Origin of the sequence: Streptomyces sp. NPDC093600 (assembly GCF_044764755.1) — a bacterium.
GTDB lineage: Bacteria > Actinomycetota > Actinomycetes > Streptomycetales > Streptomycetaceae > Streptomyces.
The window spans coordinates 281,250-333,304 of sequence record NZ_JBIWIU010000008.1 but is presented as its reverse complement, the minus strand read 5'-3'; the positions used below and the strand labels follow the sequence as shown (position 1 = coordinate 333,304).

Sequence of the window (52,055 nt, the reverse complement as noted above, 5' to 3'; positions counted from 1 at the left end):
CGACAGGGCGACGGCGGGTGCGGAAGCAGCCGAGGCGGGCGACAGGGCGACGGCGGGTGCGGAAGCAGCCGAGGCGGGCGACAGGGCGACGGCGGGTGCGGAAGCAGCCGAGGCGGGCGACAGGGCGACGGCGGGCAGCACGCTCCACAAGCCGGCCAGCAGGGCGAGCACGGCGGCCACCGGCCGACGCCTGCGCGGCCCCCGCCCGTGGGGTGGGGCCGGCCGCGTGGTCCGCGCCGAGGCCGTGAGGCTCATCGTTCCGCTCCTGCCGTCGCCTCGGCCAGCGCCTCTGCCAGCGGACGTTCCCCCTGCCTGCGACGGGCCGGTTTCCCGGGCTCCGCCCCCGGCCGGACCCGGCGGCGGAGCGCGTACGTTCCCGCTGCCGCCGCCGCGAGCAGGGCGCCCGCTCCGGCGGCGACCGGGCCCGGGGCGAGGAGGACCGCCTCGGCCCGGGCGGTCGCGGGCGGAGCGCCGGGGGCCGTGGCGCGCAGCTCGACCGTGACCGAGTCGAGGGCGGGAGGGTCGGGCCAGGGCTCGGTGCGGGTGACCCGTTCGCCGGGGCGCAGGGTGACGGGCAGAGCGCGGGAGGGGCGGTCGAGGACGGTGCCGAAGACCCCGTCGGCACGCACCGAGAGGCGTGGGGCGAGGGCCGTGTTGCCCCGGTTGACCAGGGTGTAGCGGACGGTTCCCGCGCCGTCGATCCGTACGTCCTCGACGGTGAGGGCCGCCAGGCTCGGCCCGCTCACCCGCAGATGGACCGGGACGCGCGCCTCCCGGCCGCCGGCCGCGGCGAGGACCTCGCCCCGGTGCTCCCCGGGCGAGGTGTCGGCCGTGACCGTGACGGTGAACGGCACGTCGGCGCGGGTCCGCGCCGGAACCGTGACGGATCGCGCGGCGAACGCGAAAGGGGCGGCTCCCCGGCCGCTCAGCCGTACCGTGAGCGGTTCCGGGCCGGGATTCGTCACGGACAGGGTGTCCTGCAGCACGCTCCCGGCCGCGCCCTCCAGGTAGACGTACGGCCGCCGCTCGGCCGGCGCGGCCGTCCATCCAGGCGGGGGCGCCGCCGCCACGGCGCCCAGCAGCGCGGCGACGGCGGCCCCCGCCCCGGCCCTTACGCCCCGCATCAGCGCGCCGTGCGCCGCGTGAGCCAGAGCATCCCGGCCGCGCCGGTCAGCAGAACCGTGCCGCCGAGGGTGCCGAGCGCGGTGGCGGAGTCGAGCGGGCCGGTCCTGGGCAGTTCGCCGCCACCGGAGGAGCCGGTTCCCGAGCCGCCGGAATCGCCGGAGCCGGTGCCACCAGAGCTCTGGTCGCTGGACCCGCCCGCGGCCGTGACCTCCAGCTCCAGTGAGGGCTTCGGGTTGTTCTTCGGTGTGCAGACGGCGGCGTCCATGCCGAGGGCGTGGACGGTGAGCACCCCGGCGGTGAAGGTGACCTTGCCGCTCTTCCTCGGGGTGTACGTACCCGTCAACTGCCCGATCCTGATAGGGGTGTCGGGAGGGATCGCGGCGGTGTTCGGAACTCCCTTGACCTTGATCGTGCCCGTGTCCGCGCCGCCGAGAACAAGCTCGGCGCGTGGGGTCATGACGCCCTTGGGGAGCTCGACCGGGCTGTCGGAGACGCCCTTCTCGAAGGACATGGTGATCGTGTAGGAACCGCCGTTCTCGACGGCCTTGATGTCGACGGGCGAGACCGCGCCCTTGGGCCCGATCTTGGTCTCGCAGGCGTAGTCCACGTCGACGACGGCGGCCTGTGCGGCGGGAGCGGAGGCCAGCACCGCCGAGCCCGCCGCCGCGACCGCCAGCGCGAAAGCTGTTCTCCTCCGGTACGGCACCCCAAGCACCCCTTACCGCAAAGTTGCTGACGGCACATCAGATTGGGCGTCAAGGTACGCCGGGGGCGTTGCGGAGGGAAGACAAAGGGAAGGGGGAAGTGCGGGGGAGGTCGCCCTACGCGGGCGCGGCCAGTTCCGCCCAGACCGTCTTGCCCGGGGCGCCGGGTGTGCGCTCGATGCCCCAGTCGAGGCAGAGCCGCTGCACGATGAACATGCCGTGTCCGCCGGGCCGTCCGGCCCGGTGCGGGGTGCGCGGCGCGGGCTGGCCGGCGCCGCGGTCGACGACCTCCAGACGCAGCACCTTCGCGCGGCGCCGGACGCTCAGCGACTCGGGGCCCTCGGCGTGCAGGCAGGCGTTGGTGACCAGTTCGGAGACGACGAGCAGGACGTCCTCGGCGGCGGCCCTGGCCTCGGCGGTGGCGGCGGGCAGCCAGCCCCAGTCGTAGAGCGCGGTCCGGGTGAAGTCGCGGGCGAGCGGGACGGTGCCACTGGCGGCGCCGAGCGAGAGGGTCCGTACGTCGAGGTCGGGACCGGGAGCCGCGGCATCGGCCGCACCCACCGCATCGGCGACATCGGCACCGGAACGCGCGCCGGCGGAGGCTGCACCCGCGCCGTGGCTCGTGGCCTCCTCGACCTCCCCGCCACCGGCAGCAGTGTCCATCAGCGCTTCACCTCACCGATTCAACCGATTCACCAGACAAAAGGACGAAACCTGGGCTCTTCTGCCCGGCCATTCCCACACGACACCCGTCACTCGTCGGGGAGGGCCGCCGCGAGAGAGTCGTGCACGGTGAAGACGACGTCCGCACCGGTGATCTCGAAGACCCGCGCCACCACCGGCCGCATCCCGGTCAGGTGGACCCCTCCCCCGGCGGCATCGGCCTTCAGCCGGGCACCCAGCAGGACGTTGAGCCCGGTGGAATCACAGAAATCAAGGCGTGAGCAGTCGACCACGAGCCGTGAGCGCCCCGCGTCGAGCGCCTCGTCGAGTGGCGCACGCAACAGGTCGGCGGTGTGGTGATCGAGCTCACCCACCGGAGTGAGGATCTCGGTCGCCCCCACGGTCCGGACCTCGACCCGCAGCCGTCCTGACTGCGTGCTGCCGACGTTCTGGCGGTCCATTCCCGTGCCTCTTCTCGCTCTCACGAATGGCGGTTGACGTCGACGAACCATACAAGGTTCGCGCCCTCTACGGCAGTCGGACTCCGCAACATAAATGCACAAAGCGGACAATTGACACTTGCAACGATCGCCGCCGAGACGATAGGGCTAGAGGAAACATCCGACACGGCCGGCTTTGGAGGCGCCGCAAACCGCAGCAAGAAGGAACGATGGAGGAGACCATGTCACCCCGGCTCGACGCTCCGCGTCCCCACCACGCGTCGTCGACAACAACTCCGCCCCCCACCCACGAGCTCGGTCTCGACCTTCCCGAGATCCCGCCCTTCGACCAGGTCCAGGCCCTGGACGCCCGGGCGCTCTCGAAGACCCTGTTCGCCCGCCTCGACGACCTCGAAGAGGGCACGCACGAGTACGCGTACGTCCGCAACACCCTCGTCGAGCTCAACCTCGCCCTGGTCAAGTTCGCCGCCTCCCGTTTCCGCTCCCGCAGCGAGCCGATGGAGGACATCATCCAGGTCGGCACGATCGGCCTGATCAAGGCGATCGACCGGTTCGAACTCTCGCGGGGCGTCGAGTTCCCCACCTTCGCGATGCCGACGATCATCGGCGAGATCAAGCGCTTCTTCCGCGACACGTCGTGGTCGGTGCGCGTCCCGCGACGGCTCCAGGAGCTCCGCCTCGACCTCGCCAAGGCCGGCGACGAGCTGGCCCAGCGGCTCGACCGCACGCCGACCGTCGGCGAACTCGCCGCGGAGCTCGACCTGAGCCGCGACGAGGTCGTCGAGGGCATGACGGCGAGCAACGCGTACACCGCGAGCTCGCTGGACGCCCAGCCGGAGGACGACGACGGCGAGGGCGCGCTCGCCGACCGGATCGGCTACGAGGACCACGGCCTGGAGGGCATCGAGTACGTCGAGTCCCTCAAGCCGATGATCGCCTCGCTGCCGGCCCGCGAGCGGCGCATCCTCTCACTGCGCTTCGTCGCCGGCCTCACCCAGTCGGAGATCGGCGAGGAGCTCGGCATCTCCCAGATGCACGTCTCCCGGCTGCTCACCCGCACGCTCGGCAGGCTGCGCAAGGGACTGACGCTGGACGAGTGACCCCGGCGGTCCCCCGAAGGCTTGAGGAAAGGGCTCGTCCGTCCCGGACGGGCCCTTCCGCGTCAGCCGGTGAGCCGTACGCGCGCGGTGACCGGGTAGTGGTCGGACCGGCCGGCGTCGGCCGTGACGTCGCACGCGGTCAGCCCGGCGGCGGGGGCGGCTCCGCAGCGACGACCAAGCCGTTGGCCTCGGAGCGCAGCGCGTAGGTGTGCCCGGCCGTCGGCGGCGGGGCCTCGGCCGCGTGGGTGTGATGGGCCGGCAGGGTCACCCCTGTGAACAAGAGGGCGCAGAGCGCGGCGAGTTGGCGGGGACCGGCGCTCCGGCCGGCCCGGCACGGAGTGCCGTTGCTACTGCTGTGCCCACCATGTCCCCGCCGCCCCGCCGGGCGCGGTGACCAGGGCGACGAGCCATCCGGCGATGCGCTGGATGATCAAGTGCAGCCCTCCCGCGCGGAGTTCGAACGCGGGGCGACTCGTGGTACTTGAGTCCATGGGCCGAGTCGTAGTCATAGTTCGCAGTCCTCTCGCTGGGCTTCAGCCATGCGGCTTGCACGTCCTCTGGCTCCTGTCGCGCGCCGTTGCGTGACCTCGATCGAAGAAAGGACCCAACGCCACGACGTGACGGGGGTGTCCGGCTTGTTCGACGCTATGCCGCGATGTGAGATGTGCGGGCCGGTATCAGACACGGCGCATCGTGTACGGCGAGTTCACGCACCGCGAGCAGCAAGTACTTCAAGCAGCGGTGGTGTGTTCCAAGCCTCTCTCAGAGGTCTTCGACGTCCCGTCGGGTTATCGCGCTGATCACGGGAGAAGCGTATCGCTCCCGCCCCCCGCTCCGTCTTGGTCCGTATACAAAAGCGGAGGTGGAAGTTTGACGTTATGGAGGGCGCGTCCGACGTACAAGGTCGTCGGTCTCACGCGCCCCGCCCGTGCCGGTGTGCAAGTGGTAACGCTGGATTCGGCACAGGGTTAGGGGTACGTACACGCGCAAGCCGCCGCACTTTCGCGGTCGCAAGGCGGCATGGGCCAGACGCGGGTCGCGCTCGGGAGGGTCCCGGAGGGCCGCGATCCGGTGGGGTGTGACTCGGGCGGGAGGGGCCCGGGCGGGAGGGACGCGGCGATCCACGACGTCCCGTAGAAGGACCTTGGGGAAGAACCCTTCCACCCAAACCCGGCACCCTCACACGTTCGGGTGACAAGGTGGCAGAACGCGCGGACGGCACGGTACGGTCGCGCCAATTCACATGCCCCATAAAAGATTTCGGCCCTCGGCGGGACTGGCATCCCGGTCGAGGGCCTGATCACCCAGGAAGAAGAGACCTTCCCGATGACTGACACGCAGTTTAGCGCGGCCGTGTCCGCGTACGCCGGAGTCACGCACATCCGGCATCGCCACGACGAGAAGTTCACCGTCGTCGGCAACCACCTCGCCCAGCACAAGGACCTGTCCGCCTGCGCGATCGGGCTCGGGGTGTACATCCAGTCCCTGCCCTACGGTGCGCTCGTCGGCATCAAGGTGCTGGCCGCGCGGTTCCCCGAGGGCGAGGCGCGGATCGCCAACGCGCTCAGGGAGCTGGAGGCGGCTGGGTATCTGAAGCGGAAGGTCGAGCGCGCGGCGGGGGCGAGGCTCGCGACGCGGACGTACTGGTACGAGAATCCGCACCGGGTGGATCTGGTGAAGCGTCGCCACACCGTCCCGGGACGGGTCCGTGCCGCCCCCGACGCCGCCGTACCTACCGTCACCGACACCGCCGGACCCGTACACGCCGCGGAAGCGCCCCCGCTCGCCGAGGAGTTGCGGCCCGCCGCCTCGCTGCTGGCCGGACTGCGGCAGGCCGACCCCCGGCTGCTGCTGTCCGAGAACGACGTCCGGTGCCTGGCCCCGGCGGTACGCACCTGGCTGGAACGAGGAGTGGAGGCCCCCGCCGTGGTGCGCACCCTCGCGGGTCAGTTGCCGCCGGGGACGATCCGCTGGCCCGCCCGGCTGCTCGCCCACCGCCTGCGGGAGTGGCTGCCGCCCGCGCTGCCGGCCGCACTGCCGGCCGCGTCACCGCCCGGGCCGACCGGGCCGCTGCCGATGCAGACCTGCGAAGGCTGCGACCGGGCCTTCCGGGCGGCGGCGCCGGGCAAGTGCCGGGACTGCCGGGAGCCCCGGGGCGGTCAGACGCCGGACCGCGAGCCGGTCGGGACGCCTCGGTGCCAGACCTCGGAGACCAGGGGGACGCCCGGGCGGTAGGCGAGGTGGACGTGGGAGGGGGCGTCCAGGATCGCCAGGTCCGCGTAGGCGCCCGGGGAGAGGCGGCCGATGTCGGTGCGGCGCAGCGCGGCCGCGCCGCCCGCCGTGGCGGACCAGAGCGCCTCGTCCGGGGTCATGCGCATGTCCCGTACGGCCAGGGCGATGCAGAAGGGGACGGAGGAGGTGAAGGACGAGCCGGGGTTGCAGTCCGTGGACAGGGCGACCGTCACGCCCGCGTCGAGGAGGCGGCGGGCGTCCGGCCACTGGGCGCGGGTGGAGAACTCGGCGCCCGGGAGGAGAGTCGCGACCGTGTCGCCCGAGGCGAGCGCGTCGACGTCGGCGTCGGTCAGGTGGGTGCAGTGGTCGGCGCTGGCCGCGTCCAGTTCGACGGCGAGCTGGACACCGGGGCCGTACGAAAGCTGGTTGGCGTGCACGCGGGGGTGCAGGCCCTTGGCCTTTCCGGCGGTGAGGATCGCCCGCGCCTGGTCCCCGTCGAAGGCGCCCTTCTCGCAGAAGACGTCGATCCAACGGGCGTACGGGGCGCAGGCGTCCAGCATGTCGCCGGTGACGAGGTCGACGTAGGCGGCCGGGTCGTCGGCGTAGTCCGGGGAGACGATGTGCGCGCCGAGGTAGGTGACCTCGTCGGTGTGGGCGGCGGCGATCCGCAGGGCGCGGGCCTCGTCCTCGACGGTGAGGCCGTAGCCGGACTTGGTCTCGAAGGTGGTGGTGCCCTGGCGGAGGGCCTCGCGCATGTAACGGGCGACGTTCGCCGAGAGGGCCTCGTCGCTCGCCGCCCGCGTCGCCGCCACGGTCGTACGGATGCCGCCGGCCGCGTACGGCTGCCCGGACATCCGGGCGTTGAACTCGGCCGTGCGGTCGCCCGCGAAGACCAGGTGCGAGTGGGAGTCCACGAAGCCGGGGATCACCGCCCGGCCGCCCGCGTCGACCCGGTTGTCAGTGGCGGGTGCTTCTCTTGATTCACCGACCCAGACGACGCGGTCGCCGTCGATGACGACTGCCGCGTCCCGGATCAGACCGAGGGCGGTGCCATCACCGAGGGAGGGATCGTTGGTGACCAGGCTGGCGATGTTGACGATGGCGGTGGCCGCGGTCGCCACGGGGCTGTTCGTGCTCGTGGGGGCGGAGGTCGCCGCGGGGCTGTTCGTCGCCGCAGGGCCGGTGTTCATGGTGAGGGGTGTCTCCTTCAGCCGCGCAGGGCGGCGATCGAGTCGGCGAGGGCCCGGGGCACGTCCGGCACCGAGTGGTGGACCCCGTCCCGTACGACATGGCGGCCGCCCACGACCGTGTGCCGGACGTCCGCGGCCGACGCGGCGAATACCGCCGTCTCGGCTGCCAGACGCGGCAGCGGTCCCGCTGTCCTGACGGAGTCGAGCGCGATCGTCGTGAAGTCGGCGAGGGCGCCCTCCTCCAGTCGGCCCGCCGCGCCCCAGCCGAGGGACGCGTGGCCGTCTGCGGTGGCGGCCCGGAGCAGGGCCGCGGCCGTCCAGTGGCCTCGGGTGCGCGAGCGCAGGCGCTCGTTCAGCTCCATGGCGCGCGCCTCCTCCAGGAGGTCGACGACGGCGTGGCTGTCGCTGCCGAGCGACAGCGGGGAGCCGGCCCGCTGGAGTGCGACGGCCGGGCCGATGCCGTCCGCGAGGTCGCGCTCGGTCGTCGGGCACATGCAGGTGCCGGTCGTCGAGGAGCCGATCAGCGCGATGTCGGTGTCCGTGAGGTGGGTGTTGTGGACGCCGGTCGTCAGCGGGCCGAGCACGCCGTGGTCCGCGAGGAGCTGGGTGGGGGTGCGGCCGTGGGCGGCGAGGCAGGCGTCGTTCTCGGCCGTCTGCTCCGAGAGGTGGACGTGCAGCGGCGCGCCCCGCTCCCGGGCCCAGGTCGCGACGGTGGCCAGCTGGTCGGCCGGGACCGCCCGTACGGAGTGGATCGCCGCCCCGATCCGTACGCCGTCGCGCTCCTTGAGCGCCGACACGCGCTCCGCCCAGGCGTCCGCCGTGCCGTCGGTGAAGCGGAGCTGGTGCTGTTCGGGTGCGGCGCCGAAGCCGGAGGAGAGGTAGGCGGTGTCGAGGAGGGTGATGCGGATACCGGCCTCGGCCGCCGCCGCGATGAGCGCCTCGCCCATCGCGTTGGGGTCGGCGTAGGGGGTGCCGCCGGGGGCGTGGTGGAGGTAGTGGAACTCACCGACGGAGGTGATGCCGGCGAGCGCCATCTCGGCGTACACGGCCCGCGCGAGGGCGTGGTACGTCTCGGGGGTGAGCCGGGAGGCGACCTGGTACATGACCTCGCGCCAGGTCCAGAAGGTGCCGGAGCCGACCTGGACCGTGCCGCGAAGGGCCCGGTGGAAGGCGTGCGAGTGGGCGTTGGCCAGGCCGGGGATCGTCAGGCCGCGCAGGACGACGGCGCCGGGGGGCGGGGTGGCGACCTCCCTGTGTACGGCGGTGACGCTGCCGTCCGCGACGGTCAGGGCGACGCCCGGTTCGACGTTCGGGTCGAGCCAGGCGTGTTCGAGCCAGTACGTCGTCACCTGCACGCCAGCCCTTCCAGTACGTCGGCGAGTGCGAGGACCCCGGCCACGCAGTCGTCCTCGGCGGCGTACTCGGCCGGGGAGTGCGAGACGCCGGTGGGGTTCCGTACGAACAGCATGGCGGTCGGGACCGAGCCGGAGAGGATTCCGGCGTCGTGTCCCGCGCCCGTGCCGAGGACCGGGGTCTTCTCGCCGAGGATCCCGGCCAGCTCGTCCCTGAGGGTGTGGGCGAACTCCACGACCGGGGTGAAGGACTCCCGTACGACGGTGAGGTCGATGCCCTGGCGTGCGGCGTGGTCGCGGGCGGCCGTCTCGATGCCCGCGATCACCGTGTCGAGCGCGTGCTGGTCGGCCGCGCGGGCGTCGAGCCAGCCGCGGACCAGGGACGGGATGGCGTTGACGCCGTTCGGCTCCACCGCGATCTTGCCGAAGGTGGCGACGGCGCCGGCGAGCTCGGCCTCGCGGCGGGCGGCCAGGACCGTCTCGGCGTAGGTCAGCATCGGGTCGCGGCGGTCGACGAGGCGGGTGGTGCCGGCGTGGTTGGCCTCGCCCGCGAAGTCGTACCGCCAGCGGCCGTGGGGCCAGATCGCGGAGGCGATGCCGACGGCGTCGCCCGACAGGTCCAGGGCGCGGCCCTGCTCGACGTGGAGTTCGACGAAGGCGCCGATCCGGGCGAGGCGCTCGGGGTCGGGGCCGATGGCGTCCGGGTCGTAGCCGGCGGCCTCCATCGCCTGCGGGAGCGTGATCCCGTCGGCGTCGCGGAGCTCGTAGGCCTTGTCCTTGGTGAGCTGTCCGGCGGTGAGCCGGGAGCCGACGCAGGCGAGGCCGAAGCGGGCGCCCTCCTCGTCACCGAAGTTGGTGATGGCGAGGGGGCGGGTGAACCGGACGCCCCTGCGGCGGAGTTCGTCGAGGGCGGCGAAGGCGGAGACGATGCCGAGGGGGCCGTCGAAGGCGCCGCCGTCGGGTACCGAGTCCAGGTGGGAACCGGTGACGACGGCGTCTCCGGCGGCGGGGTCGCCGAGCCAGGCCCACTGGTTGCCGTTGCGGTCGACCTCGTAGTTCAGGCGGCGCGCCTCGGCCTGCATCCGGAACCAGAGCCGGCAGTCGGCGTCGGCACCGGTCCAGGCGTAGCGGCGGTAGCCGCCCGAGGCGTCGCTGCGGCCGATCGGCCGCAGCGACCGCCACATGGCGTGGAAGCTGTCGCTCACGCGGAGCCTTCCTCGCGCATGGGTACACGCACGCCCTTGTCGTCCGCGACCTGCTCCGCGATGTCGTAGCCCGCGTCGACGTGGCGGATGACGCCCATGCCCGGGTCGTTGGTCAGGACGCGGCGGATCTTCTCGCCGGCCAGCGCGGTGCCGTCGGCGACCGTGACCTGGCCGGCGTGGATGGAGCGGCCCATGCCGACGCCGCCGCCGTGGTGCAGCGAGACCCATGAGGCGCCCGAGGCGACGTTGACCATGGCGTTGAGGAGCGGCCAGTCGGCGATGGCGTCGGAGCCGTCGAGCATCGCCTCGGTCTCGCGGTACGGGGAGGCCACCGAGCCGCAGTCGAGGTGGTCGCGGCCGATCGCGAGCGGGGCCGCGAGTTCGCCGCTCGCCACCATGTCGTTGAAGCGCTCGCCCGCGCGGTCGCGCTCGCCGTAGCCGAGCCAGCAGATCCGGGCCGGCAGGCCCTGGAAGTGGACCCGCTCGCCGGCCATCTTGATCCAGCGGTGGAGGGACTCGTTCTCGGGGAACAGCTCCAGCATCGCCTTGTCGGTCTTGGCGATGTCCGACGCCTCTCCCGACAGGGCCGCCCAGCGGAAGGGGCCCTTGCCCTCGCAGAACAGCGGACGGATGTACGCCGGTACGAAGCCGGGGAAGGCGAAGGCCCGGTCGTATCCGGCCAGTTGCGCCTCGCCGCGGATGGAGTTGCCGTAGTCGAAGACCTCGGCGCCCGCGTCCATGAAGCCGACCATGGCCTCGACGTGCCGGGCCATGGACTCGCGGGCCCGGGTGGTGAAGCCGGCCGGGTCCTTCGCCGCGTACGTCGCCATGTCGTCGAAGTCGACGCCCACCGGCAGGTAGGAGAGCGGGTCGTGGGCCGAGGTCTGGTCGGTGACGATGTCGATCGGGGCGCCCTCGGCGAGCATGCGCGGCAGCAGCTCGGCCGCGTTGCCGAGCAGGCCGATGGAGAGCGGCTTGCGGGCGTCGCGGGCCTCGACGGCGAGCTGGAGGGCGTGCTCCAGGCTGTCGGCCTTGACGTCGAGGTAGCGGTGCTCGATGCGCCGCTCGATCGCGCGCGGGTCGACGTCGATACAGATCGCGACGCCGTCGTTCATCGTGACGGCGAGCGGCTGGGCGCCGCCCATGCCGCCGAGACCGGCGGTCAGCGTGATCGTGCCGGCCAGCGTGCCGCCGAACTTCTTCGCCGCGACGGCCGCGAAGGTCTCGTAGGTGCCCTGAAGGATGCCCTGGGTGCCGATGTAGATCCAGGAACCGGCCGTCATCTGGCCGTACATGGTCAGGCCCAGCTGCTCCAGGCGGCGGAACTCCTCCCAGTTCGCCCAGTCGCCGACCAGGTTGGAGTTGGCGATGAGCACGCGCGGCGCCCACTCGTGCGTCTGCATGACGCCGACCGGGCGGCCCGACTGGACGAGCATCGTCTCGTCCTGCTTGAGGGTCCTCAGCGTGCGCACCATGGCGTCGAAGGAGCGCCAGTCACGCGCGGCCTTCCCCGTGCCGCCGTAGACGACGAGCTTGTCGGGGTGCTCGGCGACCTCGGGATCGAGGTTGTTCTGCAGCATTCGGAGGGCGGCCTCCTGCTGCCATCCCAGGGTGCTCAGTTCCGTACCGCGCGGGGCCCGTACGGGGCGGGGTCCTGACATTGGGGATGCCTCCTCCGGCACAACTCCGACGAACTGCGATGTGAATCGGTTATTCACATCTTGGACCGCTGAATACTTGTAGTCAACAGCTGCGACGGCATACCGCCCGCCACCACCCGGTGATGGGATGGACCCATGGCTTCCCACCGTCGCGATCAGGCCGTCCGAGCCGCCGTCGAACAAGGCCTCCTCTCCCCCGACCGGCCCGTCGTCGCCCTCCTCGACACCGCCGGCGTCCGCGCCTCGGCCGCCGCCCTCCGCTCCGCCTTCGCCGCCGTCACCGACGCCCCCGTCCTGCACGCCTTCGCAGTGAAGGCCGCCCCCCTCGTCCCGGTGCTGCGCCTGCTGTACGAGGCGGGGCTCGGCGCCGAGGTCGCGAGCCCCGGCGAGCTGGCCCTGGCCCGCGCGGCCGGGGTTCCCCCGTCCCGTACCGTCCTCGACTCCCCCGCCAAGACCCCCGCCGAACTGCGGCAGGCCCTGGCCCTGGGGATCGCGGTCAACGCCGACAACCCCCAGGAGCTGGCCCGGCTCGACACGCTCGTCGCCTCGGCCCCGACCGCGAGCCCGATCGGGCTGCGGGTGAACCCGCAGATCGGCGCCGGCTCGATCGGCGCCCTGTCCACCGCGACCGCCACCTCGAAGTTCGGGGTCGCGCTGCGGGACGAGGGCGCGCGCGAGTCCGTCGTCCAGGCCTACCTCGAACGGCCGTGGCTGACCCGGCTGCACACCCACACCGGCTCCCAGGGCGTCCCGCTCGCCCTGATGGCCGAGGGGGTCGCCGCCGCCTACGCCCTCGCCGAGGAGATCAACACCAAGGCCGGACGGCAGCAGATCGACACGCTCGACATCGGCGGCGGGCTGCCGGTGAACTTCGACTCCGACGACGAGACCCCGACCTACGCCGAGTACGCCCGGCTGCTCGCCGCGACCGCCCCCGGTCTCTTCGACGGGCGCTACGCCCTGGTGACCGAGTTCGGCCGGTCGCTGCTGGCCAAGCACGGCACGATCCTGGCCCGCGTCGAGTACACCAAGACCTCCGGCGGCCGCCCGATCGCCGTCACCCACGCCGGGGTCCAGGTCGCCACCCGGACCGTCTACGCCCCCGAGTCATGGCCGCTGCGCATCCTCGCGTACGACGCCGACGGCCGGCCCCGCACCGGTCCCGAGATCCCGCAGGACGTCGTCCAGGACGTGGCCGGACCCGCCTGCTTCACGGGCGACATGCTCGCCACCGCCCGCGCGCTGCCGCTGCTCCGGCCGGACGACATCGTCGCCGTACCGGACACCGGCGCCTACTACTTCGCCCACCACTACGCGTACAACAGCCTGCCCCGGCCCGGCATCCACGGCTTCACCGTCACCGACGCGGGAGGCGTCGCCTTCGCGACCGTGCGCCGGCCTCAGACGCTCGACGAGATCGTCGCCGAGTCGGGCGGCGGCCTCGCCGACGCGTTGCTGGACTGACACACCGGTGGTTCCGTGGAGCCATGGCTACCAAGAGCGTCGTCGTCGAGCGCCGGATCCGGGCCACTCCCGGCCCCGTCTGGGAGACGATGACGGACCTGAAGGACATGGAGCGGATCCTCACCGGCGTCGACCGGGTCGAGGTGCTCACCGAGGGTGCGTTCGGGGTCGGCACCCGCTGGCGCGAGACCCGCCGGATGTTCGGCAAGGAAGCCACGGAGGAGATGACCGTGACCGAGAGCGTGCCGCCCGAGCGGTACGTCACGGTGGCCGACTCCCACGGCATGCGCTACGTCTCGGAGATCGCCCTGCGCCCGGACGGGTCCGACGCGACGACCGTACGGATGACGTTCTCGGCCCGCCCGGCCGACGGCCGCGCCACGGGCCTGCTGACCAGGCTCCTCGGCGGCCTCGGGGTCAGGGCGGTGAGCCGGGCGCTCGCCAGGGACCTCGACGACGTCGCCGCCTCGGTGGAGCGCCGCGGCTGAGCCCGTGCGTCCGGGTCCGTGCGCCCGGGCCGGTACGTCCGTACACCCGAGCTCCGTACGTCCGTTCGCCCGTACGAGTGACAGCGCGGCGGGCATCAGGCTGGTGCCGCCGGGGCAGGGACCTTTCCGTCGGCAAACGGGAAAGGGGTCTCCATGGCCACATCCGCGTCCACCACCGAGCCCGCAGAGCCCGCGCAGCCGCCGCTCAAGCGGGCCATCGGACCCAAGCTCCTCATCCTCTTCGTCATCGGCGACATCCTGGGCACCGGCATCTACGCCACCACCGGCAAGGTCGCGGGGAAGGTCGGCGGCGCGCTCTGGCTGCCGTTCGCGATCGGCTTCGTCGTCGCCCTGCTGACCGCCGCCTCGTACGTGGAGCTCGTCGGCAAGTACCCCAAGGCGGCCGGCGCCGCGCTCTACACGCAGAAGGCGTTCAAGGTCCCCTTCCTCACCTTCATCGTGGCGTTCATGGTGATGTGCTCGGGGCTCTCCTCGGCGAGCGCGGCGGCCCGGGCGTTCAGCGGGGACTACTTCCAGGAGTTCACGGACGCGATCCCGCCCACCCTCATCGCGATCGCCTTCATCGTCGCCCTCGCCTCCCTCGCGCTGCGCGGGGTCTCGGAGTCCGTGAAGACGAACGTCGTCCTCACCCTCGTCGAGCTGACCGGCCTCCTGATCATCCTCGCGATCGGCGCCTGGGCCGTGGTCACGGGCGACGGAGAACCGTCCCGGCTGGGCGAGTTCGAGGCGTCCGGCACCGGATTCGCCCTGATGACCAGTGTGCTCGGAGCCACCGCGCTCGGCTTCTTCGCCTTCGTCGGCTTCGAGGACTCGGTCAACATGGCGGAGGAGACCCAGGATCCGGTCCGCACCTTCCCCCGTGCCATCTTCACCGGCGTCGCCGTCACCGGCACCGTCTACGTCCTCGTCGCCCTGGTCTCCTCCCTGCTCGTGGACCACGGCACCCTGGAGAGGTCCAGCGGTCCGCTCCTGGAGGTCGTCAAGGCGGGCGGGGTCGACTTCCCGCCGAAGCTCTTCGCGCTCATCGCCCTGTTCGCGGTCACCAACTCCGCGCTCATCAACATCATGATGGCCTCCCGGCTCTGCTACGGCCTCGCCAACGAGAAGGTCCTGCCGCGCGCGATGGGCAAGGTCCTGAAGAACCGCCGTACGCCTCTCACCGGAACCGTCTTCGTCACCCTCCTCGCCATCGGCCTGGTGTCCACGGGCGAGATCGAGGGCCTCGGCGACACCACCGCGTTCCTCCTGCTGTGCGTCTTCGCCGTGGTCAACATCGCCGTCCTCGTCCTGCGCAAGGACCGGGTGGAGCACGCCCACTTCCGCACGCCGACGGTGCTTCCGGTGCTCGGTGCGATCACCGCCGTGATCCTGGCCAGCCCGCTCGCGGACCGTGCGGCGGACGTGTACATCCGGGCCGGGGTGCTGCTCGCCATCGGTATCGGCCTGTGGGCGGTCAACAAGGCCGTGCTGCGGATGCGCCGGGAGGACTGACGGCCGAGGACTGAAAGCGGAGGACTGAGGTCCGGGTCTGATCGACTGGCATGTTCCGATGGAAAATGCCAGAACTCCTGACGGTGGGCACGACGTTGAGTAACGTCACCGTCACTGCCGTACGCCCGCGCGCCGCATCGGGAGGGGAGTCCGCGTGCCCGGAATCGACGAGTGCCTGCGGGAGGCCATGGCCGTGCCGGGTGCGCGGGGAGCCTCCCTGGTCGACTGGACCAGCGGGCTGGCTCTCGGCACGGCGGGCGAATCGCCGGTCGGCGACCACGAGACGACCGCCGCCGAGACGGCCGAACTGGCCCGCGCGGCGGCGGAGTACGACTCCTTCACGGCCGGAGGCAAGGAGCCCGCGGAGTCGGCGCAGTCGGCGGAGTCCTTATCGAAGGGGCCACCCGTCGAGGACCTGATCGTCACCACCCGCGGCGGCTATCACCTCCTCCGCTTCGTCGAGACGGCCTTCGACAGCAGCGTCTTCCTGCACCTGTGGCTGGATCGCGACACCGGGAACCTGGCCCTCGCCCGGATCCGGCTGCGCGACCTCGCCGAGAGGCTGGTCCTCGGATGACGGTCTCCCCGATGCTCACCCGCCTCGCCGCCGAACGCGCCACCGGCGCCCTGCTGCGCGACCACGGCACGCTCTACCTCGTCGACGGCCGGGTGGTGCACGCCGAGAGCCCCTCCGCACCCGGACTCGACGTCCTCCTCACCGCCGGCGGCAGGCTGCCCCGCGAGGGCTGGGACGAGGCGGTGGACCGGGCCGGGGCCCGGCAGGCGGTGGGCCGGTTCCTGGTCGACAGCGGCCGCCTGGGCGACGGCGAACTGGAGATCTGCCATCTGGAGGCCGTCTTCGACGCGGCGTTCTTCGCCCTCTCGCCCGCCGCGGGCCCGACCCGCTTCCGGTACGGCGTGAGCCACTGGCTCGGCACGGTGCGGCCGGTCTCCGCCGAGGCCGTCGAGCGCGAGACCGTACGCCGCCGGGAACTCCTCGACAGCGTCTGGCCGTACGACGCCGTGGACACCGCCCCGGTACGGCCCCGCGCCCCCGCTCCCGGTCAGACGGCGAGCTCGCGGCAGCGGTCCCTGCTGGCCGCCGCCGACGGAGCCCGTACCCCCGCGGACATCGCGCGGCTGCTCGGCCGCCCGGCCTTCCACACCCTCCTCGACGTACGCCGTCTCGCGGCCGCCGGCCTCGTCGAGACCCCGCCCGACCCCCTGCCGGCCGCCCCGCCCGCCGCGCCCCCCTGGGCCGGCGAGGCCACGGCGGAACCGGACATCGCCCTGCTGCGCCGGCTCCGTGACGCCCTGGAGGCAAGTCCGTGATGCGACGCGCCCTGCGCCTGCGCGCCGAGAGGAGACAACTGATGTCGGCGGAAGCCGAGGTACTCGCCGAGCTGAGACGGCTGCGGGCCCGGCTGCCCCAGCTGACCGGGGCGCTGGCGGCCAGCGCCGACGGCCTGGTCCTCGCCCAGGACACGGTCGGCACCGAGTCGGAGGCCATGGCCGCGCTGACCGCGGCGGCCCTGGGCGTCGGCCGGCGGCTGACCGAGTCCACGGGGCAGGGCGGCTTCCGCGAACTGCTGGTACGGGGCGAGCTCGGCTATGTCGCCACGTACGCGGCGGGCGGCTCGGCCGTCCTCACGCTGCTCGCCGAGCCACGCGTCAACGTGGGCCGGCTCCATCTGGAGGCCCGTCGGTCGAGCGCCCGGATAGGCGAGCTCGTCGACGGGGCGCTGGACCGCACGGACCTGAACTGACCCCCGCACGCCCCACCCCACCACCCCACGCACCAAGACGAGAAGGAAGTGCGACACCCATGGCGAACACCGAAACGGCCCTCAAGGAAGCCGCCTCGATCGACGGTGCCATCGGCGCCGCGCTGGTCGACTACACCAGCGGTATGGCCCTCGGAACGATCGGCGGCGGCAAGGGGCTCGACCTGAACGTGGCGGCCGCGGGCAACACGGACGTGGTGCGCGCCAAGGTCCGGGCGATGGAGATGCTGGGCCTCGACGACGAGATCGAGGACATCCTCATCACCCTCGGCGGGCAGTACCACCTGATCCGGCTGCTCAAGGGACGCGGCGCCGCCGGCCTGTTCCTGTACCTGGCGCTGGACAAGGAGCGCGCGAACCTGGCGATGGCCCGCCACCGGCTGAAGGGGATCGAGGCGGAGCTGGAGATCTGACCGCCTCGCCCGCCGGACCCGCACGACGGGCGCGCGGCTCACTCGACGAACAGGCCCCGCGTCGCCGCCTTGGTGTCGAACTCCTCCAGGCGGGCCTGGGCGTCGGGCAGTTCGTCCGCCATCGCCTCCAGGAGCACCCGGCCGAGAAGCATCGGCGCACAGGCCGTGTCGAAGGCGAGCCCGGTGCCGACGGCGGCCGGGATCAGCAGGTCGCTGTGGGCGGCCACGGGCGCGAACGCGGACTCGGCGACGGTCACGACGGTCAGCCCCGCCTTCCGCGCGTACTCCAGGGTCTCCACGACCTCGCGGGGATGGCGGGGCAGCGCGAAGCAGAGCAGGGCGGTGGCGCCGGCCCGTACGGCGGCGTCGATGCGGTCGGTGAGCATCGAGCCGCCCTCGTCGAGGAGGCGCACGTCCGGGTGGACCTTGGCGGCGAAGTACGCGAAGCCGCGGGCCTGCGAGGAGGCGGCGCGCAGCCCGAGCACGGGCAGCGGCCGGGAGGCGGCGAGGATGCGTCCGGCGCGCTCGACGGGCGCCGGGTCGGCGAGCAGCTCGGCGAGATGGCGCAGGTTCTCGATCTCGGCCAGGACGGCCTGCTGGTACTCGTTGTGCTCGCTGCCCTCCCCCGCCGTCTTCTCGGCGGGCGCGACCTCGCGCAGATGACGGCGCAGGGCGGGGTAGCCGTCGAAGCCGAGGGCGACGGCGAAGCGGGTGACGGAGGGCTGGCTGACGCCGGCGAGCTCGGCGAGCTCCACGCTGGACAGGAAAGGCACGTCGGCGGCCCTGCGCACCATGCAGTGCGCGATCCGCCGCTGTGTCGGTGTCAGCCGGTGCCCCTCGAAGAGCGCCTGCAGCCGGCCGGCCGGGCCATCGCTCATGCCGTCCCCCTCTCGCCTATTCATGCACTAAGAACTCTGCATGAGGATATGCAGTGAGGCAACGGCGGAGTGACCCCGCGCTGTGGCTGATTCTTTTCCCTCGTCGCCGGGTCCGGCGACCCTGCCCGGACAGAGCGTTGACACGCTGCCATGCCCTGGTCAAGATTGGCGCCCATGGCCACGGGCATGAGCCTTTCCGGGCGCCACTGTGTCGACCTCGCGCGACGGAGCGGCGCCGTCTGTCCGCGTGTGCCGCTCTGACGGCGGGCAGGCCGGCGCCCTCCCCCGGCTCCCCCCACATCGCCGCGCGCCCGGCCCACCAGGCCCTTTCGCGTCCGCGCGGTCAGCACCGCCCACCCACGTTCAGCACCCCCTCCCTATCCAGGAGCGAACGTCAGATGCGCGATCACACCCCCACAGCCGTGCGTGACCTGCCCGGGCTGACCACGACCCTGGTCGAGATCTCTCGACAGCTGCACGCCCAGGTCAGCGAGGTGGCGATGGCGCCGCCGGTCCGGCCGGAGGAGAACGGGTCCCTCGTCTATCTGGAGGGCCTGCCGGAGATCAACAACGCCATCCGGGCCGCCGTCGACGGCGCCCGCACCCAGATACTCACCGCGCAGCCCGACGGGCCGCGCACCAAGTCCGTACTGACCGCGGCCCTGGAGACGGTCCGCGCCCAGCTCGACGCCGGGGTCGCCAACCGCACGCTCTACCAGCACAGCGCCCGCTTCGACGAGGCGACCAAGGAGTACGTGCGCCAGGTCACCGAGTACGGCGCGGAGGTGCGCACGCTGCCCGAGTTCTTCGAGCGGCTCATCATCGTGGACGGCACGGTCGCCTTCATCCCGGGCCGCGGCGACCGGACCAGGGCCCTGCGGATCACCGAACCCTCGATGGTGCGTTTCCTCCAGGACGTCTTCGAGCGGTCGTGGGACCGGGCCGAGGCGTACCCCTTCGTGCCGGCCCGTTCGGTGGAGGCGGCCCCCGAGGTGATCCCCTCCCTGCACGAGTCCATCAAGCAGCTCCTCATCGCCGGCCATTCCGACCGGGCCATCGCCCGCCGCCTCGGGATCAGCGAACGCTCGCTGCAGACCCATGTGGGGCGGATCAAGGCCCACTACGGGGCGGAGAACCGGCTGCAGTTGGGGTACCTGCTCGGACGGGCCGCCACCTGATCCCGGTGGTACCGGTGTGCGGCACGCCCTCCCGGGAGTGCCGCACACCGCTCATCTCCTCGTCCGCCGACGGGTGGGATCCGGCCCGTCGCCTCGCGGAGCTACGCCGCCCGGTCGGCCTCCTCCAGGAGTACGGCGAACCGGCGCCGGGCCGCGATCACATGGTCGACCAGGACCCGCATCGCCTCGGCGGTGACGTCCCCGCCCTCCGGGCCGGGCGGCTCCACCGTCACCTGCCAGCTGTCCCACCAGGTGCCCCCCGCAGCGCTGTCCTGGCCGCGCTCGCGGAAGACCGCCTCGAAGGTGAGGTGGAGACCGGCGGGTACGGCGGTGCGGAGGCGGATGTTGATGTCGGCCTCGGGCAGCCGCAGCTGGACACGGTTGCGGACGAAGGAGGAGCCGACCAGGTCGGGGAGGCGTCCGTCCCACACGGCCGGGGCGAGCCGGGCGGCCAGCCCCTCCACCCGGAAGCCGCCGCGGATCACGCCGCGCCTCCCGCCGACTTCGCCCCGCTCCCGCGCCGGGTCGAGTTGCGGGCCGCCTCGCGCAGCACGGCGAGGTAGAACGCCGGGTAGCTGCGCTCGACATGGGCGGCGAGACGGCTGACCTCGTCGTGCCGCTCGCGCAGCCGGTTGATCGCCACCGTCATCACCGCATGGTGCTCGACGTGCAGGTTGTTGCCGTTGGTGTACCAGGTGCTGAACCAACTGCCCTTGATGGACCTGGTGTTGCGCAGTACGTCGGTGGTCTCCGTGTCGCACAGGATGTGCTCGGGCAGCTCCAGGAAGAAGTGCATGGGGGCCGCCACGAGCAGCGGAAGCACCCACAGTTCCAGGACCGGCCCGCCGTATCCGGCGACCGAGAGCGCCACGGCGGCGAGGATGGGCACCACCATCCACCGGTACTCCGCGACGACCTCGCGGCGCCGGCGGTCGGAGATCTCCCCGGCGTCGTACTGCCAGCTCCCCCGCCAGCTGCGCCCGATCTCGCGGGCGATCGTGACGAGCCGACCGTAGTCGAAGGCTCCGCGCAGCAGCATGCCCCAGGTGAGCGGGGCGCGCGTGTCGAAGCCGAAGAACTCCGAGTCCTGCGGGGTGCCCAGGTGCTTGTGGTGCTGCAGGTGGCGTACGCGGTAGTGGGTGTACGACACCAGCAGGGGCAGGCCGAGCGGCACACCGACCAGGCGGTGCGGCCGGGCCGAGGTGAAGGCGCTGTGGTGCAGGCACTGGTGCTGGAGCTCCACCATGTGCGTGTAGACGGCCGCCAGCAGCACGATCCCGGCCGCCGAGAGCAGCAGCCCGTCGCGCAGGGCGAGGTAGACGCCGGCGGCTATCAGGGCGGCGGCGACCAGGAGCTTGCCGATGAAGACGGTCTGGTCGTGGCGGGTCACCCGGGCCCGGGCGAAGAGCAGCACCGGCTCGACGGTGTCCGGGCTCTGTCTCGGCGGCTGGTTCGGGGTGGGCGCGGGTGCGGGCGGTGCCTGGTCCGGTTCGATCGTGGAGCTCTGCGGTTTCTCCGCTGTGGTCATCGGTTCCCCCTCGTGTCCCCTGCCGGCCCGGTCAGCGCAGTTCCTTCATGGCGTCCCAGATCCGGGCGTAGTAGCCGTTGGCCACCCGCACCCGGGTCAGGACACCGAGGGAGATCTCGCGCAGCAGCTCCGGGGAGTGGTCCACGAGCGGGACGAAGACGCCCTCGAACCACTCGGCGCCGTGGTCGGCGTCCACGTGGACGTGGATGCGCTGGTAGTCGATGACGTCCGCGGGGACGCCGAGGCGGAGGCAGCCGTCGACCATCGCCTGGAAGCGGGGCGAGGCGCTCTGCTCCAGGACGCCCATGGCGCCGAGCGCGCGCGGGTTGAGGTGGCGGTGGATGCCGTACTGGAGGAGCAGCGCGGCGTTCTCGTACGCCTCGGGGAAGTGCAGGTTGGCGTAGTCGACGCCGGACTTGTCGAGGTGGGCGCGCATGTAGCGGGCGGAGTGCTCGAACATGCGCGTGTGCACCTGCTCGATGTTGCCCTCGCCCATCTCGTCCCAGTAGTTCTCGGCGATGGTGAGCTTGGTGTGGCCCTGGGTGCCGATCTGCACCAGCGCCATCAGGTCGTCGAACTTGCTGTCCACCAGCTCCTCGCCCATGAAGAACAGGGCGATCTCGTCGAGGGTGGCCTCCTCGGCGAGGTAGGTGCAGAACTCGGGCTGGGTGTGCCGGTCGGCCGTCGTGAGGAACCAGTCGCGGAACTCGGCGCCGGTGGCGGGCAGGTCCTCGCGGTCGACCTGGCGGTCCTCCCAGGCCAGCCAGGCGTCCTCGATGGCCGTGATGGCGGGGTCGTGGTTCAGGCGCGGGATGACGGAGAACTCCTCCGGGCCGCCCATGTAGGCCACGTAATGGGCGTGCAGCCGGCGGAGCAGTTTCAGGCGGATTTCCCGGTCGTGGGGCCCGGAGGCCGGGAACGCGATCTCGATGTCCCGTGCGAGGGAATCGGATCCGGTGTCCTGCGCGACGGCGAATGCGGTAGCCATGACCAAGGTCCTTTCTCGGCTTTCGGTATTACACGGAGACTCTGCCGTGGGCAGGGCGGCCGAGAAAGGACTCCGATGGTTCAGATCACCGCAGTGCGGGAAATCAGGGGATGGTCAGGCGGGTCCGGTCGCAGACTTTTCCCTGGTCGCCGCGTTTTCCGCGACATTTTCCTCCGCGGTGACGCTCGGGGGAACTCCGGCCACCAGACCGGTAGCGGATCTTCCGGATTTCGCCTGCGATTCATCCGCGCGTTTTCCGGACTTCTCGTTGGCGACGACATAGACGCCGGTCACCACGAGCACCATTCCGGCCAGATGGTAGGCGTGCAGTTCCTCGCCGAGCAGCAGCACGGAGAGGATCGCCCCGCTGACCGGTGTGAGCGCCGTGAAGGCGGCCACCACCGCCGTGTCGACGCTGTCCAGGCTGTCGTACATCAGGACCACGGCCACGCCGTTGATGGCGACACCCGTGTAGACCATCAGGGCCCAGGTCTGCCAGGAGATCTGGGTCAGTTCGGCGAGGCTGGTCTCCACGGCGGCGGGCCCGAGGAACATCAGCGCGCCGACGACGGAGAGGATCAGCGAGAGCGTGGCGGGCGGGATCGGCCGCGACAGGAGCTTGCCGAAGGTGACGAAGACCGCCTCGCACAGGACGGCGCCGACCAGGAGCAGGGCTCCGAGGACCTCGTTGGAGCCGCTTCCGCCCGAACCGCCCGCGCTGAGCGCGTTGATGCCGGCCGCGCCGAGGACCGCGATCACGATGCCGATCCTGCGGCGCGCCGACAGCCGCTCGCGCAGGAACAGGACGGCGACCAGGCAGATGGAGATCGGGACCATGCCGAGGATGACGCCAGCCTCGATCGCGCCGGTGTACTTCACCCCGTACATGGCGAGGACGCTGAAGAGGAAGACGCCCAGGAGCGCCTGGGCGAAGATGACGGTGCCGTCCCTGCGGCCCGGCCGGACCAGGCCGCCCCGCGACTTCAGCGCCACGTACACCGCGAGGACGGCGACGGCGCTGACGAGGCGGAAGAACGTGGCCGTGAAGACCGGTACTTCCTCCAGGATCAGCTTGCCGGCCACGAGGTACGAGCCGAGCAGCACGGTCGCCACGGTCATCTTGACGTGGACGGCACGCATCATGTGACCTCCGTGAGGGGGGCGAGGGCCCGCTCGACGATGGCGGCGGTGTGCACGTCGACGGTGTCGATGACGGGGGCGTCGAACTCCTCGGGACGGATCACCAGAGGCACCTCCGTGCAGGCCAGGACCAGTGCTTCGGCGCCGGCGTCCAGCACGTCGCGGGCGATGCGCGCGAACCGCTCGCGGGTGGCCCGCGAGATGTCGCCCGTGCACAGTTCGCGCTCGATGGCCTCCTGCATGAAGGCGCGGTCCGGCGGCTCGGGCACCACGACCTTGATGCCCTCGGCCGCGAACTCGTCGCGGTAGAAGGCCTCTTCCATGGAGAACGCGGAGCCGAGCAGGCCCACGGTGGAGACCTCCCGGCGGGCCGCCTCCTGCGCGGTGGCGCGGCAGATGTTGATCAGGGGCAGCGCCACGCGCTCCTCGACGAGATCCGCGAACTCGTGGACGGTGTTGCAGCAGATGGCGAAGAAGTCCGCGCCCGAGACCTCCAGGCGCCGGGCGGCGGCGGCGATCTCCCCCGCCACCGCGTCACCGTCGCGCGCCGCGATCCATTCCACCATCGGCTGGAAATCCAGGCTCTCCAGGACGATCCGCGGTGAATGCGCTTTTCCGAGCCGCCGGTTGATCAGACGGTTGATGCGGTCGTAGTACGTGATCGTCGAAGGAAAGCTCAGACCACCGACCAATCCGATCTTCAGCACCTTGCCGGTATCGGTCATATCGACTCCCCCCCGAACGCGAGTGCGGGCAGGAAGTCCCAGCCGACGTCGTTACTCATGAAATCCCCCTTGGTGCCGATGCTTGCCCCGACTGTCCATTCACGGACAGCCGGCGGAAAGCCCCGTCATGGTTCGGATTTGCGCAGCGTCCCGGATTTGGCTCATTCCACGCGGTAGATCTGGCCGGTCTGGTGGCCCTCGATGGAGCGGACGTAGGCGGCGGCCGCTCGGCGCACCGGCACCGGGTCGAAGCCGGGGAAGAAGTCGCCGTAGGCGTCCAGGGACTCCTCGAAGACGGTGGGGCTGACGGCGTTGATGCGCTGCTCGCGGGGCAGTTCGATCGCCGCGGCCCGTACGAAGGACTCGACGGCGCCGTTGGCGAGCGAGGCGACCGCGCCGGTCCGGATGGGCTCCCGGGCGAGGATGCCGGTGATGAGGGTGAAGGAGCCGTCCTCCGCCACCGACGACAGGCCCTGGCGGACCAGCTCGACCTGGCTGAGAACCTTGCCCTCGAACCCGTCGCGCACGTCCTCGGCGGCGAGGTCGCCGAGCCGCTTCCAGGGCACGGTGCCCGCCGCGGAGGCCACCGCGTCCACGCGGCCCACCTGGCGGTACAGCTCGGCGACGGAGGCCGGGTCAGTGATGTCCAGCGCGATGTCGGCGTCCTTGCGGGAGGCGGTGACGACCTCGTGGCCGCGTTCCCGCAGGGCGGTGAGCACGGCCCGGCCGAGGGTGCCGCTCGCCCCCACGAGGACGATCTTCTTACGGGGAGTGGTCTGCTCGCTCATACGCCCGAGGATGGCCCCCCACCACCGTGCAGTCCAGCTACCTTTTCTACCGTACTCGTTAAGCTGTACTCATGATTGATGTGAAGCGCATGGTCATGCTGCGTGACCTGGCCGAACACGGGAAGGTCAGCGCGGTCGCGGATCTGCACGGCGTCACTCCGTCGGCGGTCTCGCAGCAACTGCGCGCTCTGGAGGCGGAGGCCGGAGCCGCCCTCATGCACCGCGAGGGCCGGGGGGTGCGGCTCACGGCGGCGGGCACCGCGCTGGCGGCCGCGTGCGAGCAGGTCCTGGCGGCGCTGGAGCGTGCGGAGGGCGCGGTGCGCGCCCTCGACGACGATCTGAGCGGTGAACTGACCCTCGGCTGCGCTCCGAGCGCTCTGAACGCCGTCGCCGCGCCCCTGGCGGCCGAGATCGCCGGGCGCCATCCGCGGCTGGCTCTGCGGATCGTCCAGGCCGATCCGGAGGAGTCGGTGCCGCGGCTGCGGCAGCACGACCTCGATCTGGCCGTCTCGTACCGCTACCACCAGCTGGGCGCCCCGCAGCCGGGCGGCACGACCGCGGTCGCGCTCTTCGACGACCCGCTGGTGCTCGCCGTGCCGGACGCCCTGGCGGGCGCGGTGCGGCGCGACGGTCTCGGGGCGCTGCGGGAGACGGCGTGGATCTCCGCGCCGGCGCCGAGCAGCTGCCACGAGATCCTGGTGCACGCCTGCCGGGACGCCGGCTTCACGCCGCGTATCGCGCACACCTACGAGGACCTGCGCTCGGCGCTGACGCTCGTCGCCACGGGCCTGAGCGCGACGATCCTGCCCCGCCTCATGTGCGACGCCCCGCCCTCGGGCGTGACGCTCCTGCCGCTGCCGGGCCGCGGCCGCACGATCGAGGCCCTGGTCCGCGCGGGCTCGGAGCGCCAACCGGCGATCGCGGGAGCCCTGACGGCCCTCCAGGCGGTGACGGCCCACCACCGGGCCGGGTGACGTGGGGATCTTCGGCGAGTGAGCCGAGGGGGCGCGCAGACGGCGAGGACACGTCCCCGGCACGAACGACCGCCTCCCCCGGTGCCCCCATGCGCCCCGGAGGCGAACCGAGCCCCAGAAAAATAGGCGGGGACCGCCGCACCCCCGTGGTCGAGGGGCGGGACGACGGCGGTCCCCGCGTGGGACACGGGCCCGGGTCAGGGCCGGTCTCCGCGTCCGCGGCGTGCGTAGGAGGTCCGGGAGCCGCTCCGTAGTCCTTGACGCCGACAACGACCAATGTGCCGTAGGCGTGTTAAGCGGGTGCTGCGGGTACGTGTCGCGCTCGTACCGTTTGCGCGAACGCCCCGAGCGACCCGCTCAACCGGCCCTGTGGCGTTACTTGGTGGCGCCCTTGGCTCCGCCGCTCGCGAGGAAGGCGAGCAGGTCCTGGCGGCTGACGACGCCGGTGGGCTTGCCTTCGACGAGCACGATGGCCGCGTCGGCCGCGCCGAGGACGGACATCAGGTCGGCGACGGGCTCGCCGGAGCCGACCTGCGGCAGCGGCGCGCTCATGTGCCGTTCGAGCGGGTCTTCGAGGGAGGCGCGCTTGGTGAACAGCGCGTCGAGGAGTTCGCGTTCGACGACGGAGCCGACGACCTCGGCGGCCATGACGTCGGGGTGTCCGGCGCCGGGCTTGACGATGGGCATCTGGGAGACGCCGTACTCCCGGAGGACCTCGATGGCCTGGCCGACCGTCTCCTCGGGGTGCATGTGGACGAGGGACGGCATGCCGCCCTCCTTGTGGCGCAGTACGTCGGCGACGGTGGCGGACTCGGTGTCCTCAAGGAAGCCGTAGTCGGCCATCCACTCGTCGTTGAAGATCTTGGAGAGGTAGCCGCGGCCGGAGTCCGGCAGGATGACGACGACGATGTCGTCGGGGCCGAGGTCCTTGGCGACCTCGAGCGCGGCGACGACCGCCATGCCGCAGGAGCCGCCGACGAGGAGGCCCTCCTCCTTGGCGAGGCGGCGGGTCATCTGGAAGGAGTCCTTGTCGGACACGGCGACGATCCGGTCGGTGCCGTCACGGTCGTAGGCGGTGGGCCAGAAGTCCTCGCCGACGCCTTCGACGAGGTAGGGCCGGCCGGAGCCGCCGGAGTAGACGGAGCCCTCGGGGTCGGCGCCGATGATCTGGACGGCGCCGCCGCTGACCTCCTTGAGGTACTTGCCGGTGCCGGAGATGGTGCCGCCGGTGCCGATGCCGGCGACGAAGTGGGTGATCTTCCCGTCCGTCTGGTCCCACAGCTCGGGGCCGGTGGTCTCGTAGTGCGAACGGGGGTTGTTGGGGTTGGAGTACTGGTCCGGCTTCCAGGCTCCGGGCGTCTCGCGGACGAGCCGGTCGGAGACGTTGTAGTACGAGTCGGGGTGCTCGGGGTCGACGGCGGTCGGGCAGACGACGACCTCCGCCCCGTACGCCCGCAGGACGTTGATCTTGTCGGTGGACACCTTGTCGGGGCAGACGAAGATGCACTTGTAGCCCTTCTGCTGGGCCACGATGGCGAGCCCTACGCCCGTGTTGCCGGACGTGGGCTCGACGATCGTCCCGCCGGGCTTGAGAGCGCCGCTCTCCTCGGCCGCTTCGATCATGCGGACCGCGATGCGGTCCTTGACCGAGCCGCCGGGGTTGAAGTACTCGACCTTGGCCAGGACGGTCGCCTGAATGCCGGCCGTGACGTTGTTGAGCTTCACCAGCGGGGTGTTGCCGACGAGGCTGATCAGCGAGTCGTGGAATTGCACCGTAATCTCCGGGGTCTCCGTAATGGTTGCGGCCAGCGTATGCGTAGTCGGAGCGGGTTACGGGGCAGTTAGACCCTGAACGGCTTGAAGGAGGTGACAGCCCCTATGTCGAGGGCGAGGGTGGCGCGGCGGATCGCGGCGGGCGCGGCGTACGGCGGCGGGAGCATCGGGCTGCTGGGTGTGGCGGCGGTGGGCGTGCTCCTGGCCGAGGTGCAGCTGGCGAAGAGGTCGGTGGGGGGCGGGGTGGCGCCGCTGCCACCGGCGGCGGAGGGGCTGTACGGGCGCTCTTTCGCGGCTGCGGATCCCGGCTCCGCCCCTTTTCGGCTGGCCCTTCTGGGTGATTCGACGGCGGCGGGTCAGGGGGTGCGCCGGTCGGGCCAGACGCCGGGGGCGCTGCTCGCCTCGGGGCTTGCGGCGGTGGCGGAGCGGCCGGTGGATCTGCGGAACGTGGCGCTGCCGGGGGCGCGGTCGGACGATCTGGAGCGTCAGGTGTCTCTTCTGCTGTCGGCTTCGACGGGTCCGCCGGACGTGTGCGTGATCATGATCGGGGCGAACGACGTGACGCACCGGATGCCGCCGACGGAGTCGGTGCGGCATCTGGCGGCGGCGGTGCGGCGGCTGCGGACGGCGGGGGCGGAGGTGGTGGTCGGGACCTGCCCGGACCTGGGGACGATCGAGCCGGTGTACCAGCCGCTGCGGTGGCTGGCGCGGCGGGTGTCACGGCAGCTGGCGGCGGCGCAGACGATCGTGGTGGTGGAGCAGGGCGGGCGGACGGTGTCGCTGGGGGATCTGCTGGGTCCCGAGTTCGCGGCGAATCCGCGCGAGATGTTCGGGGTGGACAACTTCCATCCGTCGGCGGAGGGGTATGCCACGGCGGCGATGGCGGTGCTGCCGACGGTGTGCGCGGTGCTCGGCGTGTGGCCGGAGACGGACCGCCTGGAGCCGGACCGCCACGAGGACATGCTGCCGGTGGCGAAGGCGGCGGCGGAGGCGGCGAAGGAGGCCGGTACGGAGGTGACGGGGGTACGGGCTCCCTGGGCGCTGCTCAAGCACCGGCGCCGTCGGCGTCTTCCGGAGGCGGCGGTCGCGGCCGCCGAGGCGGAGGCCGGACGGGGGTCGGAGCCGGGGTCGGAGCCGGGGTCGGAGCCGGATGCGGCGTCGTCGGCGGAGGACGCCCGCCGGTCGTGACGGGCGGGCCGGGAGCGCGGCACTCTGGGAGGTGGGGTGCCACTCCCGGTGGTCCCCCCGGGTCACCGACTGAGCGCTCGCTTAGAAAAGAGGCCCGCATCACACGGCCAGCCCGGTGACCAATGCGATACGTACGGGTAACTTCCCCTTCAGTCCTGCCAGAACCGCACCGCACCCCTCCTGGAGCCGTGATGCCCGAAGCCGTCATCGTCTCGACCGCCCGCTCCCCGATCGGCCGGGCCTTCAAGGGCTCCCTGAAGGACCTGCGGCCCGACGACCTCACCGCGACCATCGTCCAGGCCGCCCTGGCCAAGGTCCCCGAGCTGGACCCGCGGGACATCGACGACCTGATGCTCGGCTGCGGCCTGCCCGGCGGCGAGCAGGGCAACAACCTGGGCCGGATCGTCGCCGTCCAGATGGGGATGGACCACCTCCCCGGCTGCACGGTCACCCGCTACTGCTCCTCCTCGCTCCAGACCTCCCGCATGGCGCTGCACGCCATCAAGGCGGGCGAGGGCGACGTCTTCATCTCGGCGGGTGTCGAGATGGTCTCGCGCTTCGTGAAGGGCAACTCCGACTCCCTGCCGGACACGCACAACCCGTTCTTCGCCGAGGCCGAGGCCCGTACCGCCGCCGTGGCCGCCTCCGAGGGCTCCAGCTGGCACGACCCGCGCGAGGACGGCCTCGTCCCGGACGCGTACATCGCGATGGGCCAGACCGCCGAGAACCTGGCCCGCCTGAAGGGCATCAGCCGCCAGGAGATGGACGAGTTCGGCGTACGGTCCCAGAACCTCGCCGAGCAGGCCATCAAGAACGGCTTCTGGGAGCGCGAGATCACGCCGGTGACGACCCCGGACGGCACCGTCGTCTCCACCGACGACGGCCCGCGCGCCGGCGTCACCCTGGAGGGCGTCCAGGGCCTGAAGCCGGTCTTCCGCCCCGACGGCCTGGTGACCGCCGGCAACTGCTGCCCGCTCAACGACGGTGCCGCGGCGCTCGTGATCATGTCGGACACCAAGGCGCGTGAGCTGGGCCTGACCCCGCTCGCCCGCATCGTCTCCACCGGCGTCTCGGGCCTCTCCCCCGAGATCATGGGCCTCGGCCCGGTCGAGGCGTCCAAGCAGGCCCTCAAGCGCGCCGGCCTGACGATCGGCGACATCGATCTGGCCGAGATCAACGAGGCCTTCGCCGCCCAGGTCATCCCGTCCTACCAGGACCTGGGTCTGGACCTGGACAAGGTGAACGTCAACGGCGGCGCCATCGCCGTCGGCCACCCCTTCGGCATGACCGGCGCCCGCATCACCGGCACGCTCATCAACAGCCTGCAGTTCCACGACAAGCAGTTCGGCCTGGAGACGATGTGCGTGGGCGGCGGCCAGGGCATGGCGATGGTCATCGAGCGCCTGAGCTGAGCCGTAGCGGAGGGCAGGGGTCGCCTGAGCTGAGCCCTGGGGGCGGCGCTCCCTTGGCCTTCCGGCGCTGATCCCAACCGTCCCGCGTCCCAGCCGTGACCGAATCTCCCCCAGGATGTGACCTTCGTCCCGGGGGAGATCCGTTCCCGCAGGTCACGGCCGCCCCGGGACTAAACACCAGGCACAAATACCTGTCCAATTCGTGACGTAATGCACTGACAGGGGGCGCGCTCCCGGGACACTCTGATGTAGGAAGTCGGGGGATCGACTCGAATCGGGAGTACGTCAGTGAGCGCCATGTCTCTTGCCCTGCTGGTGACCACGGCCGCCGCCACGGCCGTGGGCGCCGCCGCCCTGCACGCCGCCCACGGTCTCCGTAAGCAGGTCGCCGCTCTGCGTAGCGAACTGTCCACCGGACACGGCGTGTCCGTGCCGCACGCCCGCCCGACGCCCGCCGCCGAGATACGCGCCGCGGTCGCGGAGGCGCTGGCCGAGGAGCGGGAGCGCGAGCTCGCCGAGGCGCGGGCCTTCTGGGCCGCCCAGGAGGCCCGGGACGCGGCCGACTCCCCGTCCCTGCTGGGCGGTCTGTCGGGCACCGCCGAGGACGGCCCCTTCTTCGTGCCGCGCCAGGCCGACTTCGTGGGGCTTGAGGCGATGGCCCTGGAGGCGATGGAGGCGGAGGCCGCCGCGCTGGACGGCGCGGGCCCCGAGAGCGTCCTGGAGGAGTTCCCGGAGCTCGTCGAGTACACCGAGTACCCGGAGGACTCCCCGGAACTGGCCGCCGCCCGCCGCCGGCACCCCTCGCACCCCGACTTCGTGCCGGTGCAGACACCGGTGGTGACGGACCATGAACGCACGGTGGCCCGCCTTGAACAGCTCGCGGAGACGGGCACGGCGCTGACCGATGTGCGCCCCGGTCCGCTCGGCACGCTCGACGTGTACGTCTTCGCCGACGGCACCACGCTCTGCATGACCCCCGGCCACCGGGAGACCGCGGAACGCCTCGCGGAGGCGCTGCGCGCGGGCCACACGCCGGTACTCCTGGGCGGCTCGGGCGTCTCGGGCGCGTACGCCCTGACGTTCTCCTGCGGCGACGCGGACGACGAGAACGTCTACATCCTCGCCGACCGCGTCATCGCGTCGCTCTAGCCCCGTGGAGGCGCGCCTCAGGGCGCGCCAGGGCCCATCCGACCTGTCCCGCCACGGCCGGCGCTACAGCCCCGCCCGCTCCGTCGCCCGCCGCACGAGATCCACGGCCTCGCCCAGTTCCCGCTCCGGGGACCCGGCCGGGGCCGTTCGCAGAATCTCCGCCAGATCGTTTCCGGCGACCACGAGTTGGTCCGCGACGGTGAAGACGCCCGCGTCCGGCATGATCCGAGCGGCGCCCCCGGGCTCCTCGATCCGCTGGGCCCGCAGCGCCAACTCCCTGGCCAGCTCAAGCCCTTCGGCGGCGGCACCCCGCTGGAGACGGCTCTGCGGGGCGGTCCGCAGCCGGTCGGCGAACCGCTCCACGGCGGCGGTCAGTTCACTCGTATCAAGCACTCCGCGACCCTACGCGCCCTCCAGGGACTGTTGCCAACGGGCCGACGCTCAGGCACGGTGACGGGAAGGAGCACACGGCAACACGCGTCCGGAGGCGCCGATGTCCCACGTCTTCTCCGAAGAGACCCACCGCAATCTGCTCGCCCGCATCCCCCATTGCACCGGTCGTGAAGTGTCCGACTGGCTTCGCACCGTCGAGGAAGGCCCCTCCCTCGTCCGCTTCGAGGAGAAGGTGAGCTGGCTCCGGGGCGAACACGACCTCGCGTACGGCCACGCGAAAGCGATCATCCACGAGTACGACCTGCGACGAGCGGCCCGCAGACTGCTCTGACACCCACCCCGGACGGCCCTGCGGCACCGCGCCGGAGGGCCGTCACCTCACGTTCCGGCCCAGGGGCGCCCGTACGCGTAGAGTGAGAGAACGCTGGTTCTCCACCCGGAGGCGTACGAGAGGTGAGTGGACGATGGACACGGACACGCACACGGACACCGCCGAGCTGAAGCTCCTGGAGGCCGCCGAGGCGCTCTTCGACGAGCGGGGGGTGCAGGCCGTCGGCATGGACGCCATCCGCACCGCGTCAGGGGTCTCCCTCAAGCGGCTCTACCAGCTGTTCCCGTCCAAGGACCATCTGGTGTGGGCCGTCCTCAAGCGCCGCGACAGCGCCGTGCGCGAGGCCATCGCCGCCCATGGGGCCGCCCGCGCCACCACGCCGCACGAGCGGGTCCTGGCGGTCTTCGACTATCTGGGCGACTGGTTCGCGGATCCCGGTTTCCGCGGCTGCGCCTTCATCAACACCTTCGGCGAGATGGGCGGCATCTCGCCGGACGTCGCCGACATCGCCCGTGGGCACAAGCGGGCGCTGCGGCAGTACTTCGCCGAACAGACCGACGCGCTCGGGGCGCCCCGGGAGCTCGCCGACCAGCTGGCGATCCTCGCCAACGGCGCCATGGCCGTCGCGGGCATCAGCGGCTCCGCCGAGCCGGCCACCCAGGCGAAGAGCGCCGCGAAGACACTGCTGGACGCGGCCCTCGCACCCTAGGGAGTGTCCGGACACGCGGAAGGGCCCGCCCGGCGGAAGCCGGACGGGCCCTTTGTCACACGGTCACACGGTCACACGGTCACAGAGGTGACCCGGGAGCGCGTCAGTCGTCGCCCTGAAGGATCGACAGCACACGCAGCATCTCGAGGTAGATCCACACCAGGGTCATGGTGAGGCCGAAGGCCGCCAGCCAGGACTCCTCGCGCGGGGCGCCGTACGTCACGCCGTCCTCGACCTGCTTGAAGTCGAGGGCGAGGAAGCAGGCGCCGAGGATGATGCCGATGACACCGAACAGGATGCCGAGGCCGCCGCTGCGGAAGCCCAGCCCGTCACCGCCGCCGAAGACGGCGAAGAGCAGGTTGACCATCATCAGCAGCATGAAGCCGATCGCGGCCGCCATCACGAAGCCGTAGAAACGGCGGGTGACGCGGATCCAGCGCATCTTGTAAGCGATGAGCACACCGGCGAAGACCGCCATCGTGCCCAGAACCGCCTGCATCACCACACCCGGGGAGATGTACGTGGAGACGGCGCTGGAGATCACTCCGAGGAAGACACCCTCGAAGGCGGCGTACGCCAGGATGATCGCCGGCGAGGCCTTGCGCTTGAAGGACTGGACCATCGCCAGGACGAACGCCACCAGGGCGGCGCCGATGGCGATGCCGTAGGACTTGCCGAGGTTCGCCGGGTCGACGGGCAGCAGCACCCACGACAGGACGGCGGTCAGCACGACCGTGCCGAGCGTCATGGCCGTACGGCTCACGACGTCGTCGATCGTCATCACATTGCCGCGGACCTGCGGCGGGGCGCCTACCTGGGCGTCCGGGGCGTAGGGGTTGCTCGCGTACGGGTTCGCCGCACCCTCGGCGTACGGGTTCGTTCCGACGGCGGGGCCCCCGGCCTGCGGCTGCTGCGCGTTGAAGCCGGCGTAGCCGTTGTCGCGGCTGAACCCCCGTCGCGAGAAGACCGGGTTACTGCTCCTCATCTCACTCCTCCATGGCCGCACTGCGCGGCCTTGCGTCAAGAGTAATGCGGAAGCAAAAGAATCTCCCTAGTGCTCGGGGAGGATCTTTCCTCGATCGTTAAGGAAGCCCGGCCGGGAGCGGCGGGGCTTCAGGGGGGAGCTGTGCCCGGAACCGGACTCGAACCGGTACGGCCAAAGGCCAGCGAGGTTTAAGCTCGCCGTGTCTGCATTCCACCATCCGGGCGTGGCGCGCGGCTCCGCGTTGGCACATGAGCCTATCGGGACGCTTCCCCCGTTCAGCGGAACAGTGACCCGATGTTGTCTTATTTTATTGACGTCTGAGGGTGCGTCAGTGCAGGTGGAGGCCGATCTGACGAAGTGTGACGGGGCTCGCAGGCGCAAAGGCGCACACGCGGGAATGACGGAAACTCGCCGCCGTGCGACGCATTCCCCCACGGGGTACCCCGAGGGTCGGCGCTCCCGTGGACGCCTCAGGGGTGCCGTCATACCTCAGGAGGAGAGCCGGAGCACCCGGTCCGACTCGAGACTGCCCCGGGAACGGGCATGTGGACGGACGTCCCGGGCCGTAACGCTCGACACGATGGAGTGGTTCCCGAACGCACCGTTCCGACAGGAGTCACCCTCGTGAAGACCACCTCCACCGTGCCCCGCGCCACCGCGGTGGCAGCCCGCGCCACGGATCTCTCGAAGGTCTACGGACAGGGCGAGACCCAGGTGGTCGCCCTGGACCGGGTCACCGTCGACTTCCGGCAGGGGGAGTTCACCGCGATCATGGGCCCGTCCGGCTCCGGCAAGTCGACCCTGATGCACTGCGTCGCCGGTCTGGACTCCTTCAGCTCCGGCTCGGTCCGGCTCGGTGAGACGGAGCTCGGCACCCTGAAGGACAAGCAGCTCACGCAGCTGCGCCGGGACAAGATCGGCTTCATCTTCCAGGCGTTCAACCTGCTCCCGACGCTGACGGCGCTCGAGAACATCACGCTGCCGATGGACATCGCGGGCCGCAGGCCCGACAAGCAGTGGGTCGACCGGGTGATCGACATGATCGGGCTCTCGGGCCGGCTGAGCCACCGCCCCGCGCAGCTCTCCGGCGGTCAGCAGCAGCGCGTCGCCGTGGCCCGCGCGCTGGCCTCCCGCCCCGAGATCATCTTCGGTGACGAGCCGACCGGAAACCTGGACTCCCGCTCGGGCGCGGAGGTGCTGGGGTTCCTGCGCAACTCGGTACGGGAGCTGGGGCAGACGGTCGTCATGGTGACCCACGACCCGGTGGCCGCCTCCTACGCGGACCGGGTGATCTTCCTCGCGGACGGCCGGATCGTCGACGAGATGATCGCCCCGACGGCGGACGGCGTGCTCGACCGCATGAAGGCCTTCGACGCCAAGGGCCGCACGAGCTGAGCCGACCGCGCCCCTTCGCCCGGCCTCACGTCTGCCCGGCCCGGCCTCGCGCGTCGCCCCTCCCCGCCCTGCCCTCTCCTCACCCGGCCCGCCGCTGGCGCCGGCCCCACTCCAGGACACATCCATGTTCCGTACCGCCTTGCGCAACGTTCTCGCGCACAAGGCCAGGCTGCTGATGACCGTGCTCGCCGTGATGCTCGGCGTGGCCTTCGTCTCCGGCACGCTGGTCTTCACCGACACCCTCTCCCAGGCCTTCCGCAACCAGTCGGCCAAGAGCTACGACAACGTCGCCGTCGCCGTCTCCGCGCTGCACGGCGGCGACGACACCGACAAGACGCCCGGTCTCTCCGAGGACGTACGGCGGAAGATCGAGGCCGTCGACGGGGTCGCCGAGGCGACCGGCCGGGTCAGCGGCTTCGCCGGGGTGCCCGACAAGGACGGCAGGCTCATCGGCGTCGGCTGGTCCAACAAGGGCACGAACTTCGCCCCCGGCAAGGACGGCAAGGACCCCGCGTACCAGTTCACCGACGGCTCGGGGCCGGTGCGGGACGACCAGATCGCCCTCGACCGGGACACCGCCACCAAGGGCGGCTACCAGGTCGGTGACACCGTACGGGTCGCCACCAACGGCCCGGTGAAGGAGTACGGCCTCGCCGGCGTCTTCACCACCGAGGACGGCGCCGTGAGCGCGGGCGGCAGTCTGGTGCTCTTCGACACCGACGTGGCGCAGAAGCTGTACGTCGAGCCCGGCTTCTACCAGGACATCACCGTCGCCGCGAAGCCCGGCGCCGACGCCGCGAAGATCCTCGCCGCGGTCGAGCCGCTGGTCGGCGAGGCCGGCGAGGCCCAGACCGGGCAGGCGCTCGCCGACCAGCAGGCCAGGGACATCGAGTCCGGCCTGAGCGCGCTCAACCAGATGCTGCTCGCCTTCGCCGGCATCGCGCTCTTCGTCGGTGTCTTCCTTATCTCCAACACCTTCACGATGCTGGTCGCCCAGCGCACCAAGGAGCTGGCCCTGATGCGCGCGGTCGGTGCCTCGCGCAGGCAGATCACCCGCTCGGTGCTCGCCGAGGCGGCTCTGGTCGGTCTGGTCGCCTCCGTCGTGGGCTTCGGTCTCGGCGTGCTGCTCGCGATGGGCCTGCGCTCGGGGATGTCCGCCTTCGGTCTGAAGGTGCCGGGCGGCGACCTGGTCGTCACCTCCACTCCGCTGATATCCGCGCTCGCCGTGGGTGTGCTGATCACGATGCTGGCCGCCTGGCTGCCGGGCCGTCGCGCCGCGAAGATCCCGCCGGTGGCGGCGATGAGCAGCGTCCACGCGGTGGCGACCACCAAGTCGCTGGTCGTGCGCAACTCCATCGGCGCGGCCATCACCGCCCTCGGTGCCGTCGGCATCATCGCGGGGGCCGGCAAGGGCGGCGAGTCGGGCCGCATGCTGATCGGCGCGGGCGCGTTCTTCACCCTCGTCGGTGTGATCGTGCTGATCCCGCTGCTGTCCCGCCCCGTGATCGCCCTCGCCCGGCCCGTCCTGAAGTCCTTCGGGGTCGCGGGCAAGCTGGCCGGGCAGAACGCGGTCCGCAACCCCCGCCGTACCGGCGCCACCGCCTCCGCTCTCGCCATCGGCCTGACGCTGGTCACCGGTCTCTCGGTGCTGGGCGCCACGGTCGGCTCGGCGCTGGACAGGATGACGACCGACCAGATCAAGGCCGACTACATGGTCTCCATGGCCAGTGGCGACGGCATGAACCAGGCGGCCCTGGACGCGCTGGAGAAGGTGCCGGGCGTCTCGGCGGTCTCCCCGCAGCAGGCGGGCTACTTCGAGATCGAGGGCGACTTCGCGTCGGTCTCCGGTGTCACCCCCGGCGACATCGAGAAGGTCCTCAAGCTGAACGTCACCAGCGGCTCGCTCGCGTCCCTGGCGGACGGGAAGATCGCGGTCGCCGACAAGACGGCCGACAAGCAGGGCTGGAAGGTCGGCACGGCCCTTCCCGTGGAGTACGGGGACAAGAAGAAGGAGAAGCTGACGGTCGGCGCGGTCTTCGAGAGCAGCGAGTTCGTCTCGCCGGTCCTCGTCGACACGAAGATCCTCAACGCCCACGACTCCAAGCCGTACATCCCGCAGATCTTCGTGGCGATGGAGAGCGGCCAGACGGCGGCCGGTGAGAAGGCCCTGGTCCAGGCGCTCGGCGACAACCCGGCCATCACGGTGATGGACCACAAGGACATCCGGGACGCGTTCGGCGGCCAGATCAACCTGATGCTGAACATCATGTACGGGCTGCTGGCGATGGCTCTGATCATCGCGGTGCTCGGTGTCGTCAACACGCTCGCCATGTCGGTGTTCGAGCGGCAGCAGGAGATCGGCATGCTGCGGGCGATCGGCCTCGACCGGCGCCGGGTGAAGCGGATGGTCCGTCTGGAGGCCGTGGTCATCGCCCTGTTCGGCGCGGTGGTCGGCATCGGTCTCGGCTCCTTCCTCGGCTGGGCGATCGGCGAGACGATGCGGAGCAGCCTGCCGGGCTACGCGCTGGTGCTGCCCTGGGACCGGATCGGCGTCTTCCTGCTCCTCGCCGGCCTGGTCGGTGTGCTGGCCTCGCTGTGGCCGGCGCGCAGCGCCGCCCGGCTGAACATGCTGACCGCCATCAAGGCGGAGTGACGGCGGCACGGACACGGTGAAGGGCCGGATACCCCGGGGGTGTCCGGCCCTTCGCCGTTCGCGCACGGTCGCCGCCGTGCGCGCTCCGGTCGTCAGCTGCCTTCGCAGTAGCTCATCAGCCGGTCGTGGTTGGCCCGGTACTGGTCGTACAGCGCCGCGTCGTCGATCTTCAGCAGCGTCTCGTCGTTGGCCCGCAGCGCCGGGTAGGTGTAGTTGTGGCTGCCGGTGAAGACCAGCTTGCGGCCGGAGGTGCCGTTGTACGTGCCCTCCACGAGCAGGTACTTGGAGTGGAGTCCGACCTTGGCGACGCCGGTCCCCCGGTCCTCCTGGCACTCCACGCGCTTGGTGAGCTTGCCGGAGATGATGCTCTCGACACCGCTGCTCATCGATTCGGCCGCGCCGTCGTGGGCGAGGATCACCGAGCACCCGGCGTTCTTCAGGGCGACGAGCTTGGTGGCGACCTCGTCACGGGTGAAGAGGTTGGCGGCCATCCGCACCTGGGTGCCGCCGGAGCAGCTCACGTTGTCCAGGATCAGCTTGATCGTGTCGGTGGACGCGTCGTTGTCGAAGGTGGTGCCGGCGGCTTCCTTGCGGGGGAAGAAGTACGTCTTGTACGGGCCGCTCTCCGGGGTCTTGTAGTAGTGGCTCAGGCCGGTGGAGGAGGTTCCGTAGGCGAGGAGGTCGGCCCAGTAGGCGCGGTAGATCGCGTAGAGGCCGCTGTCGACGATCGTGACCGCGTTGTTGAAGAGGTCGGTGCGCTGGACGTTGGTCATGTTGGCCGAGGTCTGCACCACCACGTCGTTCGCGCCGCCGGTGGACGAGAACAGGAAGAACTTGTTGTGGTTGATGGCGCCGTCGGGGTCGTTGGGCAGCTTGCGGGTGCCGATGCAGCCACGGCCCGCCGGGCAGGCGAAGACCCAGGAGCCCTGGGTGCGGTCGGTGCCGAGCCGTTCGGCGAGCCGGGTGTACTCGCCGCCGCTCATGGTGGTGGAGGTGTGGTCCACGATCACCTTGACGTCGACGCCGCGGGTCTTGGCGGCGTGCAGGGCGTCGGTGACCGTGTCCTCGGTGAAGGTGTAGAGGCCGGCGGTGATGCTGGAGCCGGCGGGGGCCTGGTCGATCAGTCCGAGGATGTGGTCGCGGACGCGGCTCTGGGCGGCGCTGTCGCCGGCCGGGTCGTTGAAGGTGGCGGTGGTGGTCACGGCCGCGGCGGCGGTGACGGTGGCCGGGACCGCGGAGGCCGTGGCGGCGGACGTCGGGGCGGCGTTGCCGGGGACGGCCGCGACGGACAGGAGTCCGGCGCCGACGGCCAGGGTGAGCAGCAGACGGATCGGGCGGTGCACGATGGGTTTTCCCCCTAGGGCCTGGGCGTATCCGGCATACGGAGCATGCGGCGCATACATGACAATTCCGGGCTCGGAGAAGAGGGGGTGCCGGCCGTCGCCGGCACCCCCTCCCGACGGGCCCGAAGGCCCGAAGGTATCAACGCGGGAGCGACTCGTTCCACACCCGCGGGCGCAGCGCCATGCCGGACCTGCCCCCCTCCGGCGTCTTCACCGCGAGGAACTGGTTGACGCCGATCCGGTTGCGTTCGAAGGAGACGGCGGAGGCCGCCATGTAGAGCCGCCAGACTCTCGCCCGGCCCGGTGAGACGAGCCGGACGGCCTCGGCCCAGCGCGCCTCCAGGTTGGCCACCCAGCGGCGCAGCGTGAGGGCGTAGTGCTCGCGGATGGCCTCCACGTCCCGCACCTCGAAGCCGGCGTCCTCCAGGGTGGCGAGCGTGCGGCCCATCGGGGCGAGTTCGCCGTCGGGGAAGACGTACGCGTCGATGAACTCGTCCACCTCGTAGGTGGCTTCGTCCGGTGTGGGGCGGCGGGAGATCTGGTGGTTGAGCAGCCGGCCGCCCGGCTTGAGGAGCGCGTACAGGGTGTCGGCGTACTTGCGGTAGCGCACCTCGCCGACGTGCTCGGCCATGCCGATCGAGGAGATCGCGTCGTACGGGCCGTCCTTGACGTCTCGGTAGTCCTGCACCCGGATCTCGATCCGGTCCGTCAGCCCCTCCTCGGCGATCCGCTTGCGGGCGAAGGCGGCCTGCTCGCGGGAGAGCGTGACGCCGACGACCTGGGCGCCGTACTCACGGGCCGCGTGGATGGCCATGGAGCCCCAGCCGCAGCCGACGTCGAGGAGCCGGTCGCCCTCCCTCAGCCGCAGCTTGCGGGCGATGAGGTCCAGCTTGTCGCGCTGGGCGTCCTCCAGCGTGCCGTCCTCCGTCCAGTAGGCGCACGAGTAGACCATCGAGGGCCCGAGCACCAGCGCGTAGAAGTCATTGCCCACGTCGTAGTGGTGACTGATCGCCTGCTTGTCGCGGTGCTTGCTGTGCCGGGAGCCGGTGCGCCGCCGCATCTCCTCGGCGGGCGGCGCCGGCGGCGGGAAGGGCCCGCCGAGCTTCAGCAGGGCGCGGGCGGCGGCCCGCAGCTGCGGGTCGCGTACGGTCTCCAGGGCGCTCCTGGACTCGTCGCCGCGCTCCCAGATGAGCCCCGCGAGCCGGTCGAGGACCTCGTACAGATCGCCCTCGACGTCGATCTCACCGGCCACCCAGGCCCGGGCGAGGCCGAGCTCGCCGGGCTTCCAGAGCAGCCTGCGCAGGGCGCGGCGCTCGCGGACGACCAGAACGGGGCCGCCCACGGGTCCGGCTTCGCTGCCGTCCCAGGCCCGCAGGCGCACCGGGAGCGGGGCTCCCAGCAGATCCTCGGCGAGAGTGGTCAGCCGCAACGCGGCGTCGGCCATGGTGCACACCTCCGTGATGTCGTGCCCCAGTAAGGTTCGTCACCACGTAAACACCCTCGGTAGGCGAATACAGTCCCGCCGTCGCGCAACGAGTCGGCAAAACACCCGGGCGGACATGCCGAAGGACCGTCCGCACCACGGATGGCGGACGGCCCTTCGGCATCTACGGTCGTACAGGTACAGCGGTCGTACGGGTACAGCGGTGGAACTAGGAGGCCTTGGCCTTCTCCTGGCTCGCCTGGGCGACCGGCGCCGGGGCGGGCTTGGCGGCCTCGTAGAACTCCTCGCGCGGCGACTCCATCGCACCGAGGGAGACGACCTCGCGCTTGAGGAACATCGCCAGGGTCCAGTCGGCGAAGACGCGGATCTTGCGGTTCCAGGTCGGCACGGCCATGCCGTGGTAGCCACGGTGCATGTACCAGGCGAGACGGCCCTTGAGCTTGATCTTCATCTTGCCCATGACGATCATCGCGACGCCCTTGTGCAGGCCGAGGCCGGCGACCGCGCCCTTGTTGGCGTGGCTGTACTCCTTCTGCGGGAAGCCCCGCATGCCGGAGACCACGTTGTCGCCGAGGACCTTCGCCTGGCGCAGCGCGTGCTGGGCGTTCGGCGGGCACCAGGCGTTCTCCACGCCGGCCTTGCGGGCGGCGAGGTCCGGAACCTGGGCGTTGTCGCCCGCGGTCCAGATGTAGTCGGTGCCGGTGACCTGGAGGGTCGGCTGGGCGTCCACGTGCCCGCGCGGGCCGAGCGGGAGGCCGAAGCGGGACAGCGCCGGGTTGGGCTTGACGCCCGCGGTCCACACGATCGTGTTGGAGTCGACCTCAAGGCCGTTCTTCAGCACGACGTGACCGTCGACGCAGGAGTCCATCGACGTCGAGAGGTAGATCTCGACGCCGCGGCTCTCCAGGTGCTCCTTGCCCCAGCGGCCCAGCTCCGGGCCCACCTCGGGAAGGATCTTGTCGGCGGCGTCGACCAGGATGAAGCGCATGTCCTCGCGCTTCACGTTGGTGTAGTACTTCGCCGCGTCGCGGGCCATGTCCTCGACCTCGCCGATGGTCTCCGCACCGGCGAAGCCGCCGCCCACGAAGACGAAGGTCAGCGCCTTGCGGCGGACCTCCTCGTCGGCCGTCGAGTCGGCCTTGTCCAGCTGCTCCAGGACGTGGTTGCGCAGGCCGATGGCCTCCTCCACGCCCTTCATGCCGATGCCCTGCTCGGCGAGGCCGGGGATCGGGAAGGTGCGGGAGACCGCGCCCATCGCGATGACGAGGTAGTCGAAGGGAAGGTCGTAGGCCTCGCCGACGAGCGGCGCGACCGTGGCGACCTTGCGGTCCTGGTCGATGCTGGTGACACGACCGGTGAGCACCTCGGCTCCGCGCACGACGCGTCGCAGCGGGACGACGACGTGACGCGGCGAGATGCTGCCTGCGGCGGCTTCGGGGAGGAAGGGCTGGTACGTCATGTACGACCGCGGGTCGACGACCGTGACGGTCGCCTCGCCGAAACGCATCTTCTTCAGAATGCGTCGAGCCGCGTACAGGCCTACGTACCCACCGCCTACTACGAGGATCCTGGGACGCTCCGTGGTGCTCATGCCATCGAGTATCCACCCCTCTGAGGGGGGTCGCTCGTGCGCCCCTTCACAAGGTTCTGGGGGAGCTCTGCTACACTGCGCGGCCCACGTGACCCAGGTCATGGTGCAGCAAAGGAACCGCGGTGTTACGGCGGACGTTGTTCACCCCGGTTGAACTGGCCCGGAGAGCCCTCGGTAACCCTGAACCACGAGGTGCGTTCACACGATGGAAACAGAGTGCGAACGGGGCTGCGAACCTACGAAAGCACCCCGGCAGGGGCCTCGCGGGCCGTGAAGACCCTCGATGACCCCCGTCGGGGCGCTTTTCCTTGTGAAGAACTTCACGAAGTTTTCCGACGGTCCGTCGCCGGACGTGGCGCGGTGCGCCCGTTATGCCACGGACAGGGCGATTCCGTCGAGGATGTCGTGCTCGCTGACGACGACCTCCGGGGCCCCCGTGCGCTCCATGATCTCCAGCAGGACCAGGGCTCCGGCGGCGATGACGTCGACCCGGCCGGGGTGCATGACGGGGATCGCGGCCCGCTCGTCATGCGTCGAGGCGAGCAGCCGGCCGGTGACCTCGGCGACCTGGTCGCGGGAGATCCGCGAGTGGTGGATCTTCGTGGAGTCGTACTCCGGGAGCCCGAGCGCGATGGCGGCGACGGTCGTCACCGATCCGGCGAGCCCGACGAGCGTACGGGCCTCGCTGATCGGCACCGTCCTCTCGGCCAGGTCCAGCGCGGCCCGGATGTCGGCGCGAACGGCCTCGATCTCGGCCGGCGCCGGCGGATCGCTGCGGACGTGCCGCTCGGTCAGGCGCACGCAGCCGATGTCGACGGAACGGGCCGCCTCGACGTGCCGGGCGCCGACGACGAACTCCGTGGAGCCGCCGCCGATGTCCACGACCAGACAGCGGTCGGTGCCGTGCAGCTCGGCTGTGGCGCCGGTGAAGGAGAACTCCGCCTCCTGGTCGCCGCTGATCACCTCGGGCTCGACGCCCAGGATCTCCACCACGCCCTTGACGAACTCGTCCCGGTTCTCGGCGTCCCGCGAGGCGGAGGTGGCCACGAAACGGAGCCTCTCGGCGCCGAGCTCCTCGATGACGGCGGCGTACTCCCGGCACGCCGCGAAGGTCCGCTCCAGGGCCTCGGGCGCGAGCCGGCCGGTCCTGTCGACACCCTGACCGAGCCGGACGATCGTCATCCGCCGGTCCAGCTCGATCAGCTCTCCCGTCTCGGGGTGGACGTCGGCGACGAGGAGGCGGATGGAGTTCGTCCCGCAGTCGATGCCCGCGACCCGCGTCATTCGGCGGCCCCCTTCTCCGTCTCCTCCGTCTTCTCCTCCGCGCAGGGCGTGACGCAGGGGCCCTTGGCCCACCACTCCGGCAGCATCGCGATCGCCTCGTCGCCCAGCGGGTTGACCCCGGGGCCGGCGGCCAGCGAGTGGCCGACCAGGACGTGCAGGCACTTCACCCGGTCCGGCATGCCGCCGGCGCTCGGGAAGCCCTCCAGGACCTCGATGGCGTCACGGCGGGCGATGTAGTCCTCGTGCGCGGCCCGGTAGGCGGCGGCCAGCTCCGGGTCCGTGGCGAGCCGGGCCTGCATCTCCTTCATCACGCCGTTGGCCTCCAGGGTGCCGATGGCGGAGGCGGCGCGCGGACAGGTCAGGTAGTACGTCGTGGGGAACGGGGTGCCGTCCGGGAGCCGCGGCGCGGTCTCCACGACGTCCGGGTTGCCGCACGGGCAGCGGTGCGCGATGGCGCGCAGACCCCGGGGCGGGCGGCCGAGCTGCGCCTCGAAGGCGGCGACGTCCGCCTCGGTGGGCTCGGTGCGGGGGGTCTGCGGAGGGGGCGTTTCCATGCGTGCGTCTGTCTTCTCGTCGAGGGGCGGTTCGGTGGGTGGTGCGGTGCGCGGCGCGGTCGGCCGTGCGAGGTGCCGTCACACCATCATCTCGCGCCGCCGGGTCAGCGTGGCGCGTCGGCGCGGTCGACGCCGTTCCAGAGGTTGGAGTACCAGGGGGTGCCCGCCTCGGCCTGCTCGGCGCGGCGGGCCCGCTCCGCCTCGGGGTCGTTCACGGTGAAGCCGGTCTCGCCGGGCATGACGTAGTGCAGGTGCTCACGGGCGAGGCGGCGGACGTACGCCGGGTCCTGGAGCCGGGCCTTCTCGTCCCGCAGCTCCTCGACCCGCTCGGCGGCCTCGGCGGCCTGGCGCTCCTGTTCGGCGATCTCGCCCTGCTGGGAGACGTACTGGCGCATGGGGTAGGCGAGTGCCACCACCAGCGAGCAGACGACGAGCGCGAGGAAGGCCGCGCGGCCGGTGAGCCGGGAGCGGCGGGCCTGGCGGCGGGTCTGGGAGCGGTAGACACGGGCGGCGGTCTGCTCGCCGAGCAGCTTGATCCTGGTCGCGGTCGAGAACCGGTCCCGGGCCATGTGCGCGCCTCCCCTTTACGTACGAACGTCCCCGCACACGGTACGGGACCGGGTGCGGGGACGTATGTACGACGGGCTGTCGGACAGCCTGTCGGACGGGCTGTCAGCCCTTGAAGCGCGGGAACGCGCTGCGGCCGGCGTACACCGCGGCGTCGTCGAGGATCTCCTCGATGCGCAGCAGCTGGTTGTACTTGGCGACGCGCTCGGAGCGGGCCGGGGCGCCGGTCTTGATCTGGCCGCAGTTGGTGGCGACGGCGAGGTCGGCGATGGTGACGTCCTCGGTCTCGCCGGAGCGGTGGGACATCATGCACTTGAAGCCGTTGCGCTGGGCCAGCTCGACGGCGTCCAGGGTCTCGGTCAGCGAACCGATCTGGTTGACCTTGACCAGCAGGGCGTTGGCGGAGCCCTCCTCGATACCGCGGGCCAGGCGCTCCGGGTTGGTGACGAACAGGTCGTCGCCGACGAGCTGCACCTTGGTGCCCAGCTTCTCGGTGATGGCCTTCCAGCCGGCCCAGTCGTCCTCGAACAGCGGGTCCTCGATGGAGACCAGCGGGTAGGAGGCGACGAGCTCCTCGTAGTACTCGGTCATCTCGGCGGCCGAGCGGGACTTGCCCTCGAACTCGTACGAGCCGTCCTTGTAGAACTCGGAGGCGGCGCAGTCGAGCGCCAGCGCGATGTCCTTGCCCGGGACGTAGCCGGCCTGCTTGATGGCCTCGACGATGAGGTCGAGCGCGGCGCGGTTGGAGTCCAGGTTCGGGGCGAAGCCGCCCTCGTCACCGAGGCCGGTGGACAGGCCCTTGGTCTTCAGGACGGACTTGAGGGTGTGGTAGACCTCGGTGCCCCAGCGCAGGGCCTCGGAGAAGGACTCCGCGCCGATCGGGGCGATCATGAACTCCTGGATGTCCACGTTGGAGTCGGCGTGCGAGCCGCCGTTCAGGATGTTCATCATCGGAACGGGCAGCAGGTGCGCGTTCGGGCCGCCGAGGTAGCGGAAGAGCGGCAGGTCGGACGCCTCGGAGGCGGCGTGCGCGACGGCGAGGGAGACGCCGAGGATGGCGTTGGCGCCGAGCGAGGACTTGTCCGGGGTGGCGTCCAGGTCGAACATCGCCTGGTCGATCAGGCGCTGCTCGGTGGCGTCGTAGCCGACGAGCTCCGGGCCGATCTGCTCGATGACGGCGAGGACGGCCTTCTCGACACCCTTGCCCTGGTAGCGGTTCGGGTCACCGTCGCGGAGCTCGAGGGCCTCGAACGCACCGGTGGAGGCACCGGACGGAACAGCAGCACGGCCGGTGCTGCCGTCGTCGAGGCCGACCTCGACCTCGACCGTGGGGTTGCCTCGGGAGTCCAGGATTTCCCGGGCTACGACGACGTCGATGGACGGCACGAGCATCTCCTTCTGGGATGTGAAGCTAGATGTGACGCATGCGGTGCAGGGTCTCTTTGGCCTTGCGACAAGAGCCTAACCGGCTCCCGGCCTCCAGCCAGCCGGGCGCCCGCCCGCTGGGACGAAAAAGGACCCAAGGGCATGCATCTATGGACGAACGACCTCAGAACTACTGGACGGTAACGAGGCGGGAGCCTTGGCGGGCGGGGCTCGAACGCGCGGAACCCCGGTCCGGCGCGCACGGGGGAAGGGCGCGCCGGACCGGGGTGGTCACCGCGGGAGGGTCGTGGGGGCGAGACGCCCCCCGGGACCCGTGTGAGCCGCCGGACTCACGCGGGCCGCCTGACTCACTTCAGGTGGAGCTGCTGGCCCGGGTAGATCAGGTCGGCGTCGTCGACGATGTCCTTGTTGAGCTCGAAGAGCTTCGCCCAGCCGCCCTTGACGTCGTGCGCGGCGGCGATCTTGCTCAGCGTGTCGCCGGTCACGACCTTGTACTCGCCGTCACCCTTCGCGACCTTCTTGCCGGTCGGGGTGGTGACGGTCTTCTTCGACTCGGCCTTCTTGGGCGCGGCCTTCGGCGCGGTGCGCGACTCGCTGCGGGTCGTCGGCTGCTCGGCCTGACGCTCCTGCTGCGCGGGGGCGGCCTGCTCGGCGGAGCCGCCGTTGTACGCGGCGCTGGAGAGGCCCACGCCGCAGCTCGGCCAGGCACCCTTGCCCTGGCCGGCCAGGACCTTCTCGGCGACCGCTATCTGCTGCGACTTGGAGGCCTTGTCGGCGGTGGAGGCGTACGCGGTACCGCCGTAGGCGGCCCAGGTGGAGGCCGAGAACTGCAGGCCGCCGTAGTAGCCGTTGCCCGTGTTGATGGACCAGTTGCCGCCGGACTCGCACTGGGCGACGGCGTCCCACTCGGAGGCGGTGGCGGCCGAGGCGGACCCGGCGGTCATCAGCGGGGCGGCGACGGCGACACCGGCGACGCCGACGAGTGCGACGGCGCGGGTGGCCTTGGAAGCACGGCGGTGCTTGCCCTTACCGGAAAGCAGCATGCGATTTCTCCTCACCGACGCCTGCGAGGTGAGCTGTCGGGTTCGGACCAAGTGAGTTGTCCGGCCGCGTGACCAGCACGCGGCTCCACCCCAAGCCGGCCTTCCGTCCGTCTGTCTCGACGGCCGGGAACCGGCGCTTACCTTGGGTCCCCCGCTCCTGCCTACGGCGCTTGCGCGACGACTGTTCCCATCAACCGACGGCAGGATTCGGCGTTTCGGTCGACGGGGCCCGCGGTGGCGAGCGGTCACGACCGTAGACACAGACCCCCGCGAAGTTCAAAGACGTCTATAGGGGAGAAATCGCCCTTACTTGCCCTGTACCGAACAGCGTTTGCGCAGGTGAGAGGTGACGGAAGCAAAGTTTGCGGACGGAACACGCCGGTCGCGACAAAGAGACCCATGTCTCACTTGGCCAGAACCGGACATAAGCTGCCGAACTAGCCCTGCGCAGGGGCGGTTTCGGGCGTCAGGTCGAGGCTCTGACCAGGGAGGATGAGATCCGGATCGCCGCCCACCGTCCGGCGGTTGGCGTCATAGAGGGCGGTCCAGCCGCCGGGGAGCTCGTTCTCCTGAGCGATCTCGGCGAGATTGTCTCCGGGCTTGACGGTGTATTCGTCCGCAGTGCCCTGAGTGTCCGTATTCTCCGCACCCGTACCGGCGGTCACCTCACCTGTCACTCCGTCAGTCCCCGCGGACGGCGAGGCGTGGCGACCGGTTTCTCCGCTGCTGTCCGCAATGCCCGTCTCTTCGGGAGCGGCGTCGCCACGGTGCTTGCCGGTGCCGGGGGCGGCCGGCGCGGACGGCGTGACCGATGCCCCGGGGGCGGTGGGGGACGGCGTGACGGCGCCCGTCGAGGCGTCCGGCGTCGCGGGCGCGGTGGGGGCGGCGGGAGTGGCCGGGACGGTCCCGGGGGCCGTCGGGGCGGTCGGGAGGACCTCGGGAGCCGTCGGGGCAGCCTCGGTGGCCGTCGGGGCGATCGGAAGGCCCGTGGTGCGGTTCGACTCCTCGACCGGGCCCGTGGGCTCCTCCGGCACGAGGGCCGGCCCGGGGTCGACCTCGGGGGCGGTGCCGTCGTTCGTCAGGCCGGCGATCGGGGCGCAGGTGTCCCACTCCGTGCCGCCGGCGGCGAACGCCTTCTCGGCCACCACGATCTGCTGCGCACGGCTGGCCAGGTCGGCGCTGGAGGCGTACGCGAGGCCGCCGTGCCGCTCCCAGGTCTCCTGGGTGAACTGGAGCCCGCCGTAGAGCCCGTTGCCGAAGTTGGCGCTCCACAGGCCGCCCGACTCGCACTCGGCCACCCGGTCCCAGGTGGCGGCGTCGGCGGCGGAGGCGGAGCCCGCACCGAGCAGCGGCAGCGCGAGGGCCGATCCGGTCACGCCTGCGGCGACGACGATGGCGGGGGCCTGGCGGGGTCTGCGGTGACGTCCGTTCCCGGAGCGCATGCGGAATGCCTTTCGCGTGACGGCTGAGATTGACGGTGAACGTAGCGGCATTCGAACGTCAGTCACAAGTCGATGCAGCGGAGATCACGTAAAAGTCACAGTCTTGACGGTCCGTCAGCGGACAAGGGGTTCGAACTCCATCGGAAGCGTGCGCAATCCGCGCATGATGAGCCCTCCGCGCCACCGCAGATCGGCAGGATCCACGGCAAGTCGCAGGTCCGGCAGCCGCGTCAGGAGGGTGGCGAGGGCGATCTGTCCCTCCAGCCGGGCGAGGGGGGCGCCGATGCAGTAGTGGATGCCGTGCCCGTACCCGAGGTGCTGGTTGTCGCGCCGGGACAGGTCGAGGGTGTCCGGCCGGTCGAACCGCGCCGGGTCGCGGTCGGCGGCTGCGAGTACGACCAGGACCGGGTCGCCCGCCGGGATCTCCTGCCCGCCGATGGTCAGCGGCTCCATGGCGTACCGCCAGGTGGCCAGCTCGACCGGTCCGTCGTAGCGCAACAGCTCCTCGACCCCCGTCTCCAGGAGCCCCCGCTCCCCCGCCGCGAGCGACGCCTGGAGCCGCTCCCGCTGGCCGGGGTTCCGGAGCAGGGCGTACACCCCGTTCCCCACCAGATTGACCGTGGTCTCGAAGCCGGCGAAGAGCAGGATGAAGGCCATCGCCGCGGCCTCGTTCTCGGTGAGGTGCTCCCCGTGGTCGGAGGCCTTGATGAGCCCCGAGATCAGGTCGTCCCCGGGATCGAGCCGCTTGCGGTGGATCAGCTCCGCGAGGTACCCGCGCATCTTCTTGACCGACCGCGCGACCCCGCCGCGCGGCCCTCCGCCGTGCCGGATCATCATCCCGGCCCAGTCACGGAAGTCGTCCTGGTCCTCGCGCGGAACGCCGAGCAGGTCGCAGATCGCGTAGATGGGCAGCGGGAAGGCGAACTCGTGGATGAGGTCGGCGCTCCCCTTCTCCGCGAACCCGTCGATGAGCTGATCGGTCAGCTCCTGCACCCGGGGCGCGAACTCGGCCACCCGGCGCGGCGTGAACGCCTTCGACACCAGGCGTCGCAGCCGGGTGTGGTCGGGCGGATCGATGTTGAGCAGATGCGTCATCAGCTCGGCCTTGCGCTCGCCGGGGATCCCGGTCTTCCCCTTGGCGTGCGCCGGCTCGTCGTGGTGCGCGGGGTTCTTCGACAGCCGCTGGTCCGCGAGCGCCTGCCGCGCGTCGGCGTACCGCGTCACCAGCCACGCCTCGACCCCGCTGGGCAGCTTCGCCCGGTGCACGGGCGCGTGCTCGCGCAGCCAGGCGTAGGCGGGGTACGGATCGGTCGCGAACTCCCAGGTGAAGAGCGCGGGGGCGGCGGAGCCGCCGGGGGCGGAGGGCTGGTCGTGCATGGGCCCGACAGTAATCGCCGCGTCTGGGGGGCTGGGCGGGGGCCATGGGTGTGTCCGTCCGCCCGCGAGGGCGGCGGCGACGGGTGTCGTTCCCCGGCCGGGCGGCGGCGACGGGTGTGTGCCGGTCCCTACGCGCGGCGCGCCGCCGGGTGGCGGCGGCGGTGCCGGGGCGGCGGCCACGGGTGTGTCCCGTCCCGCCCGGGTGGCGACCACGGGCGTGTCCCGTCCCGCCCGGGTGGCGACCACGGGCGTGTCCCGTCCCGCCCGGGTGGCGACCACGCGTGTGTCCGTCCGCGTCCCTGGCGTGGAGATCCGGGATTAGATGCTCCCGTGGACGCTCAGTTGCTCAGAAGCACGTTCGCCGTCGTCGAGAGACGGGCGGAGCATGCCGTCACCTTCTTCTACTCCCACCTGTTCTGGCACAACCCGGGCATCCGCGAGCTGTTCCCCGAGGACCTGCGGCCCCAGCGCGACCGGCTCTTCGCCGCGCTCACCCATGTCGTGAACCGCCTGGAGGACCCCGGCCTCCCCGGCTATCTCGCGCGTCTGGGGCGCGATCACCGCAAGTTCCTCGCCGCGCCCGTGTTCTACACGGCCGTCGGGACCAGCCTGGTCGCCGCGTTCGCGCACGCCGCCGGGGCCGCGTGGAGCGTCGAGGCCGAGAAGGCGTGGACCGAGGCGTACGGGCGGATCGCCGACCTGATGATGCGCGGGGCCGAGGAGGCGGCCGGGCGGGGCGAGCCGGCCTGGTGGGACGCCGACGTCGTCGCGCACACCCGCCGCGGCGAGGACCTGGCCGTGCTGACCCTGCGGCCGCGGCAGCCGTTCCCGTACCGGCCGGGGCAGTACACCGGCGTCAGTTCGCTGCGGGTCCCCCGGGTCTGGCGGACGTACTCGCTCGCCAACGCGCCCCGCGTGGACGGGACGGTGGACCTTCACATCAGCCAGGTGCCGCGCGGACTGATGAGCACGGCGCTCGTCGCCCGGACACGCGCCGGCGAGACGCTGCGGCTCAGCGCCCCGGGCGGTGCGCTGACCGCACGGACGGAGCCCGGCGCGCCACGGACCTATGTCGCCGCCGGCACCGGCTGGGCGCCGGTGAAGGCGCTCCTGGAAGAGGTGGCGGCGCGGGAGGGCGGCGCGGAGGCACGGCTCTTCGTGGCCGCGCGGGCGAAGGAGTACCTGTACGGGCGGGAGGATGTCGAGCGCCTGAAGGAACGGATACCCGGGCTGCACGTCACCTACATCGCCTCCGCGCCCGGCCGCCCCCGCGACCAGGCCACCGAGCGGCTGGTCCACGCCCTGCACACGTGTGGGAACTGGCCCCGGCACGACGTCTATCTCGCTGGGCCCCCCGGCTTCCTCCACGAGGTCACGCCCGTCGTGGAGGCCCTGGGCGCCGACCCGGCCCGGATCTTCCACGACCGCCTCCCGGCGGTGGACCGGCTCCACCCGCGCCCGGCGACCCGTGCGGAGCGGCTCATCGAACCGCCGGCCCTCCTCTGGCACGACCCGGAGGCGCGGGACCCGCGCGGGCGGTGAGCGACGGGAGGACGGGGCCCGGGGGGATTGGGGGCGGGGCGCGCGGCGCTCAGCCGGGGGCTGGGGGCCCTGGGGCGCTGGGCCCCCTTCTACAGGCCCTCCGCCGCGCGGATCGTGTCGCGGTAGGCACGGGCGGCGGCCCGCAGCGCGGCCTCCGGGTCGACGCCGGCCGCCTCCGCCTCGGCGGCGAGGGCGAGCAAGGCGTACCCGACGCCCTCGCCGGACGGCGGCTTCACGTCCAGACCGGCCGTGCGGACCCGGCCCGCCAGCTTCGCGGCGAGCGCGAGACCGGGCTGGCCGAGCGGGACCCCGTCCGTCACCGAGTCGCGCTGCTTCTCGATCGCCTTGGCGCGGTGCCAGTGCGCCTTGACGTCCTCGGGCGTCTCGGCGGTCGCGTCGCCGAAGACGTGCGGATGGCGGTGGATCAGCTTCTCGACGATCGTCCCGGCGACGTCGTCGATCGAGAAGGGCTCCTCCTCGTGCTCCTCGGCGATCCGGGCGTGGAAGACGACCTGGAGCAGCACGTCCCCCAGCTCCTCGCGCAGCTCGACGCGGTCGCCGGCCTCGATCGCCTCGACGAGTTCGTACGCCTCCTCGATGCCGTACTTGGCGAGCCCCTTGTGCGTCTGCCGCGAGGACCACGGGCACTCGCGGCGGATGCGGTCCATGACCTGCACGAGGTCGAGGAGGCGGGCGCCGGGCAGGTCGTACGAGCCGGGCAGCAGCTCCAGGTCGGGCATGGCGACCCCGCCGGAGCCGGCCAGCCGGGCGAGGCCGTCCGTCAGGGCCTGGTCGCCCTCGCCGGACGGCAGGACGACGACGGTGCGTCCTCCGGCGCAGGCGTCGACGAGGTCCCGCGCGTCGGGGCGGGCGTGCTCGACGGTGATCCCGGCGTCGCGCAGATAGGGCAGCTGGGGGTGGTGCTCGTCGGCGCACACCAC

General features: G+C 71.6%; 51 protein-coding genes, 1 tRNA gene and 1 riboswitch (1 of these 53 only partly in view). Of the genes, 19 read left to right on the top strand and 33 right to left on the bottom strand.

Annotated elements, in window-relative coordinates; translation table 11 throughout:
- The 5 genes from ACIRB4_RS21675 to ACIRB4_RS21655 form a co-directional block, all read right to left on the bottom strand.
- A partial coding sequence (locus tag ACIRB4_RS21675; protein ID WP_403293478.1) for a hypothetical protein occupies window positions 1-255 on the bottom strand: 255 nt, incomplete at its 3' end.
- The gene (locus ACIRB4_RS21670; protein WP_403293476.1) at window positions 252-1,124 is read right to left on the bottom strand and encodes a hypothetical protein; all 873 of its coding nucleotides are present in this window, start codon (window positions 1,122-1,124) and stop codon (window positions 252-254) included. The genes ACIRB4_RS21675 and ACIRB4_RS21670, both read right to left, overlap by 4 nt.
- A complete protein-coding gene (locus ACIRB4_RS21665) occupies window positions 1,124-1,831 on the bottom strand; it encodes a peptidase (RefSeq protein ID WP_403293475.1) in 708 nt (235 codons plus the stop codon). Before ACIRB4_RS21665 ends, ACIRB4_RS21670 begins: the two co-directional genes overlap by 1 nt.
- Before the next feature lie 115 nt (window positions 1,832-1,946).
- Window positions 1,947-2,492 carry an ATP-binding protein gene (locus ACIRB4_RS21660; protein ID WP_403293474.1) on the bottom strand — a complete coding sequence of 182 codons (546 nt, stop codon included), beginning with the start codon at window positions 2,490-2,492 and terminating at the stop codon, window positions 1,947-1,949.
- Between the two features lie 89 nt (window positions 2,493-2,581).
- Window positions 2,582-2,953 carry an STAS domain-containing protein gene (locus ACIRB4_RS21655; RefSeq protein ID WP_403293473.1) on the bottom strand — a complete coding sequence of 124 codons (372 nt, stop codon included), beginning with the start codon at window positions 2,951-2,953 and terminating at the stop codon, window positions 2,582-2,584.
- A 209-nt stretch (window positions 2,954-3,162) separates the two neighbouring features.
- On the opposite strand from ACIRB4_RS21655, the gene ACIRB4_RS21650 reads away from it, so the two are divergent.
- Entirely contained in the window at window positions 3,163-4,053 is an 891-nt protein-coding gene (locus tag ACIRB4_RS21650) for an RNA polymerase sigma factor SigF (RefSeq protein ID WP_403293470.1), read from the top strand.
- A 139-nt stretch (window positions 4,054-4,192) separates the two neighbouring features.
- Here ACIRB4_RS21650 and ACIRB4_RS21645 read toward each other — a convergent pair whose 3' ends face one another.
- Together ACIRB4_RS21645 and ACIRB4_RS21640 are read right to left on the bottom strand one after the other, a co-directional pair.
- A complete protein-coding gene (locus tag ACIRB4_RS21645; protein ID WP_403293468.1) occupies window positions 4,193-4,321 on the bottom strand; it encodes a hypothetical protein in 129 nt (42 codons plus the stop codon).
- Window positions 4,322-4,400: 79 nt separating this feature from the next.
- Window positions 4,401-4,544 carry a hypothetical protein gene (locus ACIRB4_RS21640; protein ID WP_403293467.1) on the bottom strand — a complete coding sequence of 48 codons (144 nt, stop codon included), beginning with the start codon at window positions 4,542-4,544 and terminating at the stop codon, window positions 4,401-4,403.
- An 835-nt stretch (window positions 4,545-5,379) separates the two neighbouring features.
- On the opposite strand from ACIRB4_RS21640, the gene ACIRB4_RS21635 reads away from it, so the two are divergent.
- Window positions 5,380-6,288 (top strand): helix-turn-helix domain-containing protein, encoded by a 909-nt coding sequence (locus ACIRB4_RS21635; protein ID WP_403293466.1) that lies wholly within the window; start codon window positions 5,380-5,382, stop codon window positions 6,286-6,288.
- On the opposite strand, the gene hutI is transcribed toward ACIRB4_RS21635, so the two are convergent.
- The 4 genes from hutI to hutU are packed head-to-tail and all read right to left on the bottom strand — an operon-like array spanning window position 6,213 to window position 11,693.
- Entirely contained in the window at window positions 6,213-7,475 is a 1,263-nt protein-coding gene (hutI, locus tag ACIRB4_RS21630; RefSeq protein WP_403293464.1) for an imidazolonepropionase, read from the bottom strand. The genes ACIRB4_RS21635 and hutI overlap by 76 nt on opposite strands.
- 17 nt (window positions 7,476-7,492) lie before the next feature.
- Window positions 7,493-8,830 (bottom strand): formimidoylglutamate deiminase, encoded by a 1,338-nt coding sequence (locus ACIRB4_RS21625; protein WP_403293463.1) that lies wholly within the window; start codon window positions 8,828-8,830, stop codon window positions 7,493-7,495.
- Complete coding sequence (locus ACIRB4_RS21620) at window positions 8,821-10,011, bottom strand: allantoate amidohydrolase (protein WP_403293517.1); 1,191 nt, start codon at window positions 10,009-10,011, stop codon at window positions 8,821-8,823. The genes ACIRB4_RS21625 and ACIRB4_RS21620 overlap by 10 nt, the downstream gene beginning before the upstream one ends.
- A gap of 17 nt (window positions 10,012-10,028) precedes the next feature.
- Window positions 10,029-11,693 (bottom strand): urocanate hydratase, encoded by a 1,665-nt coding sequence (hutU, locus tag ACIRB4_RS21615; RefSeq protein WP_403293461.1) that lies wholly within the window; start codon window positions 11,691-11,693, stop codon window positions 10,029-10,031.
- Window positions 11,694-11,828: 135 nt separating this feature from the next.
- On the opposite strand from hutU, the gene ACIRB4_RS21610 reads away from it, so the two are divergent.
- The 7 genes from ACIRB4_RS21610 (at window position 11,829) to ACIRB4_RS21580 (ending at window position 17,354) form a co-directional block, all read left to right on the top strand.
- On the top strand, window positions 11,829-13,157 hold the full coding sequence (locus ACIRB4_RS21610; RefSeq protein ID WP_403293459.1) for a diaminopimelate decarboxylase: 1,329 nt from the start codon (window positions 11,829-11,831) through the stop codon (window positions 13,155-13,157).
- A gap of 23 nt (window positions 13,158-13,180) precedes the next feature.
- The gene (locus tag ACIRB4_RS21605; protein ID WP_403293457.1) at window positions 13,181-13,645 is read left to right on the top strand and encodes an SRPBCC family protein; all 465 of its coding nucleotides are present in this window, start codon (window positions 13,181-13,183) and stop codon (window positions 13,643-13,645) included.
- A 153-nt stretch (window positions 13,646-13,798) separates the two neighbouring features.
- Complete coding sequence (locus tag ACIRB4_RS21600; protein WP_403293455.1) at window positions 13,799-15,157, top strand: APC family permease; 1,359 nt, start codon at window positions 13,799-13,801, stop codon at window positions 15,155-15,157.
- A 154-nt stretch (window positions 15,158-15,311) separates the two neighbouring features.
- Window positions 15,312-15,734 carry a hypothetical protein gene (locus ACIRB4_RS21595; protein WP_403293453.1) on the top strand — a complete coding sequence of 141 codons (423 nt, stop codon included), beginning with the start codon at window positions 15,312-15,314 and terminating at the stop codon, window positions 15,732-15,734.
- Window positions 15,731-16,489, top strand: coding sequence for a transcriptional regulator (locus tag ACIRB4_RS21590; RefSeq protein ID WP_403293452.1), 759 nt, complete (start codon window positions 15,731-15,733; stop codon window positions 16,487-16,489). Before ACIRB4_RS21595 ends, ACIRB4_RS21590 begins: the two co-directional genes overlap by 4 nt.
- Window positions 16,489-16,923: a roadblock/LC7 domain-containing protein gene (locus tag ACIRB4_RS21585; RefSeq protein WP_403293515.1), complete on the top strand. Its 435-nt coding sequence runs from the start codon at window positions 16,489-16,491 to the stop codon at window positions 16,921-16,923. The genes ACIRB4_RS21590 and ACIRB4_RS21585 overlap by 1 nt, the downstream gene beginning before the upstream one ends.
- A 59-nt stretch (window positions 16,924-16,982) precedes the next feature.
- Window positions 16,983-17,354 (top strand): hypothetical protein, encoded by a 372-nt coding sequence (locus ACIRB4_RS21580; protein WP_403293450.1) that lies wholly within the window; start codon window positions 16,983-16,985, stop codon window positions 17,352-17,354.
- A gap of 38 nt (window positions 17,355-17,392) precedes the next feature.
- Here ACIRB4_RS21580 and ACIRB4_RS21575 read toward each other — a convergent pair whose 3' ends face one another.
- Window positions 17,393-18,232: a MurR/RpiR family transcriptional regulator gene (locus ACIRB4_RS21575; protein WP_403293448.1), complete on the bottom strand. Its 840-nt coding sequence runs from the start codon at window positions 18,230-18,232 to the stop codon at window positions 17,393-17,395.
- Between the two features lie 398 nt (window positions 18,233-18,630).
- Between ACIRB4_RS21575 and ACIRB4_RS21570 the strand changes: the two genes are divergently transcribed.
- Window positions 18,631-19,410: a LuxR C-terminal-related transcriptional regulator gene (locus ACIRB4_RS21570; protein WP_403293447.1), complete on the top strand. Its 780-nt coding sequence runs from the start codon at window positions 18,631-18,633 to the stop codon at window positions 19,408-19,410.
- Window positions 19,411-19,511: 101 nt separating this feature from the next.
- On the opposite strand, the gene ACIRB4_RS21565 is transcribed toward ACIRB4_RS21570, so the two are convergent.
- The 6 genes from ACIRB4_RS21565 to ACIRB4_RS21540 all read right to left on the bottom strand — a co-directional run bounded on the left by ACIRB4_RS21565 (window position 19,512) and on the right by ACIRB4_RS21540 (window position 24,579).
- Complete coding sequence (locus ACIRB4_RS21565) at window positions 19,512-19,895, bottom strand: hypothetical protein (protein WP_403293446.1); 384 nt, start codon at window positions 19,893-19,895, stop codon at window positions 19,512-19,514.
- Window positions 19,892-20,938: a fatty acid desaturase family protein gene (locus ACIRB4_RS21560; RefSeq protein ID WP_403293445.1), complete on the bottom strand. Its 1,047-nt coding sequence runs from the start codon at window positions 20,936-20,938 to the stop codon at window positions 19,892-19,894. The genes ACIRB4_RS21565 and ACIRB4_RS21560 overlap by 4 nt, the downstream gene beginning before the upstream one ends.
- Before the next feature lie 31 nt (window positions 20,939-20,969).
- Window positions 20,970-21,926: an iron-containing redox enzyme family protein gene (locus tag ACIRB4_RS21555; protein ID WP_403293443.1), complete on the bottom strand. Its 957-nt coding sequence runs from the start codon at window positions 21,924-21,926 to the stop codon at window positions 20,970-20,972.
- A 114-nt stretch (window positions 21,927-22,040) separates the two neighbouring features.
- Complete coding sequence (locus ACIRB4_RS21550; protein ID WP_403293442.1) at window positions 22,041-23,069, bottom strand: DMT family transporter; 1,029 nt, start codon at window positions 23,067-23,069, stop codon at window positions 22,041-22,043.
- The gene (locus ACIRB4_RS21545) at window positions 23,066-23,791 is read right to left on the bottom strand and encodes an aspartate/glutamate racemase family protein (protein ID WP_403293441.1); all 726 of its coding nucleotides are present in this window, start codon (window positions 23,789-23,791) and stop codon (window positions 23,066-23,068) included. The genes ACIRB4_RS21550 and ACIRB4_RS21545 overlap by 4 nt, the downstream gene beginning before the upstream one ends.
- 161 nt (window positions 23,792-23,952) lie before the next feature.
- Complete coding sequence (locus tag ACIRB4_RS21540) at window positions 23,953-24,579, bottom strand: short chain dehydrogenase (protein WP_403293440.1); 627 nt, start codon at window positions 24,577-24,579, stop codon at window positions 23,953-23,955.
- 71 nt (window positions 24,580-24,650) lie between these two features.
- Between ACIRB4_RS21540 and ACIRB4_RS21535 the strand changes: the two genes are divergently transcribed.
- Window positions 24,651-25,553: a LysR substrate-binding domain-containing protein gene (locus ACIRB4_RS21535; protein ID WP_403293439.1), complete on the top strand. Its 903-nt coding sequence runs from the start codon at window positions 24,651-24,653 to the stop codon at window positions 25,551-25,553.
- 375 nt (window positions 25,554-25,928) lie between these two features.
- Here ACIRB4_RS21535 and ACIRB4_RS21530 read toward each other — a convergent pair whose 3' ends face one another.
- The gene (locus ACIRB4_RS21530; protein ID WP_403293437.1) at window positions 25,929-27,326 is read right to left on the bottom strand and encodes a cystathionine beta-synthase; all 1,398 of its coding nucleotides are present in this window, start codon (window positions 27,324-27,326) and stop codon (window positions 25,929-25,931) included.
- Window positions 27,327-27,431: 105 nt separating this feature from the next.
- On the opposite strand from ACIRB4_RS21530, the gene ACIRB4_RS21525 reads away from it, so the two are divergent.
- The 3 genes from ACIRB4_RS21525 (at window position 27,432) to ACIRB4_RS21515 (ending at window position 31,075) form a co-directional block, all read left to right on the top strand.
- Complete coding sequence (locus ACIRB4_RS21525; protein WP_403293435.1) at window positions 27,432-28,514, top strand: SGNH/GDSL hydrolase family protein; 1,083 nt, start codon at window positions 27,432-27,434, stop codon at window positions 28,512-28,514.
- Between the two features lie 191 nt (window positions 28,515-28,705).
- The gene (locus tag ACIRB4_RS21520; RefSeq protein ID WP_403293433.1) at window positions 28,706-29,926 is read left to right on the top strand and encodes an acetyl-CoA C-acetyltransferase; all 1,221 of its coding nucleotides are present in this window, start codon (window positions 28,706-28,708) and stop codon (window positions 29,924-29,926) included.
- A 297-nt stretch (window positions 29,927-30,223) separates the two neighbouring features.
- A complete protein-coding gene (locus ACIRB4_RS21515) occupies window positions 30,224-31,075 on the top strand; it encodes a hypothetical protein (RefSeq protein ID WP_403293431.1) in 852 nt (283 codons plus the stop codon).
- A 63-nt stretch (window positions 31,076-31,138) separates the two neighbouring features.
- Here the strand turns inward: ACIRB4_RS21515 and ACIRB4_RS21510 are convergent, their stop codons facing one another.
- A complete protein-coding gene (locus tag ACIRB4_RS21510; RefSeq protein WP_403293429.1) occupies window positions 31,139-31,468 on the bottom strand; it encodes a hypothetical protein in 330 nt (109 codons plus the stop codon).
- A gap of 100 nt (window positions 31,469-31,568) precedes the next feature.
- Here ACIRB4_RS21510 and ACIRB4_RS21505 point away from each other — a divergent pair, with 100 nt between their 5' ends.
- Together ACIRB4_RS21505 and ACIRB4_RS21500 are read left to right on the top strand one after the other, a co-directional pair.
- The gene (locus ACIRB4_RS21505) at window positions 31,569-31,799 is read left to right on the top strand and encodes a DUF4287 domain-containing protein (protein ID WP_331919624.1); all 231 of its coding nucleotides are present in this window, start codon (window positions 31,569-31,571) and stop codon (window positions 31,797-31,799) included.
- Window positions 31,800-31,932: 133 nt separating this feature from the next.
- Window positions 31,933-32,508 (top strand): TetR/AcrR family transcriptional regulator, encoded by a 576-nt coding sequence (locus ACIRB4_RS21500; RefSeq protein WP_403293427.1) that lies wholly within the window; start codon window positions 31,933-31,935, stop codon window positions 32,506-32,508.
- 103 nt (window positions 32,509-32,611) lie between these two features.
- Here ACIRB4_RS21500 and ACIRB4_RS21495 read toward each other — a convergent pair whose 3' ends face one another.
- Both ACIRB4_RS21495 and ACIRB4_RS21490 read right to left on the bottom strand, forming a co-directional pair.
- Window positions 32,612-33,493, bottom strand: coding sequence for a Bax inhibitor-1/YccA family protein (locus ACIRB4_RS21495; protein ID WP_403293425.1), 882 nt, complete (start codon window positions 33,491-33,493; stop codon window positions 32,612-32,614).
- A gap of 142 nt (window positions 33,494-33,635) precedes the next feature.
- Window positions 33,636-33,716 (bottom strand) — tRNA-Leu (locus ACIRB4_RS21490).
- Window positions 33,717-34,117: 401 nt separating this feature from the next.
- Between ACIRB4_RS21490 and ACIRB4_RS21485 the strand changes: the two genes are divergently transcribed.
- Both ACIRB4_RS21485 and ACIRB4_RS21480 read left to right on the top strand, forming a co-directional pair.
- The gene (locus tag ACIRB4_RS21485; RefSeq protein ID WP_403293424.1) at window positions 34,118-34,888 is read left to right on the top strand and encodes an ABC transporter ATP-binding protein; all 771 of its coding nucleotides are present in this window, start codon (window positions 34,118-34,120) and stop codon (window positions 34,886-34,888) included.
- 124 nt (window positions 34,889-35,012) lie between these two features.
- A complete protein-coding gene (locus ACIRB4_RS21480; RefSeq protein WP_403293422.1) occupies window positions 35,013-37,541 on the top strand; it encodes an ABC transporter permease in 2,529 nt (842 codons plus the stop codon).
- A 92-nt stretch (window positions 37,542-37,633) separates the two neighbouring features.
- On the opposite strand, the gene ACIRB4_RS21475 is transcribed toward ACIRB4_RS21480, so the two are convergent.
- The 10 genes from ACIRB4_RS21475 to ACIRB4_RS21430 all read right to left on the bottom strand — a co-directional run bounded on the left by ACIRB4_RS21475 (window position 37,634) and on the right by ACIRB4_RS21430 (window position 49,572).
- A complete protein-coding gene (locus ACIRB4_RS21475; protein WP_403293420.1) occupies window positions 37,634-38,884 on the bottom strand; it encodes a phospholipase D-like domain-containing protein in 1,251 nt (416 codons plus the stop codon).
- A 139-nt stretch (window positions 38,885-39,023) separates the two neighbouring features.
- Window positions 39,024-40,328 carry a class I SAM-dependent methyltransferase gene (locus ACIRB4_RS21470; RefSeq protein WP_403293419.1) on the bottom strand — a complete coding sequence of 435 codons (1,305 nt, stop codon included), beginning with the start codon at window positions 40,326-40,328 and terminating at the stop codon, window positions 39,024-39,026.
- Between the two features lie 208 nt (window positions 40,329-40,536).
- Window positions 40,537-41,919 carry an NAD(P)/FAD-dependent oxidoreductase gene (locus ACIRB4_RS21465; RefSeq protein WP_403293417.1) on the bottom strand — a complete coding sequence of 461 codons (1,383 nt, stop codon included), beginning with the start codon at window positions 41,917-41,919 and terminating at the stop codon, window positions 40,537-40,539.
- Between the two features lie 369 nt (window positions 41,920-42,288).
- Complete coding sequence (locus ACIRB4_RS21460; protein ID WP_403293416.1) at window positions 42,289-43,203, bottom strand: exopolyphosphatase; 915 nt, start codon at window positions 43,201-43,203, stop codon at window positions 42,289-42,291.
- A complete protein-coding gene (locus ACIRB4_RS21455) occupies window positions 43,200-43,757 on the bottom strand; it encodes a DUF501 domain-containing protein (protein WP_403293413.1) in 558 nt (185 codons plus the stop codon). Before ACIRB4_RS21455 ends, ACIRB4_RS21460 begins: the two co-directional genes overlap by 4 nt.
- Window positions 43,758-43,861: 104 nt before the next feature.
- Window positions 43,862-44,326, bottom strand: a complete 465-nt coding sequence (locus tag ACIRB4_RS21450) for a septum formation initiator family protein (protein WP_403293411.1) — start codon at window positions 44,324-44,326, stop codon at window positions 43,862-43,864.
- A gap of 103 nt (window positions 44,327-44,429) precedes the next feature.
- Window positions 44,430-45,716 (bottom strand): phosphopyruvate hydratase, encoded by a 1,287-nt coding sequence (gene eno, locus ACIRB4_RS21445; RefSeq protein WP_403293410.1) that lies wholly within the window; start codon window positions 45,714-45,716, stop codon window positions 44,430-44,432.
- Between the two features lie 341 nt (window positions 45,717-46,057).
- Window positions 46,058-46,753 carry a transglycosylase family protein gene (locus ACIRB4_RS21440; RefSeq protein WP_403293408.1) on the bottom strand — a complete coding sequence of 232 codons (696 nt, stop codon included), beginning with the start codon at window positions 46,751-46,753 and terminating at the stop codon, window positions 46,058-46,060.
- Between the two features lie 3 nt (window positions 46,754-46,756).
- A riboswitch (cyclic di-AMP (ydaO/yuaA leader) is annotated at window positions 46,757-46,976 on the bottom strand.
- A gap of 214 nt (window positions 46,977-47,190) precedes the next feature.
- Window positions 47,191-48,195: a transglycosylase family protein gene (locus ACIRB4_RS21435; RefSeq protein WP_403293405.1), complete on the bottom strand. Its 1,005-nt coding sequence runs from the start codon at window positions 48,193-48,195 to the stop codon at window positions 47,191-47,193.
- Window positions 48,196-48,309: 114 nt separating this feature from the next.
- Window positions 48,310-49,572, bottom strand: a complete 1,263-nt coding sequence (locus ACIRB4_RS21430) for a cytochrome P450 (RefSeq protein WP_403293404.1) — start codon at window positions 49,570-49,572, stop codon at window positions 48,310-48,312.
- A 330-nt stretch (window positions 49,573-49,902) separates the two neighbouring features.
- Here ACIRB4_RS21430 and ACIRB4_RS21425 point away from each other — a divergent pair, with 330 nt between their 5' ends.
- On the top strand, window positions 49,903-51,114 hold the full coding sequence (locus ACIRB4_RS21425; protein ID WP_403293402.1) for a globin domain-containing protein: 1,212 nt from the start codon (window positions 49,903-49,905) through the stop codon (window positions 51,112-51,114).
- Window positions 51,115-51,203: 89 nt separating this feature from the next.
- On the opposite strand, the gene ACIRB4_RS21420 is transcribed toward ACIRB4_RS21425, so the two are convergent.
- Window positions 51,204-52,055 carry the 3' portion of a nucleoside triphosphate pyrophosphohydrolase gene (locus ACIRB4_RS21420; protein WP_403293400.1) on the bottom strand. 117 nt of this gene lie beyond the right edge of the window, so the window shows 852 of its 969 coding nt (coding positions 118-969); its start codon lies off the right edge, out of view — the gene reads right to left on this strand; its stop codon occupies window positions 51,204-51,206.

Bases quoted from the DNA above. Each gene is read 5' to 3' on its own strand.
- ACIRB4_RS21670 (WP_403293476.1), bottom strand. From the start codon at position 1,124: ATGCGGGGCGTAAGGGCCGGGGCGGGGGCCGCCGTCGCCGCGCTGCTG.
- ACIRB4_RS21660 (WP_403293474.1), bottom strand. From the start codon at position 2,492: ATGGACACTGCTGCCGGTGGCGGGGAGGTCGAGGAGGCCACGAGCCAC.
- ACIRB4_RS21655 (WP_403293473.1), bottom strand. From the start codon at position 2,953: ATGGACCGCCAGAACGTCGGCAGCACGCAGTCAGGACGGCTGCGGGTC.
- ACIRB4_RS21650 (WP_403293470.1), top strand. From the start codon at position 3,163: ATGGAGGAGACCATGTCACCCCGGCTCGACGCTCCGCGTCCCCACCAC.
- ACIRB4_RS21640 (WP_403293467.1), bottom strand. From the start codon at position 4,544: ATGGACTCAAGTACCACGAGTCGCCCCGCGTTCGAACTCCGCGCGGGA.
- ACIRB4_RS21635 (WP_403293466.1), top strand. From the start codon at position 5,380: ATGACTGACACGCAGTTTAGCGCGGCCGTGTCCGCGTACGCCGGAGTC.
- hutI (WP_403293464.1), bottom strand. From the start codon at position 7,475: ATGAACACCGGCCCTGCGGCGACGAACAGCCCCGCGGCGACCTCCGCC.
- ACIRB4_RS21620 (WP_403293517.1), bottom strand. From the start codon at position 10,011: ATGTGGCGGTCGCTGCGGCCGATCGGCCGCAGCGACGCCTCGGGCGGC.
- hutU (WP_403293461.1), bottom strand. From the start codon at position 11,693: ATGTCAGGACCCCGCCCCGTACGGGCCCCGCGCGGTACGGAACTGAGC.
- ACIRB4_RS21610 (WP_403293459.1), top strand. From the start codon at position 11,829: ATGGCTTCCCACCGTCGCGATCAGGCCGTCCGAGCCGCCGTCGAACAA.
- ACIRB4_RS21605 (WP_403293457.1), top strand. From the start codon at position 13,181: ATGGCTACCAAGAGCGTCGTCGTCGAGCGCCGGATCCGGGCCACTCCC.
- ACIRB4_RS21600 (WP_403293455.1), top strand. From the start codon at position 13,799: ATGGCCACATCCGCGTCCACCACCGAGCCCGCAGAGCCCGCGCAGCCG.
- ACIRB4_RS21590 (WP_403293452.1), top strand. From the start codon at position 15,731: ATGACGGTCTCCCCGATGCTCACCCGCCTCGCCGCCGAACGCGCCACC.
- ACIRB4_RS21585 (WP_403293515.1), top strand. From the start codon at position 16,489: ATGCGACGCGCCCTGCGCCTGCGCGCCGAGAGGAGACAACTGATGTCG.
- ACIRB4_RS21580 (WP_403293450.1), top strand. From the start codon at position 16,983: ATGGCGAACACCGAAACGGCCCTCAAGGAAGCCGCCTCGATCGACGGT.
- ACIRB4_RS21575 (WP_403293448.1), bottom strand. From the start codon at position 18,232: ATGAGCGATGGCCCGGCCGGCCGGCTGCAGGCGCTCTTCGAGGGGCAC.
- ACIRB4_RS21570 (WP_403293447.1), top strand. From the start codon at position 18,631: ATGCGCGATCACACCCCCACAGCCGTGCGTGACCTGCCCGGGCTGACC.
- ACIRB4_RS21560 (WP_403293445.1), bottom strand. From the start codon at position 20,938: ATGACCACAGCGGAGAAACCGCAGAGCTCCACGATCGAACCGGACCAG.
- ACIRB4_RS21555 (WP_403293443.1), bottom strand. From the start codon at position 21,926: ATGGCTACCGCATTCGCCGTCGCGCAGGACACCGGATCCGATTCCCTC.
- ACIRB4_RS21550 (WP_403293442.1), bottom strand. From the start codon at position 23,069: ATGATGCGTGCCGTCCACGTCAAGATGACCGTGGCGACCGTGCTGCTC.
- ACIRB4_RS21545 (WP_403293441.1), bottom strand. From the start codon at position 23,791: ATGACCGATACCGGCAAGGTGCTGAAGATCGGATTGGTCGGTGGTCTG.
- ACIRB4_RS21540 (WP_403293440.1), bottom strand. From the start codon at position 24,579: ATGAGCGAGCAGACCACTCCCCGTAAGAAGATCGTCCTCGTGGGGGCG.
- ACIRB4_RS21535 (WP_403293439.1), top strand. From the start codon at position 24,651: ATGATTGATGTGAAGCGCATGGTCATGCTGCGTGACCTGGCCGAACAC.
- ACIRB4_RS21525 (WP_403293435.1), top strand. From the start codon at position 27,432: ATGTCGAGGGCGAGGGTGGCGCGGCGGATCGCGGCGGGCGCGGCGTAC.
- ACIRB4_RS21520 (WP_403293433.1), top strand. From the start codon at position 28,706: ATGCCCGAAGCCGTCATCGTCTCGACCGCCCGCTCCCCGATCGGCCGG.
- ACIRB4_RS21515 (WP_403293431.1), top strand. From the start codon at position 30,224: ATGTCTCTTGCCCTGCTGGTGACCACGGCCGCCGCCACGGCCGTGGGC.
- ACIRB4_RS21505 (WP_331919624.1), top strand. From the start codon at position 31,569: ATGTCCCACGTCTTCTCCGAAGAGACCCACCGCAATCTGCTCGCCCGC.
- ACIRB4_RS21500 (WP_403293427.1), top strand. From the start codon at position 31,933: ATGGACACGGACACGCACACGGACACCGCCGAGCTGAAGCTCCTGGAG.
- ACIRB4_RS21495 (WP_403293425.1), bottom strand. From the start codon at position 33,493: ATGAGGAGCAGTAACCCGGTCTTCTCGCGACGGGGGTTCAGCCGCGAC.
- ACIRB4_RS21480 (WP_403293422.1), top strand. From the start codon at position 35,013: ATGTTCCGTACCGCCTTGCGCAACGTTCTCGCGCACAAGGCCAGGCTG.
- ACIRB4_RS21470 (WP_403293419.1), bottom strand. From the start codon at position 40,328: ATGGCCGACGCCGCGTTGCGGCTGACCACTCTCGCCGAGGATCTGCTG.
- ACIRB4_RS21465 (WP_403293417.1), bottom strand. From the start codon at position 41,919: ATGAGCACCACGGAGCGTCCCAGGATCCTCGTAGTAGGCGGTGGGTAC.
- ACIRB4_RS21460 (WP_403293416.1), bottom strand. From the start codon at position 43,203: ATGACGCGGGTCGCGGGCATCGACTGCGGGACGAACTCCATCCGCCTC.
- ACIRB4_RS21455 (WP_403293413.1), bottom strand. From the start codon at position 43,757: ATGGAAACGCCCCCTCCGCAGACCCCCCGCACCGAGCCCACCGAGGCG.
- ACIRB4_RS21450 (WP_403293411.1), bottom strand. From the start codon at position 44,326: ATGGCCCGGGACCGGTTCTCGACCGCGACCAGGATCAAGCTGCTCGGC.
- eno (WP_403293410.1), bottom strand. From the start codon at position 45,716: ATGCTCGTGCCGTCCATCGACGTCGTCGTAGCCCGGGAAATCCTGGAC.
- ACIRB4_RS21440 (WP_403293408.1), bottom strand. From the start codon at position 46,753: ATGCTGCTTTCCGGTAAGGGCAAGCACCGCCGTGCTTCCAAGGCCACC.
- ACIRB4_RS21435 (WP_403293405.1), bottom strand. From the start codon at position 48,195: ATGCGCTCCGGGAACGGACGTCACCGCAGACCCCGCCAGGCCCCCGCC.
- ACIRB4_RS21430 (WP_403293404.1), bottom strand. From the start codon at position 49,572: ATGCACGACCAGCCCTCCGCCCCCGGCGGCTCCGCCGCCCCCGCGCTC.